This window comes from Neorhizobium petrolearium (genome assembly GCF_017873175.1).
Taxonomy (GTDB): domain Bacteria; phylum Pseudomonadota; class Alphaproteobacteria; order Rhizobiales; family Rhizobiaceae; genus Neorhizobium; species Neorhizobium petrolearium.
On the sequence record NZ_JAGGJW010000006.1, the window covers coordinates 115,344 to 172,103 of the forward strand.

The following is a 56,760-nucleotide window of genomic DNA, read 5'->3' on the forward strand; positions in this document are numbered from 1 at the left end:
GCTCACGCAGAACCTCCAATCGATAGCCTCTCCTGCGGATCATTTTCACGAGCGCAGGGTTTGTTTGTATAATGACGGTCTCGATCTTGGAAAAGACGAGGAACTCGAGAACGGCTGTCATCAATACGTCTGCAGTTGCAATGCCACGGACGTGCCTTACGTGTCTTGCGGTTGCACATCTTCCCCATTCGAAGACCTGACGCCCTCTTGGATAACTTTCTTCACCGATCAGCTCTGGGTAAAGATGGGACAGAAGGTGTGGTTTCATCGTCGGCAGCAGACGCGAATAGCCGACCACTTCGTTTTCCTCTGTCAGTACCAGGTGAATGGTGGACTGCGTATCGAACGCGTCCCGTTCCCGGCCGTCGCTTTGTCGAAGCGCCTCCCAGCCGAGCTCGTCGACAAAACACTGATGGCGGAAACGCCAAACCGCCTCCATGATGGACTGTTTTTGCGGGACTTGTCTGCCTCGTATAATCTCCAGCATCGATTGCCTCCGTTGTGCACGCGTAATGTGCAACCGGAGGTAAGGAAAAACTATTCGTAAATTGTCGTATTTTACCGTTGCAGTCCGCGTCGAAACGCCTCTGCAATCAGATGTGCTCGATTTCTTGCGTTCAACTTCTGCTGCAGATTGGTAAGGTGAGCTTGGACCGTCCGCGGCGAACGCCGGGTCATTTCACCGATTTCCCAATCCTTCTTGCCTTCAACACACCAGGTCAGGCATTCGCTTTCGCTGCGGGTGACCATGACGTCTTCGGTAATGTCGCTGCCCGCAGCGTTCAGGTCTCGCAGTCGGGTGTAAGCCCTGATTGCTATGATGTGAAGGAGGTCCCTATGGGGCACCGGCAACGAGACCTTCTTTCCCGCAACGGAGAAGATGCCCGCAAAGCCTGACCGTGTGAAGATCGGGATCGTGATGCCGTCCACCAGTCCGAAATCGGCAGCTTCGCGCATGACTTGGCGGGCTTTGGGCGGCAGAGCCTTATTGTCAATCGTTTCGGACCATACGATTGCCCGGTCCGCTCGACGAACGAGGTTCACAACGGGATCGTCTCGGAAGTAATTTTTCCTCAGATACCGCTCAAACCATGCTGGTGGCCAACCGTTGAGATGGAAGTAGCTCTCCAGGCTCTCATGGGGGAGGGGAAGTCCTGCCAAGGCAAATCGCTCAACACCCAAAGATACCACCATGCGCTCAACGAGTTCGCAAACCTCCGCGACAGTTCGTGTCGAAATGCAAGCCTCAGAAAACTGAAGCATCAAATAGGCTAACTTGTCCAACCTTTTGCTCCATTATCACGGTTATGCCGAGCCGCTGACGATGGCCTTTAGGTCACGCCCGCTGAGCCCAAATACTTGTGAGATGAAGATCAGCGGCCAATTCTGGCTTTTGGATAGGAACGAAATGCTCCTGTTATAAAAATGCAACGATCCGATCAGGTGTGTGACCTGATTACCGTAAACTTTCGCAAGCTATTCGAAAGCGGTGGCCGTTGAACAAAGTTTTCCAAATTGCCCCCGCGTCGAGCCTGTCCAGTCGCACGGAATGGAAGCATAAGAGAAGACGACTGGCGAGGCAATTAGGTTGAAATGCAGCAAAGGAAAACACAAGGATTACCGTTGATTAAGGCTGATGACAGATCTGTCGATAAGGAGCGGCGGAAGCGGGAGACCGCGACGGAAAAGAAGGCACGCGAGAAGGATAAGCGCCAGCAGGCGAGTCAGAAGGGACGAGCAGACGCGGGCAAGTGATGCGTATTGGGCGCGTGTTGATCGCCAGCGCCGGACGGCAAGGGAATCAATATCTCATGCATCTGCCAGACAGGCTTCGGTGTGCTTGCGGGAACAATGAGGGTAACAGCGTGCTTATCGGAAAGCTGCCCGGTAAGGTCTCGCCAGCTAAAAAGGAGCGCGCACTGAACCGCTACGTAGTCCCGTTTTCCGTTGCCTGTAGGTCTCTGAAATCTTTAAGAAAAATGGTGGGCGATGAGAGACTCGAACTCCCGACATCCTCGGTGTAAACGAGGCGCTCTACCAACTGAGCTAATCGCCCTTTCGCGGCTGCGGAACGTTCGCCCGCCGCGTCGGTGGCCGTGATCTATGCGGATCGCGGAAAAACCGCAAGAGCTTTCATGATGTTTTTTTGAATTTTTTGGGGAAGCTGCGCTTGCCGGGAGGGCGGAGGAGGGCAAAGAGAGTGGTCGTCATCCTTTTGTCTTGAAACCTGCTTGACACCCGAACGCGAACCTCCTAGTTAGCCGCTCAACCGAGCGGTCGAGGCCGCCGGCCGGGAGGTGTCACGCCTCACGAGTAATGCGCGGGTGTAGCTCAGTCGGTTAGAGTGCCGGCCTGTCACGCCGGAGGTCGCGGGTTCGAGCCCCGTCACTCGCGCCATCTCTTCCTCGAAAGATTTGCTGGCGCGTCGATATGCGAGGGCAGATTTTAAAGTGCCGCAAGCCGGCATCATGCGCGGGTGTAGCTCAGTCGGTTAGAGTGCCGGCCTGTCACGCCGGAGGTCGCGGGTTCGAGCCCCGTCACTCGCGCCATTCACGATTTTCTCTACTCTTCCGGTTGGCCTTTAAACCGATTTGATCGCAGCGTGTTCCTTGCGAAACGGGCTTCTGGCTTCCGCAGAGACAGAGGCGCCGGCGTTCACCGGAATTGCTTCATCTCGGTACAGGATGCCGCGCTCAAAAGGCTTGCGCCGCGGCTTCGGCTGCGCTAGTCACGGCTTGTTGCAATGCACGTTCGCTTGGCCCGTGTATTGACTTTAAAGCGTCGCTCGACGCTTCAGGCAAGCTGGGATCGAATACCATGAGTGAACTCCTCACTTCCTATGTCCCGATCGCGATTTTCATCGGTATTGCGCTGGTGATCGGTATCGCGCTTCTGGTCGCCCCCTTCGCCGTGGCCTATAAGGCGCCCGATTCGGAAAAGCTGTCGGCCTATGAATGCGGCTTCAACGCTTTCGACGATGCGCGCATGAAGTTCGACATCCGATTCTATCTGGTCTCGATTCTCTTCATTATCTTCGACCTCGAGGTGGCTTTCCTGTTCCCGTGGGCTGTCTCTTTCGGTGAGATGGGCTGGTTCGGTTTCTGGTCGATGATGGTTTTCCTTGCCGTCCTGACGGTCGGCTTCATCTATGAGTGGAAGAAAGGAGCGCTGGAATGGGAGTAGTCGACAACGGCAACACTCTCGTTGCGCCGAAACCGAAGGGTATTATCGATCCGAGTACTGGTAAGCCGGTCGGTAGTGACGATGCTTTTTTTGGAGGGGTTAACGACGAACTGGCCGACAAGGGCTTTTTGGTGACGTCGACCCACGATCTGATCACCTGGGCCCGCACGGGTTCGCTGATGTGGATGCAGTTCGGCCTGGCCTGTTGCGCCGTGGAGATGATGCAGGCCTCGATGCCGCGCTATGATATGGAGCGTTTTGGCTTTGCTCCCCGTGCATCGCCGCGCCAGTCGGACGTCATGATCGTTGCCGGAACGCTGACCAACAAGATGGCCCCGGCGCTCCGCAAGGTCTATGACCAGATGCCGGAGCCGCGTTACGTCATTTCGATGGGGTCGTGCGCCAATGGCGGCGGCTATTACCATTATTCCTATTCCGTGGTTCGCGGATGCGATCGCGTCGTGCCGGTGGATGTCTATGTTCCGGGCTGTCCCCCCACGGCTGAGGCGCTGCTTTACGGTGTGCTTCTGCTGCAAAAGAAGATCCGGCGCACCGGTACGATCGAGCGCTGAGGGCCTGAGGACAAGACGATGAGCGAAGCCCTGACCGAGCTTGCAACCTATATCCGCGAGGCGCGCTCCGCCCTCGTGGAAGATGCGACGATCGCCTTTGGCGAATTGACGCTTACGACGACCGCTGAAAACATCGTGCCGCTGCTGACCTTCCTTCGGGATGATGTGCAGTGTGGTTTCATATGTTTTGTCGACATCTGCGGCGTCGATTGGCCGCAGCGTGAAAAGCGTTTCGACGTGGTGTACCATCTTCTGTCGCCCAGGCAGAACCAGCGCATTCGCGTGAAGCTCGCCGTCGGCGAAGGCGAGGCCGTCCCCTCGGCGACCGCCGTCTACATGGGGGCCGACTGGTTCGAGCGTGAAGCGTGGGACATGTATGGCATTCCCTTCACTGGCCACCCGGACCTTCGTCGCATCCTGACGGACTACGGTTTCGAGGGGCATCCGATGCGCAAGGATTTCCCAACGACGGGATATGTAGAGGTCCGCTATGACGACAATGCCAAGCGGGTTGTCTACGAACCTGTCGAGTTACGCCAGGAATTCCGTAATTTTGACTTTCTGTCTCCATGGGAAGGCACGGATTACGTGCTGCCGGGAGACGAGAAGGCCAAGACTTAGGTGAAATAAACAGGGCGAATAGCGGATAGTTGTCGCCAAACGAAAGGAAGACGCAGACGAACAACTCCCATGAGGATCTCAACGTGTGGCCGCGGGCAATTGAGCGTGCAGTTCAATTCTATCGCGCGACGGATGGATTTCCGAGGGATGAGATACACGGTTAAGACGCTGGAATTCGCAGGAGCGCTGCTTCGGTGGCGGCAAGTATTGCGGAAAGTCGCAGGCGGGAAAACACCAGTAATTTCATCCAGTTTCTCGGGATTGCTCAAGGTTCTTTGAAGGAGTTGGGGCGCATATGGTCGTCGCCGGGAAGTGAAGAGCCTTCCGGTACGGCAGTTTCGGAGCCTGATGGAGCAGCGCGATGAGATTGTCGGATGGTCCATGCACTGATCAGACGTCTGCAGGAAAAGACATGATCAAGTTGAAACAGCTATTCGCTAAATCCTCCAAGCGCGGAGCGCGCATATGACTGAACATAACGTCCGCAATTTCACCATCAACTTTGGGCCTGAGCATCCATCTGCCCACGGCGTGTTGCGCCTTGTTCTGGAGCTCGATGGAGAAATCGTCGAGCGTGTAGACCCGCATATCGGCCTTCTTCATCGCGGAACCGAAAAGCTGATCGAGACGAAGACGTATCTGCAGGCAGTCCCCTATTTCGATCGCCTGGACTATGTCGCGCCGATGAACCAGGAACACGCGTTCGCCCTGGCGGTAGAACGCCTACTGGGCATCGATATTCCGATCCGCGGGCAGTTGATCCGCGTGCTCTACTGCGAGATCGGCCGTATTTTGAACCATCTCCTGAATGTGACGACGCAGGCCATGGACTGCGGTGCTTTGACGCCGCCGCTCTGGGGCTTCGAAGAGCGCGAAAAGTTGATGGTTTTTTATGAGCGGGCCTGCGGAGCCCGTATGCATGCTGCCTATTTCCGGCCGGGAGGCGTGCACCAGGATCTGCCGCCAGAACTGGTCGACGACATCGAAAAGTGGTGCGATCCCTTTATGGTCGCGCTCGACGACATCGACAAGCTCCTGACCGGCAACCGCATCTTCAAGCAGCGCAATGTCGATATCGGTGTCGTATCGATCGATGATGCATGGTCTTGGGGCTTTTCGGGTGTGATGGTGCGCGGTTCCGGGCTGGCGTGGGATTTGCGCAAGTCGCAGCCTTACGAATGTTATGCAGATCTCGATTTCGACATTCCGATCGGCAAGAACGGGGACTGTTATGACCGCTATCTTGTCCGTATGGAGGAGATGCGGCAGTCGGTTCGCATCATGCGTCAGGTTCTTGCGCGCCTCAAGGGTGATGCGCGGACCGGCCCGGTCTCTTCGCTGGACGGCAAGGTCGTGCCGCCGAAGCGCTCCGAGATGAAGCGGTCGATGGAAGCGTTGATTCATCACTTCAAGCTCTACACCGAAGGTTATCGCGTGCCGGCTGGTGAGGTTTATGCTGCCGTGGAGGCTCCGAAAGGGGAGTTCGGTGTCTATCTGGTCGCGGATGGAACCAACAAGCCGTATCGCTGCAAGATCCGCGCACCGGGTTATGCGCATTTGGCTGCGATGGATTTCCTTGGGCGCGGGCATATGCTGGCCGACATGGCTGCCGTGCTGGGCTCGCTTGATATCGTGTTCGGCGAGGTAGACCGCTGATGATCCGCGCCGTCGTATTCGCTGGCTTTTTGTTGGCTGGCCCGGCTGCCCTTGCGCAGCAGGACCAGTCGGCCGATCAGCTCGGCGGTTCGACGGCTTCCGGCGGATCGAAATCGATGGGTGATCTCCTGTCGGAAGGATATGAGATCAAAACCTCCGTTCCCAATGGGACAAAGTTCATAGTGTTCATGCAGAAAGACAAGTCTGCCTATGCCTGCGAGTTCGTGTCGCTCACGCGGTCGCGGTGTGGATCCATAAACTGATAAGGCGTGGAAAAGAATGTCCGTTCGTCGATTAGCCGAAGATAGCGTCCAGCCGGCAGTATTCGCCTTTAACGAGGAGAATGCCGCCTGGGCCGAGGCAACGATCAGGAAATATCCGGAAGGCCGGCAGCAATCCGCCGTCATTCCGCTTCTGATGCGTGCGCAGGAGCAGGATGGCTGGGTCACCCGCGCGGCGATTGAACATGTCGCCAACAAGCTGGATATGCCCTATATCCGCGTCCTCGAAGTCGCGACCTTCTACACCCAGTTCCAGTTGAAGCCTGTCGGCACCCGCGCCCATATCCAGGTCTGCGGCACCACGCCCTGCATGCTGCGCGGCGCCGAAGACCTGATGAAGGTCTGTCAGCACAAGATCCATCACGATCCCTTCGAACTCAATGCCGACGGCACGCTCTCCTGGGAAGAGGTCGAATGTCAGGGCGCTTGCGTCAACGCGCCGATGGTCATCATCTTCAAGGATGCCTATGAGGATCTGACGCCTGAGCGCCTGGAAGAGATCATCGACGCTTTCGAAGCCGGCAAGGGCGATCAGATCAAGCCGGGTCCTCAGATCGACCGCTATTTTTCCGCACCCGAAGGCGGCCCTCAGACGCTTCTCGAAGACGTGAAACCCGTTCGGACTAACCTCGATGCGCAGCCTGCGACCGATGCCGCGCCGGTTCCGCCGGCCGAGGCTGCCCGTCCCAAGGACACAGCGCCGGAAACCGATCCGAAGCTGAAGACGCCGGCCACCGCGCCAAAGGCGGCTGCGGCTAACGTAAAGGCAGCCGAAGCCCAGCCGCTGAAGAGCGAGGCCGCTCCCAAGGCCGCGGCTGCAAAGGCGGAAAAGCCCTCGCTTGAAGACAAGAATCGCCCGAAAGGGATCGATAGGCCGGCCGAACCGGACGATCTCAAAATGATCTCCGGCGTCGGCCCGAAGATAGAGGGCATTCTTCACGAACTCGGCATCTACACCTTCGCGCAAGTCGCGGCGTGGAAGAAGGCGGAGCGCGAATGGGTCGACGGATATCTGAATTTCAAGGGCCGCATCGAACGCGACGACTGGGTCAAGCAGGCCAAGGCGCTCGCCAAGGGCGGCGAAGCCGAATACATTAAGGTCTTCGGCAAGAAGCCGCGGTAAGGGGTGAGACATGCTTAAGGATCAGGATCGCATCTTTACCAATATCTACGGCCTCAAGGACAAGTCGCTCAAAGGCGCGATGAGCCGCGGTCATTGGGACGGCACCAAGGAGATACTCGAAAAGGGCAGGGACTGGATCATCAACGAGATGAAGGCGTCCGGCCTTCGTGGGCGTGGTGGTGCCGGCTTCCCGACCGGCCTCAAATGGTCCTTCATGCCGAAGGAGAGCGATGGCCGTCCGCATTATCTGGTGGTCAATGCCGACGAATCGGAGCCCGGTACCTGCAAGGACCGCGAAATCATGCGCCACGATCCGCATACGCTGATCGAAGGCTGCGTGATCGCCGGTTTCGCCATGGGTGCCCATACGGCCTATATCTATGTCCGCGGCGAATATATGCGCGAGCGTGAGGCGCTGCAGGCGGCGATCGACGAATGTTATGATTTCGGGCTGCTCGGCAGGAACACCAAGCTCGGCTGGGATTTCGACATCTATGTCCATCACGGCGCCGGCGCCTACATCTGCGGCGAAGAGACCGCGTTGCTCGAAAGTCTGGAAGGCAAGAAGGGCCAGCCGCGCCTGAAACCCCCGTTCCCGGCAAACATGGGCCTCTACGGCTGCCCGACGACGGTCAACAATGTCGAATCGATCGCGGTCGCGCCGACCATCCTGCGCCGTGGCGCCGGCTGGTTCTCCTCGATCGGCCGCCCGAACAATGTCGGCACCAAGCTCTTCATGATCTCGGGCCACGTGAACAAGCCCTGCACGGTCGAAGAGGCGATGAGCATTCCGTTCCGCGAACTGATCGAGAAGCATGCCGGCGGTATCCGAGGCGGCTGGGACAATCTGCTCGGTGTCATCCCCGGCGGTGCATCCTGCCCGGTCATCAGGGGCGAGGACATGGACGACGCGATCATGGACTTCGACGGCATGCGCGACAAGAAGTCGTCCTTCGGCACGGCCGCCGTCATTGTCATGGACAAGTCGACCGATATCATCAAGGCGATTGCCCGCCTTTCTGCCTTCTTCAAGCACGAAAGCTGCGGCCAGTGCACGCCCTGCCGTGAAGGCACCGGCTGGATGTGGCGTGTCATGGAACGCATGGTCAAGGGCAATGCACAGAAGCGTGAGATCGACATGCTCTTCCAGGTGTCCAAGCAGATCGAAGGCCACACCATCTGTGCGCTGGGCGATGCGGCCGCCTGGCCCGTCCAGGGCCTTATCCGCAACTTCCGCGCGGAGATAGAGGCTCGCATCGACCAGTATACCTATAACGCCATGGATCATGGCGCAGTCATGGAAGCTGCGGAGTAAGAACGTGACGAAGACGGACAAGGATCAGGATCGGAAGGCGGCGGATCATCCGGCGCATGATCCTGCGCGCCTGTCTGATTTTTCCGAGGCGCTGAAGCTCAATCCGCTGTTTGCACAATCGGCCGCAGCGATGGCGGCTGCGACTGCGATAGGTTTCGGCCTTGCCAGCCAGATGGCGAGCGCCTTCTTCGGTACGCTGCAGGGCGCGATGGAAGCGGCCAATCGTCAGGCGACCCCACAGGAGCCTCCGCCGGCCGAAGCGTCGGCCCCGCAAAAAGCCTCCGCCGTCGCCGAGCCGGCCGCTCCCGCCGTTGCCGAATCTGCGCCGGCCGCCACCAGGGCGAAGGCAAAGCCGGTCCGCAAGGTGTCGGCGCCCGCCGCCGCGAAGAAGCCCGCCGCGAAGCCGGTTGCAGTGGAGCCCCCGGCAAAGCCCAAGGCTGCGGCCAAGGCTGCGGCGAAACGCAAGCCGGCAGCGAAGGCGGTCGCCGTTTCCGGTGCCGACGATCTGAAGCGGATTTCCGGCATCGGGCCGAAGCTGGAAGGGGTTCTGAAGGGCATGGGTGTCACGAGCCTGGCGCAGATTGCTGCCTGGACGGATGCCGATATTGCCCGCTTCGACAAGGAATTGGGTTTCGAGGGACGCATCAGGCGGGACGATTGGGTCAGCCAGGCGAAAGCCCTGTTGAAATAAGAGATATGTCCCGGACCTTCGGGTCTCAGGGATGGAACTGAGGACGTAAGTGATACGATGGCAAAGCTGAAGGTAGACGGCAAAGAAATCGAGGTCCCGGATCATTTCACGCTGCTCCAGGCGTGCGAGGAAGCCGGCGCCGAGGTTCCGCGCTTTTGTTTCCACGAGCGTCTTTCGGTTGCGGGCAACTGCCGCATGTGCCTGATCGAGGTGAAGGGCGGCCCGCCGAAGCCGGCAGCCTCCTGCGCCATGGGTGTGCGCGACATCCGCGGCGGCCCGAACGGCGAATTGCCGGAAGTTTTCACCAATACGCCGATGGTCAAGAAGGCCCGCGAAGGCGTGATGGAATTCCTGCTGATCAACCATCCGCTCGATTGCCCGATCTGCGACCAGGGCGGTGAATGCGATCTGCAGGACCAGGCCATGGCCTTCGGTATTGACAGCTCGCGCTATACGGAAAACAAGCGCGCCGTCGAGGACAAGTATATCGGCCCGCTCGTGAAGACGGTGATGAACCGCTGCATCCATTGCACGCGCTGCGTCCGCTTCACGACCGAAGTCGGCGGCATTTCCGAACTCGGCCTCATCGGTCGCGGCGAGGATGCCGAGATCACCACCTATCTCGAACACGCCATGACCTCGGAACTGCAGGGCAATGTCATCGACCTTTGCCCGGTCGGTGCGCTGACCTCGCGGCCCTTCGCCTTCACGGCCCGCCCGTGGGAGTTGAACAAGACGGAATCGATCGACGTGATGGACGCGGTCGGCTCGGCGATCCGTGTCGATACCCGCGGTCGTGAAGTCATGCGCATCATGCCGCGTGTCAACGAGCAGGTGAACGAGGAGTGGATCTCCGACAAGACCCGCTTCATCTGGGATGGTTTGAAGACGCAGCGCCTCGACCGGCCTTATGTCCGCAAGGACGGCCGTCTGGCTGCGGCCTCCTGGAGCGAAGCCTTCGGCGCGATCAAGGCCGCGGTGTCGGCGACCTCCGCCGACAAGATCGGCGCGATCGCCGGCGACCTCGCATCTGTCGAGGAAATGTATGCGCTTAAGGAGCTGATCCGCTCGCTCGGATCGGAAAACCTCGACTGTCGGCAGGACGGGACGGCGCTTGATCCGTCGCTCGGCCGTGCAAGCTACCTCTTCAACCCCACGATCGAGGGTATCGAACAGGCCGGCGCGCTGCTCCTGATCGGTGCCAATCCGCGCCTCGAAGCGGCCGTGCTCAATGCCCGCATCCGCAAGCGCTTCCGCCGCGGCAACTTCCCGATCGGCGTGATCGGCGAGGTGAGCGAGCTGCGCTATGTCTACGATTATCTCGGCGCCGGTCCGGAAACGCTGCGTGATCTGGAAACGGGTGCCAACAGCTTCGTCGACAAGCTGCGCAATGCCAAGAACCCGATGATCATCGTAGGGCAGGGGGCTTTGGCCCGCCCGGATGGCGCGGCGGTCCTCGCGGCTGCCGCACAGCTCGCCGGCTCTGTGGGCGCGCTGACGGAAGACTGGAACGGTTTTGCCGTGCTGCACACCGCGGCCGCTCGTGTCGGCGGTCTCGACCTCGGCTTCGTGCCGGGCGCCAAGGGCGCGAATGCGGCAAAGATGCTGGCCGGCATGGATGTCCTCTTCCTGCTCGGCGCCGATGAGCTCGACTTCTCGAAGAAGGGCGCCAGCTTCACCGTTTATATCGGCAGCCATGGTGATGCAGGCGCCCATAATGCCGACGTTATCCTTCCGGGGGCGGCCTATACGGAAAAGTCAGGCACCTGGGTCAACACTGAAGGCCGTGTGCAGATGGGCACTCGTGCCGGTTTCGCGCCGGGTGAGGCCCGCGAGGACTGGGCGATCCTGCGTGCGCTGTCCGACGTGCTCGGAAAGAAGCTGCCCTTCGATTCGCTTTCCGCACTGCGCGCGAAGCTCTATGAGGCCTATCCGCATTTCGCCGCTATCGACGAGATCGCGCCGGGTTCCGTGAACGAAATTGCCGCACTCGGCCAAAAAGAAGGTGAGATGTCGAAGTCGGGGTTTGCGTCTCCGATCAAAGACTTCTATTTGACGAACCCGATCGCCCGCGCTTCGGCGGTCATGGCCGAATGTTCGGCATTGGCTCGCAACAATTTCCAGGCTGCGGCGGAGTAATTTGAACATGGATCCGTTCTTTTCGATCTACGTCTGGCCGGCGATCGTCATGATCGGGCAGTCGCTTCTGCTGCTGGTCTGCCTGCTCGTCTTCATCGCTTTTATCCTGCTTGCCGACCGCAAGATCTGGGCGGCCGTGCAGCTTCGCCGCGGGCCTAACGTCGTCGGTCCTTTCGGCCTCTTCCAGTCCTTTGCCGATCTTCTGAAATTCGTCTTCAAGGAGCCGATCATTCCGGCCGGCGCCAACAAGGGCGTCTTCCTGCTCGCTCCGCTTGTCGCCGTGACCTTGGCGCTCGCCACCTGGGCGGTCATCCCGCTTGCGGACGGCTGGGTCATAGCCAACATCAACGTCGGCATCCTTTACGTCTTCGCGATCTCCTCGCTCGAAGTCTACGGCATCATCATGGGTGGCTGGGCGTCGAACTCGAAATACCCGTTCCTCGGTGCGCTGCGTTCTGCCGCGCAGATGGTCTCCTACGAAGTCTCGATCGGCTTCGTCATCGTTACCGTGCTGCTCTGCGTCGGCTCGCTGAACCTCTCGGATATCGTCTATGCGCAGAAGGACGGCCTCGGCACGATGATCGGCCTGCCGGCCTCCTTCCTCGACTGGCACTGGCTGGCACTTTTCCCGATGTTCATCGTCTTCTTTATCTCGGCGCTTGCCGAGACGAACCGCCCGCCCTTCGACCTTCCGGAAGCAGAATCGGAACTCGTCGCCGGCTTCATGGTCGAATACGGCTCGACGCCTTACATGATGTTCATGCTCGGCGAATATGCGGCGATCGTGCTGATGTGCTCGCTGACGACCATCCTGTTTCTGGGTGGCTGGCTGCCGCCGGTCGATATCGCGATCTTCAACTGGGTGCCGGGCATCATCTGGTTCGTGCTGAAGGCAACGCTCGTCTTCTTCATGTTCGCCATGGTGAAGGCCTTTGTGCCGCGCTACCGTTACGACCAGCTCATGCGCCTCGGCTGGAAGGTTTTCCTGCCGCTGTCGCTCGCCATGGTCGTCATCACCGCATTCGTGCTGAAGCTGACGGGATGGGCATGAAGATGACCATCCAAGCTTTTGGCATCATTGGAGAATAAAGATGGCAGGTCTCGGACAAGCCGTGAATTCCCTGTTCCTGAAGGAATTCGTCGGCGCCTTCTTCTTGTCGATGCGTTACTTCTTCAAGCAGAAGGCGACGATCAACTATCCGTTTGAGAAAGGGCCTGTCTCCCCGCGCTTCCGCGGCGAGCATGCGCTGCGTCGTTACCCGAACGGCGAAGAGCGCTGTATCGCCTGCAAGCTCTGCGAGGCGATCTGTCCTGCCCAGGCGATCACCATCGAGGCGGGGCCGCGCCGCAACGACGGCACCCGCCGCACGGTGCGTTACGACATTGACATGGTGAAGTGCATCTATTGCGGCTTCTGCCAGGAGGCCTGCCCGGTCGACGCGATCGTCGAGGGGCCGAACTTCGAGTTCTCGACCGAAACGCGGGAAGAACTCTATTTCGACAAGGCGCGGCTTCTGGAAAATGGCGACCGCTGGGAGCGGGAGATCGCCCGCAATATCGCAATGGATGCGCCCTACCGCTAAGGCGGGCGCATTCGACCGGGACCGCCCCAACCAACGGGCAATGTGCCGGTGACATCTGGATGAAATGCCCGGCGCGTGTCATGCCGCCGGGTTTCGACGGGAAGGGGCCTCCGCCCTGCTTCCGGTGAGGGACGAAAAGGCACCACGATGGGTCTGCAGGCTATCTTCTTTTATCTCTTCGCGTTCGTCGCGGTGGCGTCGGCGTTCATGGTCATCTCTGCCAGGAACCCGGTTCACTCGGTGCTCTTCCTCATCCTGGTCTTCTTCAATGCGGCCGGCCTCTTTCTGCTGACTGGTGCCGAATTCCTGGCGATGATCCTGCTGGTTGTCTATATCGGCGCGGTTGCGGTTCTCTTCCTCTTCGTTGTCATGATGCTCGACATCGATTTCGCGGAACTGCGCTCCGGCGTGCTGCAATATGCACCGATCGGCATCCTGATCGGGCTCATCGTGGCGGCAGAGCTGATCGTGGTCATTGGCGGCAGCGTGCTGACCCCGGATGCGGCGAAGGCGATCACCATGCCGATCCCGAACCCGGCGGAACGCACCAATACGGCGGCCCTCGGCGACGTGCTCTATACGAACTATGTCTACTTCTTCCAGATCGCCGGGCTGGTGCTTCTGGTTGCGATGATCGGCGCGATCGTGCTGACCCTGCGTCACCGCACCCACATCAAGCGGCAGAATATTTCGAAGCAGGTGGGCCGCACGCCCGCGACTGGCGTCGAGGTGGTCAAGGTCAAGTCGGGTCAGGGCGTCTGAGGCGGAAAAGGAATAGAAAAATGGAAATCGGACTTTCCCATTATCTCACGGTCAGCGCCATCCTTTTCATGCTTGGTGTCTTCGGCATCTTCCTGAACCGCAAGAACGTCATCATCATCCTGATGTCGGTCGAACTCATCCTGCTTTCGGTCAACCTCAATATGGTGGCCTTTTCCTCCTTCCTGAACGACATCGTCGGCCAGGTCTTCGCATTGTTCATCCTGACCGTCGCGGCCGCGGAGGCTGCGATCGGTCTTGCAATTCTCGTCGTCTTCTATCGCAACCGCGGTTCGATCGCCGTTGAAGACGTCAATATGATGAAGGGCTGATCGGGTTATGATCTACAAGGCAATCGTCTTCCTTCCCCTGATCGGCTTCCTGATCGCCGGCCTGTTCGGCCGCCAGATCGGTGCCAAGGCCTCCGAATACGTCACCTCCGGCCTGATGCTCATCGCGGCCGTCCTGTCCTGGATCGTCTTCTTCAATGTGGCGCTCGCGCATGGCGAGGCGGGTGAGGTGATCAAGGTTCCGGTGATGCGCTGGATCCAGTCCGGCGGCATCGATGTCGAATGGGCCTTCCGTGTCGATACGCTGACGGCGGTCATGTTCGTGGTCGTCAACACGGTCTCGTCGCTCGTGCATGTCTATTCGATCGGCTACATGCACCACGATCCGCACCGCCCCCGCTTCTTTGCCTATCTCTCGCTCTTCACCTTCGCGATGCTGATGCTGATCACGTCGGATAACCTCGCGCAGATGTTCTTCGGCTGGGAAGGCGTAGGCCTCGCGTCCTACCTGCTCATTGGTTTCTGGTACAAGAAGCCGTCGGCTTCGGCTGCCGCGATGAAGGCATTCATCGTCAACCGGGTCGGCGATTTCGGCTTCGTGCTTGGCATTGCCGGCGTCTTCGTGCTCTTCGGCTCGATCAGCTTCGAAACGATCTTCGCTGCGGCTGCCACCTACCTGCCGCCGGAAGGCTCGCCGGAGGCGACTGAGGTCATCGTCAATTTCTTCGGCATGCCGCTCGACAAGGCTGGTGCGATCACCGTCATCTGCCTGCTGCTCTTCATGGGCGCCATGGGCAAGTCGGCGCAGTTCCTGCTGCACACCTGGCTGCCGGACGCCATGGAAGGCCCGACCCCGGTCTCGGCCCTCATCCATGCTGCCACGATGGTCACCGCCGGCGTCTTCCTGGTCGCCCGCATGTCGCCGCTCTTCGAACTGTCTCCCGATGCGCTCACTGTCGTGACGCTCATCGGCGCGATCACCGCCTTCTTTGCGGCGACTGTCGGCCTCGTCCAGAACGACATCAAGCGCGTCATTGCCTATTCCACCTGCTCGCAACTCGGCTACATGTTCGTGGCGCTCGGGGTAGGGGCCTATGGCGCGGCGATCTTCCACCTTTTCACGCACGCCTTCTTCAAGGCGCTGCTCTTCCTCGGCGCCGGTTCGGTCATCCATGCCGTCGACGGCGAGCAGGACATGCGCTACATGGGCGGCCTCAGAACGCATATCCCGATCACCTTCTGGATGATGACGATCGGCACACTGGCGCTGACGGGCGTCGGCATCCCCGGCACCATGCTCGGCTTTGCCGGTTTCTTCTCCAAGGACGTGATCATCGAATCCGCCTATGCTTCCCATTCGGTGGTTTCCGGCTTCGCCTTTGCCCTTCTGGTGATCGCGGCACTCTTCACGAGCTTCTATTCGTGGCGTCTGGCCTTCCTGACCTTCTTCGGCAAGCCGCGCGCATCCGCCGACGTCATGCACCATGTGCATGAATCACCGAGCGTGATGCTGGTGCCGCTCTACGCGCTCGCCATCGGCGCGGTTCTCGCCGGCGTGCTTTTCGAAGGCTACTTTTTCGGCCACGAATATGCCGAATTCTGGAAGGGCGCGATCTTCACGCTGCCGGAAAACGAGATACTGGAGGAGTTCCATCACGTGCCGACGCTGGTGAAGTGGAGCCCGTTCATCGCCATGGCAATCGGCTTCGTCACCGCCTGGTACTTCTACATCAAGTCGCCGTCGCTGCCGCGCCGTCTCGCCGAATCGCAGAAGGTCCTCTACGAGTTCCTGCTCAACAAGTGGTATTTCGACGAGATCTACGATTTCCTCTTCGTCCGTTCCGCGAAGGCGATTGGCCGGTTCCTGTGGCAGAAAGGTGATATCGGCGTCATCGATGCCTATGGCCCGAACGGGATTGCCGCCCGCGTGGTCGACGTCACCAACCGGGTGGTCAAGCTGCAATCCGGTTACCTCTATCATTATGCGTTCGCGATGCTGATCGGCATTGCCGCCCTCGTCACCTGGATGATGCTCGGGAGCTCAATCTAATGACCGACTGGCCAATTCTCTCGACGGTCACCTTCCTGCCGCTGGTCGGCGTCCTTCTCCTGCTGCTGACGCGGGAAGACGGTCCCTATGGCCGCCGCAACATCCTGAACGTCTCGCTGTTCACGACGATCTTCACGTTCGTCGTCTCGCTCTTCATCTGGTTCGGCTTCGACAACTCGAATCCCGGTTTCCAGATGGTGGAAAAGCATGCCTGGCTCGGCACCGGCATTTCCTATCATCTCGGCGTCGACGGCATTTCCATGCTCTTCGTCATCCTGACGACCTTCCTGATGCCGTTCTGCGTGCTTGCGAGCTGGGAGTCGGTCCAAAAGCGCCTCAAGGAATACATGATCGCCTTCCTGCTTCTGGAAGTGGTCATGGTCGGCGTCTTTGTCGCGCTCGATGTCGTGCTTTTCTATGTCTTCTTCGAAGCGACGCTCATCCCGATGTTCGTCATCATCGGTGTGTGGGGCGGCAAGGATCGCGTCTACGCATCCTACAAGTTCTTCCTTTATACGCTGCTGGGTTCGGTGCTGATGATGCTCGCCATCATTGCCATGTACTGGCAGGCCGGTACGACCGACATCACCGAGCTCCTGAAATACGGTTTTCCGGCCGGCATGCAGACCTGGCTCTGGCTCGCCTGTTTCGCAGCCTTCTCGGTTAAGATGCCGATGTGGCCGGTGCATACCTGGCTTCCGGACGCACACGTCCAGGCGCCGACCGCAGGCTCGGTCATCCTGGCCGGCGTCATGCTGAAGCTCGGCGGTTACGGCTTCGTGCGCTTCTCGCTCGCCATGTTCCCGCTGGCGTCCGAATACTTCGCGCCCTTCGTCTTCACACTGTCGGTGCTGGCGATCATCTATACCTCGCTGGTGGCGATGATGCAGGTCGATATCAAGAAGCTGATCGCCTATTCGTCTGTCGCCCACATGGGCTATGTCACCATGGGCATCTTCGCGGCAAATGTTCAGGGCCTGCAGGGCGCGCTCTTCCAGATGCTGTCGCACGGCATCGTCTCCGGCGCGCTCTTCCTGTGCGTCGGCGTTGTCTATGACCGGCTCCATACCCGCGAGATTGCGGCCTATGGCGGCCTCGTCAACAACATGCCGAAATATGCCGTGGCATTCATGATCTTTACGATGGCGAATGTCGGCTTGCCGGGCACGTCGGGCTTCATCGGCGAATTCCTGACGATCATCGGCGTCTTCCGGGTCAATACCTGGGTCGCGCTGTTTGCGGCGACCGGCGTCATCCTGTCGGCTTCCTATGCACTGTGGCTTTATCGCCGAGTGATCTTCGGTGCGCTTGAGAAGGAAAGCCTGAAGGCGCTCCTCGACCTTTCCGCCCGCGAAAAGCTCATCCTCTATCCGCTGATCGCGGTTACCATCTTCTACGGCTTCTATCCCGCGCCGATCTTCGATGCGACGAGAGCCTCCGTGGACCTGATGGTGAACAATTATTCCGCAGCCCTGCAGGCGGCGAAAGACCTTGCACTGAACGTGCACTGAGACGGGACACGACTGGACATGACCGCTGAAACACTCTCCCTAAGCCTGCAGCTCTCCATGCCGGAGATTATTCTGGCCGTGGGCGCGCTCGCTCTCCTGATGATCGGCGTTTTCTCCGGCGAGAAGTCCGCGCCGACGGTCACCGGACTTGCGGTGGCGCTGCTTGCCGTCGCCGGCCTATGGCTCATCTTCATGCCGGCCGACGGCGAAGCCTATGGCGGCGCGTTCAAGCTTGATCCGTTCGCGCGCTTCATGAAGGTTCTTGCCCTGATCGGTTCGCTCGTCGCGATGATCATGTCGGTGGGACACGCCCGCTCCGAACAACTCGACCGTTTCGAGTTTCCGGTTCTGCTCGTGCTCTCCACTCTCGGCATGCTTTTGCTGATCTCGGCGAACGACCTCATCGCGTTCTACCTTGCGCTGGAACTGATGTCGCTGGCGCTCTATGTCGTCGCCGCCATCAATCGCGATAGCCTGCGCTCGACGGAAGCCGGCCTGAAATACTTCGTTCTCGGTGCGCTTTCCTCCGGCATGATGCTCTATGGCATGTCGCTGGTCTACGGCTTTACCGGCAATACCGGCTTCGACCAGATCGCTCGTGTTCTCTCTTCCGAGACGCGGCACCTGGGCCTTGTCTTCGGCATGGTCTTCGTGCTCGCCGGTGCCTGCTTCAAGATCTCGGCCGTGCCGTTCCACATGTGGACGCCGGACGTTTATGAAGGTGCGCCGACTCCGGTCACGGCTTTCTTCGCTGCCGGTCCCAAGGTTGCGGCCATGGCAATCCTCGTCCGTATCGTCTCCGACGCCTTTCTGCCGATCGTCGCCGATTGGCGTCAGATCATCGTCTTCGTGTCGATCGCCTCTATGCTGCTCGGCTCGTTCGCGGCGATCGGCCAGCGCAACATCAAGCGACTGATGGCCTATTCATCGATCGGCCACATGGGCTATGCCCTGGTCGGCGTTGCTGCGGGCACCGAATCCGGCGTTTCAGGCGTGACGCTCTACATGGCGATCTACATGGTCATGACGCTCGGCTGCTTCGCCTGCATCATGGCAATGCGCCGCAAGGAAGGCGACAGCGTCGAGAACGTCGACGATCTCGCCGGCCTGGCATCGACCAAGCCCTTCATGGCGGTGGTGTTGACGGCGCTGATGTTCTCGATGGCGGGCATTCCGCCGCTCGCCGGCTTCTTCGCCAAGTATTTTGTCTTCGTGGCGGCGATCGAAGCCAAGCTCTATGCGCTGGCGGTTATCGGCGTTTTGACCTCGGTGGTGGGCGCTTATTATTACCTGCGCATCGTCAAGCTGATGTGGTTCGATGAAGCCAAGGGGGAATTTGCCCGCATCTCCGGTGAGCTGCGCCTGGTCTTCGGCCTCTCCGGCCTCTTCGTCACGGCCTATGTGCTGTTCGGTGGGCCGATCGGCACTGCGGCGAACGCTGCCGCCAAGTCCTTCTTCTGAGGATGGCTCGCAGGACTGGACGCTTCTCGCTCGACGCGTTTCGCCATGAGGCACTGAGCGAGGTAGGGTCCACCAATAGCGAATGTCTCGCCCGCGCCCGCGCGGGCGATTCCGGTTTGTTATGGATCACGGCAAGACGCCAGACGGCCGGCCGGGGCCGCCGCGGACGGGCATGGACTTCGGAGCCCGGCAATCTCTACGCTTCGCTGCTGCTGGTCGATCCAGCACCCTCCGAGCGGCTCGCATCTCTGCCGCTTGCGGTTGCCGTTGCCGTGCATGCGGCGGTGAAGGCCGTATTGCCGCCCGGCAGCGAAGCCCTCGAGGTCAAATGGCCGAACGACATCCTGATCGGCCGCAGAAAGACTTGCGGTATTCTCCTGGAAGGTGAAATCCTGCCGGATGGCAGCCGCGCGGTGGTCATAGGCATAGGCATCAACATCCGCCACATGCCCGATAGCGCGCCCTATGGCGTCACACGCCTTGTCGATCATGGCGCCGGCATTTCACCGGAGGAGATTTTTGCGCATCTTTACAGAGAGATCGCGGGTATTCTTGAGGTTTGGGATGAGGGGATCGGCATAACGATCATCTGCGAGCGCTGGCGGCAGATCGCTTGCGGCATTGGCGAAAAAATCACCGTCAACCTCTCCGACCGCTCGCTTGTTGGAACATTCGCAGGTATCGATGACAAGGGATTTTTGATGCTTGATACAGGCGCGGGCGGAGTTCTTCCGATCGCCGCCGGTGATGTATTTTTCGAAAGAACGGAATAAGAGAAGAAATGGCAAAACAGGAAGAGCTGGTGTTTCTGCCGCTTGGCGGCGTGGGTGAGATCGGCATGAACCTCGCCCTCTACGGCTATGGAACGCCGCAGAAGCGCCAGTGGATTATGGTCGATTGCGGCGTCACCTTTCCAGGGCCGGACCTGCCGGGCGTAGATCTCGTTCTGCCGGATATCCGCTATCTCGCCGGCGAGCGCCATAACCTCAAGGCGATCATCATCACCCACGCGCACGAGGATCACTACGGCGCGCTGAACGATCTCTGGCCGGGCCTCAACGTGCCGGTCTATGCCTCGCCCTTTACGGCCGGCATGCTGGAGGCGAAACGCAATTACGAGGGGTCGCGGGCCGATATTCCGATAACGATCTTCAAAGCCGGCGACCGCATCACGGTCGGCCCGTTCCAGATCGAAGGGGTCGGCGTCAACCACTCCATTCCCGAGCCCATGTCGCTTGTCATCCGCACGCCGCTCGGCAATGTGATCCACACCGGCGACTGGAAGATCGACTATGCCCCCTCGCTCGGCCCCCTTACCGATGAGGAGCGTTTCCGTGCGCTTGGCGACGAAGGCGTTCTGGCTGTGATGTGCGATTCGACCAACGCCATGCGCGATGGCGTGTCTCCGTCGGAAGAAGAGGTTTCAGAAGGCCTGCGCAAGATCATCGCGGGAGCCGAGGGCAGGGTGGCAATCACCACCTTCTCCTCGAATGTCGGCCGCATCCGCTCCGTCGCCCAGGCCGCCGAAGCTGCCGGTCGCGAGGTGTTGCTGCTCGGCAGTTCTCTGAAGCGTGTCGTCGACGTCGCCCGCGATGTCGGCCTGATGGAGGGGTTGAAACCCTTCATCGCCGAGGACGAGTACGGCTATATTCCGCGCGACAAGATCGTCGTCATCCTGACCGGCAGCCAGGGCGAACCGCGCGCCGCACTTGCCAAGATCGCCCGCGACGAGATGCGCAACGTGGCGCTGGCATCCGGCGACACGGTGGTTTTCTCCTCGCGCACCATTCCCGGCAATGAAAAGGCGATCATCGAGATCAAGAACGGCTTGATCGAGCAAGGCATCAACGTGGTGACGGACTCGGATGCGCTGGTGCATGTCTCCGGCCATCCGCGCCGCAACGAACTTCTGAAGATGTACGAATGGACCCGGCCGCAGATTCTCGTGCCGGTGCATGGCGAGGCGGCGCACCTGATGGCGCAGGCCGAGCTTGGCGCTTCCGCCGGCATTAAGACCATCCCGCGCGTGCGGAACGGTGATGTCCTGCGGCTTGCGCCGGGTTCCGCGGAGGTGATCGATGAGGCGCCGCATGGCCGCATCTTCAAGGACGGCAAACTGATCGGCGACTTCGACGAAATGGGAATTGGCGATCGCCGCAAACTCTCCTATGTCGGACACGTCTCGGTCAACGTGCTGCTCGACAACCGCTACGATTTCCTGACCGATCCGGATGTCGTCGCCTTCGGTCTGCCGGAGTTTGATGATGAGGGTGAGGCGATGGAGGATACGCTCTACGACGCGGTGCTCGGTGCCGTCGAAAGCATTCCGCGAGGCCGTCGCAAGGACCTCGATATGTTGCGGGAGGCGGTCCGCCGGGCCGTGCGCGCCGCTGCCAACGAGGCCTGGGGCAAGAAGCCGGTCGTGACGGTGTTCGTGACGAGGTTGTGAGGGGTGGGCGGATTGCCTCTCCTGAAAATCGGCGCGGCACGGTTATCTCTCTCCTTGCGGGAGGGAAATCGCAAGAAAGGGCTCGCACACCAAACTCGGAGGACACCACATGCTCGGACGCGTCAACCATATCGCCATCGCCGTGCCGGATCTGGCGGCGGCCACTGCCATTTACCGCGATACACTCGGTGCCCGCGTCTCTCAGGCCCAGGCGCTGCCGGAACATGGCGTGACGGTCGTCTTCGTCGAGCTTCCGAACACCAAGGTGGAACTGCTCGAACCATTGGGGGCGGACTCCCCGATTGCCGCCTTTCTCGAGAAGAACCCATCGGGCGGCATGCACCATATCTGCTACGAGGTGGAAGACATCATCGCCGCCCGCGACCAGTTGAAGGCCGGCGGCGCCCGCGTACTCGGTGACGGCAATCCCAAGACAGGCGCCCACGGCAAGCCGGTGTTGTTTCTACACCCCAAGGATTTCAACGGCACCTTGGTCGAGCTCGAACAGGTTTGATCTTGCGATGAACCGTAGCTGACTGTCTCCGGCTGGCTCTGCCTTCCTTTATCGTTAAGCCCGTTATAGTATTAGTAGATCGCCTGTCATGAGTAGGGACGTCTCATGGACCAATTATCCCGCAGAAAATATGATACTTTACTGGAGAGTGGAATTTTTACTTATGATGTGGCGCTGGATCTGTTGTGGGGTGATGTCAAGGCGGCAAATATCATGGGTTTTCCAAAGGAGGAAATGAATGACGGGATCAGGTTGTTGGAATATGTAAGTCTTGTTCATCCTGATGACCTCCCGGAATTTGCCGAGAAGAAGCACAAGTCGATACTCAATGCTTCGCCGTTCCAGAGTTCTCACAGACTTCTTCGCAAGAACTCCGCTCCTGTTTGGGTGACTGTGCACAGTCGGCCCTGCCGCATTCAAAACGGCCTGCCAACGCTGATTGGTGGCATTATCACATCGGGAAAGATTACAGTGGAATTGCCCCTTTAGGGAGCGAGGGCGGGTTACCTCCGGACTTATCCGGTGCGGCATCGCGTCCTCGGGCCCCCGTTTGAGTTTGCAGCCTTTCAGACTATAACGCCGCTCTCTGAACCGAAACCGGAAATCAACTCATGTCGCTCCTGACGGTCGCCGCCATCTATTTCATTCTCTGGTGGACCGTGCTCTTCATTGTTCTGCCGCTCGGCTATCGCAGCCAGCAGGAGGAGGGTGAGGTGACGACCGGAACGGTCGAAAGCGCGCCCGCGAAATTCCGCGGCGGCCGCGTCATCGTGCTGACGACGGTGATTTCCGCCGTGCTCTATGCGGCCTATCACCTCGTCTCGACATATTTCGGCTTCGGCATCGCCGATATTCCGGTCATCCTGCCAAGTTTCGAATAGGGCAGGATAACGCAGGAACCTGTCATCTTCCTGTCATGCTGGGAAGGCATAGGAGGCGCGGTCCGTCGAGGCCAAAACAGGCAGGGCTTCGAGAAAGCAAAAAAAAACAAGGCGGTTAAGCCTTGTTTTAGTTCCGCGTGATCCTTCACCGTTGCCGGGGCAGCGAACAAGCGCGCCTAAGATCTGATCCTCCCAAGACTTGACCGCGAAATGGCAAGAATTTGAACTCCTTGCCTCTTTTGTGAGCTGAACCTAGCTCAAAGGTTGGGCTTTGTCATCCGATTTTTTTGTATTTTTGACACAGTCGGGTAAAATTTTTCAGTTGACAAAAATGTCGCACGCTTGCCACGAAATCCCCACTTTTGAGCGATCTGCAGTGGCAGGCGCACAATCGCGAACATCCAGGCGATTCACGCGGGGGCGGGTTCCCTTGAGAACGCGGAACGGCTATGTACCCTCGCAATATTACTCCAGAAATGGCCGATTCCTGATCAGACAAGGGATAGGCTGGCAACCCTCGGAAATCTCGATGCGCCTCACCCGTTATTTCATGCCCATCCTGAAGGAAAATCCCAAAGAAGCGGAAATCGTCTCCCACCGGCTGATGCTGCGTGCGGGCATGATCCGCCAGCAGAGCCAGGGGATCTATTCCTGGTTGCCGCTGGGAAAACGTGTGCTCGACAAGGTCTGCGCGATTATCCGGGAGGAGCAGAACCGGGCAGGGGCGCTTGAAATCATGATGCCGACGATCCAGTCGTCTGACCTGTGGATCGAAAGCGGCCGTTACAATGACTACGGCGCCGAGATGCTGCGTATCAAGGACCGGCAGGACCGCGCCATGCTCTTCGGGCCGACCAACGAGGAGATGGTGACGGATATTTTCCGTTCCTACGTCAAATCCTACAAGAGCCTGCCGCTCAACCTCTATCACATCCAATGGAAGTTCCGCGACGAGATCCGTCCGCGTTTCGGCACCATGCGCTCGCGTGAGTTCCTGATGAAGGACGCCTATTCCTTCGACCTGACGAAGGAAGATGCGATCCACGCCTATAACCGCATGTTCGCAGCGTATCTGCGGACGTTCTCGCGCATGGGATTGCGGGCGATCCCGATGCGCGCCGATACCGGCCCCATTGGCGGCAACCACAGCCACGAATTCATCATCCTGGCCGAAACCGGCGAGTCGGAAGTGTTCTCCCACAAGGATTTCGTGAACTTCGAAATCCCCGGCATCGACACCGATTTCAATGACGTCTACGCACTCAAGGCGATCTTCGACAAATGGACCTCGGTCTATGCCGCGACGTCCGAAATGCACGATGAAGCTGCCTTCAACGCCATTCCCGAGGCCGACCGCATGTCCGCCCGCGGCATCGAGGTCGGTCATATCTTCTATTTCGGCACGAAATATTCCGAGCCCATGGGGGCAAAGGTGCAGGGTCCGGATGGCAAGGAACACCTTATTCACGGTGGTTCCTACGGTATCGGCCCGACCCGCCTTGTTCCCGCCATCATCGAAGCATCGCATGACGAGAACGGAATCATCTGGCCGGCGTCCGTCGCACCCTTCGACGTTGTGGTCATCAACATGAAGCCCGGCGACGAGGCCTGCGATCGCATCTGCGAGACGCTTTATGGCGGGCTCACGACCGTCGGCAAGGACGTGCTCTACGACGACACGGATGAGCGCGCCGGCACCAAGTTCGCAACCGCCGACCTGATCGGCGTGCCGGTTCAGGTGATTGTCGGACCCCGCTCCGCCGCAGGTGGCGAAGTCGAGGTCAAGGACCGCAAAACCGGTGAGCGCGAGACGCTGACCGTCGAGGCGGCGATGAACAGACTTGCCGGCCGATAAGCCGGCGGGTCCGGTAGACAAGGATAAGGCGGGCTTGACCGTCAGGCATCGAGGAAACGGCATGGCGAGCGTCGCGGCGAATGGTGAAGCGGAAAAGGCGGAGCGCTCGCCCTCGGCTGGTCCTTTCTCGGCCTTTGAGCGCATGGTTGCCTGGCGTTACCTGCGTTCGCGCCGCCGCGAGGCCTTCATCTCCGTCATTGCCGGCTTTTCCTTCATCGGCATCATGCTGGGTGTCGCCACTCTTATCATCGTCATGGCAGTGATGAACGGTTTCCGCACCGAGCTCATCTCGCGCATCCTTGGCATCAACGGTCACATGATTGTCCAGCCGATCGACGGGCCGTTCACCGATTACGCCGAGCTCACCAAGAAATTCGCGGCTGTTCCCGGCGTCAGGATGGCGCTTCCGCTGGTGGAAGGCCAGACGTTGGCTTCCGGCCGCGGTGGTGCAGGTTCAGGCGCGCTTGTGCGCGGCGTTCGTCCGGAAGATCTTGAAAAGCTCACCGAGGTCGCCGGCAACATCAAGTCCGGCGATCTGGTCGGTTTCGCTTCAGGGCAGGGCGTCCTGGTCGGCTCGCGGCTTGCGGCCCAGCTCGGCTTGAATGCCGGTGATCAGATCACGCTCATCTCGCCGGAGGGCGACGTGACACCCATGGGCGTCAATCCACGGGTGAAATCCTATCCGATCTCCGGCATCTTCGAGATCGGCATGTCGGAATACGACGCGACGATCATTTATATGCCGCTTGAAGAGTCGCAGCTCTATTTCAATGCCGATGGCCTCGTGCAGTCGATCGAGCTTTTCGTCGACAATCCCGATAATGTCGACAGCATCCGGCCATTGGTGGAGGCCGCAGCCGGCCGACAGATCTTCATCTCAGACTGGCGCCAGCGCAACCAGACCTTCTTTTCCGCGCTCCAGGTGGAACGCAACGTGATGTTCATGATCCTGACGCTGATCGTGCTGGTGGCCGCACTCAACATCATTTCCGGCCTCATCATGCTGGTGAAGGACAAGGGCAGCGATATCGCAATCCTGCGCACCATGGGAGCCGGCGCCGGCGCAATCATGCGCATCTTCTTCATGACCGGGGCCGCGATCGGCATCGTCGGCACGCTCGCCGGCGTCGTGCTCGGAGTTATTGTCTGTCTCAACATCGAATCGATTCGCCAGTTCTTCTCCTGGGTTTCCGGCACGGTCCTCTTCGATCCGGAACTCTATTTCCTCAGCCAGTTGCCGGCGGAGATGAGCCTGCGCGAGACGTTGTCGGTGGTCGTCATGGCGCTGGGGCTTTCCTTCCTCGCCACCATCTTCCCGGCATGGCGGGCCTCGAAGCTCGATCCTGTCCAGGCCCTCCGATACGAATAGGTCCCGATCCTTTATGGCACGCAAAACTGTCTTGCAGCTCTCGGGCGTCCAGCGTCACTACGGCCAGGGCGACACCACGCTTTCGATCCTGAAGGGCGCGGATTTTGAGCTGGTGCGCGGCGAAATGGTGGCGCTGGTCGCGCCGTCGGGTACGGGAAAGTCGACGCTGCTGCATCTTGCCGGCCTGCTTGAGCATCCGGATGGCGGCGAGGTCTTCATCGGCGGGCGTCCCTGTAACGATCTGTCTGACGACGACCGCACCGCGATCCGCCGCTCGGAGATCGGCTTCGTCTACCAGTTCCACCATCTCCTGCCGGAATTCACGGCGATCGAGAACATCATGATGCCGCAGCTGATCGCCGGCCTTTCGAAGGCAGAGGCGAAGGAACGTGCAGCTCAGCTCCTCGATTACATGCGCATCGGCCATCGGGCAGAGCATCGTCCGGCCGAATTGTCGGGCGGCGAACAGCAGCGCGTGGCAATCGCCCGCGCCGTCGCCAACGCGCCGCGTGTGCTTCTCGCCGACGAGCCGACCGGCAACCTCGACCCCAAGACGGCATCCTATGTCTTTGATGCGCTGGAGGCGCTGGTACGCCAGTCAGGCCTTGCAGCACTGATCGCCACCCACAACCACGAACTTGCCGGCCGCATGGACCGCCGCGTGACGATCGAGGGCGGCAAGGTCGTGGAGATGTGAAGCCGGTTAAGCGCAGGCGATTGGCGCCATATTCCGGTTATCCCTGTGCCGGTCACAGAGATCCAGCAGCGCTGCGTCGGTCGCGCGTGTTTCGCACACAATCCCGTATGGCTTTCCGCAAGGACGTAAGACCATATCGCCGCAGAGGAACCGGAGTTGCGCGGAAAAACTTGGCCGAACGGGATACGTCACGTGTCATTTGTAAATTTCAATACGGGGCGCTCGATGTGTCTCGGCCGCTCCTGAAAACAACCTTGATCGCCAATGGGGACTTCCCCCTCGTTTCCCCCATGAAAACATGCTGGCAGACGGTTTACCGCCCCTTGCAGATGTCTTGCCCGATCTCGTTCTCCCATTGAGCGACCGGAACCGCGCCTGGCGCGCCGATGATCGGTTTGCCGTTCACCTTGCCTTTGCCCGTCAGCAGGTTGAGGTCGCATTCGATCTGGTCCGGCACGTTCTCCGAAAAGCCGTAGCCCGCCACCAGGAAATCCGAATTGCGATAGGCAAGTGTAAGCCTGATCTCGTAATGCCGCTGGCCGGGCGTATCGTTCTTCGCCGTCACCAGAATTGATCCGTTCTGCAAGGCGGCGATTGCAACCGATTCTCCCGCATAGATAAACGAGCCGGGCACTTTGTTCGTGGCAGCTGCCTTGAGCGTCATCCGTCCTTCGTAGGGGTCGGCAAGGTAGATGTAGATGCCGTTGCGGTCCGCGCCGTGTTCCCGTGGCGGACGCACGATCATGGCGAGATCGGCGTCGCCATCCCGGTCAAAATCCCCGGTCGCAACAGCCGCGATCCGACCGGGATCGATCAGCTCTTCGGTCAGCGCCGGGCCGGCGAGGAGGAAGGCGACAAGCACTGCAAATGTTCTCATGGTGGAAGGTTCCCCGCTCTGATCTGTCAACTCTAGCCTACGCGAACCTCTTGGAAAACAGGGATTTCTCTCCAATTTTAACCATAGTTTCGAAATCGCGTTTCTCCTTTTGTTCTCTTGTTGACTTTTGTACAAAAAGAGAACAAATTAAAAACATAACGAACACGGGAGACGACGATGACTGACATTCTTCGTGACATTGCCGCATTCGCTTCCATCGCCACCTTCGTGGCAAGCCTGTCCATGCTCGTCATGGCCATGTGAGCGAACTCTCGCTTGAAGCTTCGTCATCCGAAAGACGTTGAGCGAGGAAATCTGAACTGGACTCTCGGCAGGCCGCACCGGAAAATAGCCCGATTCATGAAGTGGGTAAGGCGCGGACATGGCAGATATGGCGAACGCAAAATCGGGATCGGAATCGTTGGGCGATAGCCCGCAATTCGTTCACCTGCGCGTTCATTCCGCCTACTCGCTTCTTGAGGGCGCACTGCCGCTCAAGAAGATTCTTTCGAAAGCGGTCGCGGATCATCAGCCCGCGATCGCGATCACCGATACGAACAATCTCTTCGTTGCGCTGGAATTTGCCCAGAAGGCTATCGATGATGGGCTGCAACCGATCATTGGCTGTCAGCTTTCGATCGATATGGAAGACCAGTCGGAAGAGCGGCGCGCTGGCCATCAGCAGCTTGCCAGGCTGCCGGCGATTGTCGTGCTTGCAGCAACGGCTGCGGGCTACGAAAGGCTGGTCGACCTTATCAGCCGCGCCTATCTGAGCGGCGAAGGTCACGGCGCCGTGCATATTTGCAGCTCGTGGCTGGAGGAGGGGGGCACCGACGGGCTGATCGCGCTCACCGGAGCCTCCGGCGGGCCGGTCGACATGGCCATGAAGGACGGGAATGCGGCACTTGCCGAGTCACGGCTGCTTAAGCTGAAAGAGCTCTTCGGCGACCGGGTCTATGTCGAACTGCAGCGCCACGGTTCCTTTGACCGGCGACATGAGCAGAAGATGGTGGCGCTTGCCTACGACCGTGACCTGCCGCTGATTGCGACGAACGAGGCTTTTTTTCCGTCGAAGGCAGATTACGACGCCCATGACGCGCTGATGGCGGTCGCCCACAATGCGATCGTTTCGGACGACAACCGTTTCCGCCTGACGCCTGATCATTATCTGAAAAGTCGCGCTGAAATGGCAGCCCTGTTTGCCGACCTGCCGGAAGCGCTGGAAAACACGGTCGAGGTCGCCCGGCGCTGCTCCTTCATCCTGAAGACGCGAAAGCCTATCCTGCCGCGCTTTACCGGGGCAACGGCAGATCCGGAAGAGGCCGAACGGGCCGAGGCGGCGGAATTGCGCCGTCAGGCGATCGAAGGGTTGGAAAACCGCATCGCAACCCTTGGAATGACGAGCGGCTATACGGAACAGGATTACCGCGAGCGTCTGGATTTCGAGCTGGGCGTTATCGAACGCATGAAGTTCCCGGGGTACTTCCTGATCGTGTCGGACTTCATCAAGTGGGCAAAGCAGCACAATATTCCGGTCGGTCCGGGCCGCGGTTCGGGTGCCGGCTCGCTGGTGGCATACGCGCTGACGATCACCGACGTTGACCCGTTGCGCTTCTCGCTGCTTTTCGAGCGCTTCCTCAATCCGGAACGCGTGTCGATGCCGGACTTCGACATCGATTTCTGCCAGGACCGTCGTGAAGAGGTGATCCGCTACGTGCAGGCTAAATACGGCCGCGAGCAGGTGGCGCAGATCATCACCTTCGGTTCGCTGCAGGCGCGCGCGGCGCTGCGCGACGTCGGTCGTGTGCTGGAAATGCCCTACGGCCAGGTCGACAAGATCTGCAAGCTCGTGCCGAACAATCCGGCCAACCCGACGCCGCTGTCGAAGGCGATCGAGGAGGAGCCGAAGCTGCAGGAAGAGGCGGACAAGGAGCCGGTCGTCCAGCGCCTTCTCGACATCGCCCAGAAGATCGAGGGCCTTTATCGCCACGCTTCGACCCATGCCGCCGGCATAGTGATCGGCGACCGGCCACTCTCGAAACTCGTGCCGATGTATAGAGACCCGCGTTCCGACATGCCGGTCACCCAGTTCAACATGAAATGGGTGGAGCAGGCAGGCCTGGTGAAGTTCGACTTCCTTGGTTTGAAGACGCTGACAGTGTTGAAGACTGCCGTTGACTTCTGCAGGAAGCGCGGCATCGAAATCGATCTCGCCAAGATCCCGCTGAACGATCAGAAGACTTACGAGATGCTTTCCCGTGGCGAAACGGTCGGCGTGTTCCAGGTGGAAAGTGCCGGCATGCGCAAGGCGCTGATCGGCATGCGGCCGGACTGCATCGAGGACATTATCGCGCTGGTCGCGCTCTACCGCCCCGGTCCGATGGAGAACATCCCGACCTATAATGCCCGCAAGCATGGCGAGGAGGAGATCGAATCGATCCACCCGATGATCGATTATCTGCTCAAGGAGACCCAAGGGGTCATCGTCTACCAGGAACAGGTCATGCAGATCGCCCAGGTTCTCTCGGGCTATTCGCTCGGCGAGGCCGATCTTTTGCGCCGCGCCATGGGCAAGAAGATCAAGGCCGAGATGGACCAGCAGCGCGAACGCTTCGTCGACGGCGCGGTAAAGAACGGCGTCTCCAAGGCGCAGGCCGACAACATCTTCGAACTGCTCGCCAAGTTTGCCAACTACGGTTTCAACAAGTCGCACGCGGCGGCCTACGCGATCGTTTCCTACCAGACCGCCTATATGAAGGCGCATTACCCGGTCGAGTTCCTCGCCGCGTCGATGACCTACGATATGGCGAACACCGAGAAGCTCAACGACTTCCGACAGGATGCGGGGCGCCTCGGCATTGCTGTCATTCCACCGTCCGTTCAGACCTCTTACCGGCATTTCGAGACGGGCGAGAACAAGATCTACTATGCGCTGGCCGCCATCAAGGGCGTCGGCGACTCGGCCGTGGAACATATCACCGATGTGCGCGGCGACCGGTCATTCAAGAACATCGAGGATTTCTGCCTGAGGATCGATCCGAAGCAGATCAACCGGCGCGTCATGGAAAGCCTGATCTCGGCGGGCGCCTTCGATTGCTTCGGTATCGATCGTGCCGAATTGATCGGCGGGCTTGACCGCATCATCGGTTATGCGCAGCGTGCCCAGGAGGAGAAAGTCAGCGGCCAGTCGGATTTCTTCGGCTCGTCGGCGAGCTCTGGCCCCGAAAAGCTCGTTCTGCCGCCTTTCGATCCGTGGACGCCGTCGGAAAAATTGATGCGCGAGTACCAGGTTCTCGGCTTTTATCTCTCCGCCCACCCCCTCGATTCTTATGCAAATATTCTTGCCAAGATGCGGGTGCAGACCTTTGCGGAATTCTCTGTTTCGGTGAAGGGAGGGGCAAGTTTCGGAAAGCTCGCGGGCACGGTGACGAGCCGTCAGGAGCGCAAGACCCGCACCGGCAACAAGATGGGCATCGTGGCCTTCTCGGACTCGTCCGGCCAGTTCGAGGCCGTGCTTTTCTCGGAAGGACTTGCGCAATACCGCGATCTCCTCGAACCCGGCAAATCGCTGCTTATTACCGTGCAGGCGGAGGAACGGCCGGAAGGCATCGGGTTGCGCATTCAGACGGCCCAGTCGCTGGAGGAGAAATCCGTGCAGATGCAGAAGGCGTTGCGCGTCTATGTCCGAGATTCAGGGCCTATGAAGACCGTGGCGAGGCACCTGAACGCAAGGGGCGACGGGCTGGTCTCTTTCGTCGTCATCAAGGATGACGGCAAGCGCGAGATCGAGGTGGAGCTGACGGAGAAATATCGCATCTCGCCGGAAATCGCCGCAGCATTGCGCGCGGCGCCGGGCGTCCTCGACGTGGAACTGGTATAGGCCGGGCTCGGCTGTTTCGATCGCGCCGTACCTTTAATATAGACCGATCGAACGATATTGCGCTCTTGCTTGCGATTTCCGCACGGGCCGAGGCTTGGTCACTGAACTGCTGGCTTCGATAACCTTGGGCGGCTGGGAGTGCGTGATGGTCACGAAATCGGTGCCTTTGCCGGTTTCCGGGCCAAGGCCCTGGTCGTTGATCGTCACCGACGTGCCGTTGGTCATCAGCGTCTCGATCCGGTCGCGGATGTCGGCCGGGATTTCGATGCGCTCGAATGCGCGGGTGGCGGCATCGGGGGCATGAGGGTCATCGGCGACGATAATGCCGAGCCGCTTCATCGTCGCTTCGCTCAGCTGGTTCGGCAGTGTTATCCCAAGCCATTCGGCAGTCTCGGCACTGCGCTCGATCTTGTCGACATTGAAGAAATGCGTGCCGAGCGCGATGTGCGGGTCCTTGATGCCGACCGGCGCCTCGAACAGCGGCTCGAAATTCTGCCGCACCATGATCTGGCCAGCTGGCGGCTGCGGTCTGCCGGCGGTCTCATAGAGCGCATTCAGGAATTCCGGCGTTACAAGCGGCCCTTTGAGGGAAAGGCTCTTCCAGCGCTTGAAGCCGGCGATGGCACTGCGAGTCAGCGGGCCGGCGAAACCGTCTGCGCCGCCCGTTTCGAAGCCGAGATCCTGCAGGATGACCTGCGCATCCATCAGCGTTTCGCGCTCGCTGCGACGGGTGATGAGGATACGCAGCGGTGCTACATCGTCGTCTGCGGTCACCGCTGGTTGCGCATCCGTCACGACAGCCGGATGCGCGGCCGCGGGATTGTCCGGAACGACATTCATTGCCACCTCGACCGGTTTGGAATCTCCTCGGATCGAGGAGGTCCTGAGCTCGACATCCGGAAAGAGCGGCCCGGCTGGCAGGGGTTTGCGCGGCATGAAGAGGTTCGTGGTCTCGATCCGTTCCGGCGCGATCTGTGCATCGGTGATGATCACATGAGCGCCGCGCTCGGTCATCTGATAGAGCGACTTCGCGAATGCGCCTGGCATACGCACGCAGCCGTGCGAGGCTGGATAATTCGGCACGCTGCTGGATTCGTGAAGCGCAATTCCCGACCAGGTCAGCCGCTGCATCCAGGGCATGGGCGCGTTCGAATAGATGTTCGATTCGTGATATTTGCGCTTTTCGAGGATCGAGAAGATGCCGCTCGGCGTCGAGTGTCCTGCCTTGCCGGTGGAAACCTTCGAGGTCGCAACGACCGTGTCGCCGTCATAGACCGTGAGGGCCTGCTTATCCTTGGAAACGATGATCTGCAGCGTGCGAGCGCCTTCCGCGAAGGCTGCATGCGACAGCATGGTCGCAGACAAAAGCCCAATTCCGAACGCAATACGACGCAACATAACCGACCCCATACGCAATACATGACCCGTATATTAGCGCATGAGGTTAAAGAAGGTTTTCGGCGGTGGGGATAATCTTAAGATCATGGTTAAGAACGGATCACGTTTCATGGATCGCGCCGGCGGTCCCCGAACGTGTAGCCGGTTTCGACCGCCGCTTTGCCGAACTTGTCGCGCAGCTTGTCCATAGCCGCCTCGGCCGCGGCGCGGCGCCCGGCCTGCGTGTCGACGAGGTCCGGCGGATCGGCGAGCCCCGGATCGGTGAGGTCGGTGACGCCGATGCCGATCAAGCGGAATTTCGTTCCGTCGGTCTCGTGCTCCATCAGCGCAAGCCCGGTCCGGAAGATGCGGTCGGCAAGCTGGGTCGGGTCTTCGAGCCGCCTGTTGCGAGTACGGCTCTTAAAATCGGCGGTCTTCATCTTGAGCACGACGGTCCGGCCGGCAATGCCGTGCTTCTTTAGCCGCGCGGATACCTTTTCGGAGAGCCGGCGCAGAATCGGCACGAGGTCGTCATGGCGCGAGATATCGTCGAAGAACGTGGTTTCGGCCGAAACGCTCTTGGCTGCCTCGTTCGGATGCACCTCGCGATCGTCGATGCCGCGCGAAAGCCGATAGAGCCGCTGGCCCATCGTGCCGTAGCGGCGCATCAGATCGCCTTCCTCCATGGTCTGGAGCTGGCCGATGGTGCGGATGCCGTCAGCGTCCAGCGTCGCGTTGAAGGCCTTCCCGACGCCCCAGATCGTAGTGACGGGGCGGGCGGCCAGAAATTCCAGCGCCTCCTCCCGGCCGATCACCGAGAACCCCCGCGGTTTCTGGAGATCGGAGGCGACCTTTGCTAGGAATTTGCAATAGGAGAGGCCGATGGAGATGGTGATGCCGAGTTCATTCTGCACACGGGTGGCCAGTTTGGCGAGGATGCGCGCAGGCCGATCGTGATGCAGGCGTTCGGTGCCTGCGAGTTCGAGAAAGGCCTCGTCGATGGAAAGGGGCTGCACGAGCGGTGTCAGGTCCATCATCATCTGCCGCACCTGGCGACCGACAGCCACATATTTCTCCATGTTCGGCCGGATGACGACGGCATCCGGACAAAGCTCCAGCGCCTTGAACATTGGCATGGCCGATCGTACGCCGTTGATGCGGGCGATATAGCAGGCGGTCGAGACGACACCGCGTTTGCCCCCGCCGATGATTACCGGCTTGTCTGCAAGTTCCGGATCGTCGCGCTTCTCAATCGTCGCATAGAAGGCGTCGCAATCGATATGCGCCAGCGTGAGATCATAAAGTTCCCTGTGATAGACGAGGCGGGGACTGCCGCAGGCGCGACAGCGGCGCACCTCCGCCTTCTGCTCAGCAAGGCAGTCGCGACAGAAGCCGGGTGTCTTGTCAGGCGCGGGCGTCATGATGAGAACAAAGGTTGAACACCGTAACGATAGGCCCTAAACTTGCGAGTCTCAAGAGAGGAGCGAGCCGGCATGGAAGTCTTCGCAGCCTATCCACTGACACCTGAGCGATGGGACGATTTTGAAACGCTGTTTGGACCGAGCGGCGCCTGTTACGGCTGCTGGTGCACCTATTTCCGGATGCCCGCCGCGGAACGCAAGGTGTTGGACGGCACGGCCAAGAAGGAATTCATTCGCAATCGCATCGAGACAGGCCCGCCGCCCGGTGTGCTCGGATACGTGGAAGGCCAGCCGGTGGCCTGGGTGCAGGTGGGGCCACGCGCCGATGTTCCGCAATGGAACTCCCCCCGTACGGTGTCTCGACCGCTGGACCCGGCAGATGCCGGGGACCCGTCGGTCTGGGCGGTGAGCTGTTTCTTCATCAGCAGCCGCCATCGTAGAAAGGGCAACAGCCACCGGATCCTGGATGCGGCGGTCCGATTTGCGAGAGAAAGCGGCGCTAGCCGCATCGAAGCCTGTCCCATGGAGCAGGCGAAAACGTCGAAATCGCTTGGTCTCTATGTCGGTTCGATGAGAGTCTTCGAGGCGGCCGGGTTTAGGGAGGTCGCACGCCGCAAGGAGGGGCGACCGTTGATGCGGCTCGAATTCTAGCTCAGGCAGCGCCGGAACGGATATGAGCCCGGATGAGTTGTGCGGCATGTGGCCAGTCTATAGCCCGTACGATGTCCTCAGCAGGCTTCGGAGCAAGGACATGCAGCGGCGAGTCCGGCATCATATGAAGGAGGAGGCATTGTGCGAGATGATCCCGCACCGAATGAAGGTTATGCGCCATGTCGTCGATGAAGATCGAAGGCAAGGGGCGTGCGGCATGCAGCCTTTGCACGATCGGTCCCTTGGGCTCCTCGCTAGCAATCAGCGGAAAGGCGAGCCCGAGCCGGTCGAGAAGCCGGCGGCGATGTTCCTGGTAAAGCGGCGGCATCGCGGTGAGGAAGACGACATCGGCGTCGCGGCCGAGCGCTTCGAGCGTCTGGACGACGAGATCGAAGGGGAACTGCCAGCTTTCCTGTGCCTCGAAGAAGGCTTCGACCAGCCGGCGGACATCCCCCTGTTCGAGGGCAATCCGGGTTTGGGTGGAGATGATATTGCCGGTGAGCCGGAAGGAGCGCGGCAGCAGTTCATGGCCTTCGCCCCGCAGGAAATCCTGAAAGGGAGCCACGAAATGCAGCACGACATCGTCGACATCGCAGACGACGAGCGGGCGATCGCGAAGGCGTACATGGGAAAGATCGGTGCGGAGGTGGAAAATCTCGGTCATTTCAGTATTCGCCGGAATCAAGTCCTGGGCCGGAATAGTGGCGCCAGGCGGCAGCCACGGTTTCCGGTTTCGTGCCCGTTGCTTCGCAAAAGGCAAGCAGGGTCGGCTCATGGCCCATCAGGAAATCAATCATGCCGGCCAGAAAACCCGGGTCGTTTACAGCACCCCGCAATTGGTTCGGCTGCAGGCCGGAAAGCGCCAGGAACCGGGCAAGCATCTCCGGTTCGCTGGCAAGCCAGCCGAGAATGGCGGCTGCCGTCTCCTCGGCATCGGCCGAATTGCTTCGGCTATATTCGGATTCGCGCCGCATCATCTGCCAAGTTACCTTTTTCTCAACCAAATGGCCTTACCGTGCCTGAATGGGGCTCTGTGGAATCGACCGTTCCGGGAGCTTATATACAGAAGGCACGCTTGCAAGACAGGAACGGATCGCCATGCCCAAACGGGTCATGATTGTCGAGGACAATGAGCTTAACATGAAGCTCTTCCGCGACCTGATCGAAGCATCGGGATATGACACGATCCAGACCCGCAACGGAATGGAAGCGCTCGATCTTGCCCGCAAGCATCGTCCTGATCTTATTCTCATGGACATCCAGCTTCCGGAAGTATCCGGTCTCGAAGTCACGAAGTGGCTGAAGGAAGATGACGAGCTTCACATTATTCCCGTCATCGCCGTGACCGCCTTCGCCATGAAGGGCGACGAGGAACGCATCCGCCAGGGCGGCTGCGAAGCCTATGTCTCCAAGCCCATCTCGGTGCCAAAATTCATCGAAACCATCAAGACCTATCTGGGCGACGCATGAGATCGGGACGGGTGTCATGACCGCGCGTATTTTGGTAGTCGACGATATTCCGGCAAACGTGAAGCTGCTCGAAGCCCGGCTTCTCGCGGAGTATTTTGACGTGCTGACGGCAGATGATGGCTACAAGGCGCTGGCGATTTGCGACAGTACCCACGTTGACCTGATCCTGCTCGATATCATGATGCCAGGCCTGGATGGCTTCGAGGTCTGCGAACGGCTGAAAGCCAATCCACGCACCGCCCATATTCCGGTCGTCATGGTGACCGCGCTTGATCAGCCGTCTGACCGTGTGCGCGGCCTGAAGGCCGGTGCCGACGATTTCCTGACCAAGCCGGTCAACGACCTGCAGCTCATCTCGCGGGTGAAAAGCCTTGTGCGGTTGAAGACGCTGAGCGACGAATTACGCATTCGGGCCGATACCGCACATAATCTTGCGCTTGAGGACATTTTGAAGGGCACGGACGGTCGCGACGAACCGGCCCAGGTATTGCTTGTCGATGGCCGCGCGAGTTCCCAGGAGCGCATTATCAAGGCACTGAAGCCGGTGGCGGACGTGATCGCCATGTCGGACCCGCAGGCAGCACTTTTCGAGGCGGCGGAAAATCCGATCGATCTCGTGATCGTCAACGCGAATTTCGACGAATACGACCCGTTGCGTCTCTGCTCACAGCTTCGTTCTATTGAGCGCACCCGCTTCCTGCCGCTGCTTCTGGTGACGGACCTGGGCGCCGACGATGTCGTCGTCCGCGCGCTCGATCTCGGCGTCAATGACTACATCGTCCGGCCGATCGATCCCAACGAGCTTCTTGCCCGCGTACTCACGCAGATCAAGCGCAAGCGCTACAATGACCGTCTGCGCATGAGCGTCCGTCAGACGATCGAGCTTGCCGTGACCGACGGGCTGACTGGGCTCAACAACCGCCGTTATCTCGACAATCATCTGAAAGTGCTGTTCAACCGGGCAGCAGCGCGGTCCCGCCTGTTGTCCGTGTGCATCACTGACATCGACCGCTTCAAATCGGTCAACGATACCTATGGACACGATGCGGGCGACGAAGTGCTGAAGGAATTCGCCGCGCGCATCCGTTCGACGGTGAGGGGAGCCGATCTTGCCTGCCGCTACGGCGGCGAAGAATTCGTGGTCGTCATGCCCGATACGGACGCGGTTGCGGCAGCCGCAATTGCGGAGCGTCTTCGCGGCATCATCGAAAGCCAGCCCTTTGCCCTGAAGGCGGCCGGCGCCACGCTCAATATAACGGCCTCGCTCGGGATAGCCTGCAACACTTACGGCGCGGAGACCCCGGAGCAGCTTCTGAAGCAGGCCGACCGCGCACTCTACGAAGCCAAGACCGGCGGCCGTAACAGAGTGGTCGCGGCTGCTGCTTAAGATCTGGATGAGAGAGTTGTCTTGCAGACGGTAACGCAGCCGTTGCGAGCGAGTTGCGCGCTGTGGAAAAAGCCATTTGATCTATCAATTTTTATAGGCCGGACCAATTTTTTGCGGGTCGGAATTGGTATAAGAATTTTTATGAATAGTAGTCAGGAAATCCAGTTGCAGTGCAGCATCCGGGTGGCCTTGGATGTATCCAAGGTGTCTTCAGATCAGTTGCGCGAGAATAGATAAGCCAATTGGCTATCAGGTTTGGTCGATTTTGGCGGGATAGACAGCGTCTGTTCAAGATATTCTTAGTCACTGTCGGTCAATTTCTAAGATTCCGGAACCATCTGGAAACAAGATATCATTGGTATGGTTTTTGATGAATATTCGAAAGCCTTCAGCCGCGTGTTCTTTCGGCGCCGATTTTAACCAACAACCAAAACAGATCAAATCCCGAATTAAGAATCTGTTGATTTTCTTCCCGTTTTGCGCAATTTTGACCGCAATAAAGAAAGAACTCCCGAAGGGGAGATCAATACCCCATGATGCTCAGGTCCGCCGCATCTCCTGGGTCGTGGGGTCGGTCGACCGGCAGGCATGCCAAAGCGGTTCCTCGTGCCGTGATTGCAGGCTGGTCGACCCCCGTTTGAAGGCGCCGCTCCAAGGCCATGGAGCGGCGCCTTTCCGTTTCCGGACAGCCTGCCGCATCCCGAGCGCAGTTTTCTGAAAAAAACAAAAAGAAAAGGCGCCTGGGCCTGTCGGCCAGCGCCTTCCGACAACCATACGATCAAGCTTACTTGATCTTGGTTTCCTTGAATTCGACGTGCTTCTTAGCAACCGGATCGTACTTGGTCTTCGTCATCTTGTCCGTCATCGTACGGCTGTTCTTCGTCGTGACGTAGAAGAAACCGGTGTCAGCCGTCGACAGCAGCTTGATCTTGATGGTCGTAGCTTTCGCCATGGTGGTTTTGCCTCTGAGAAAAATGAAGCCGTGGACGCGGTTAAGCTCCACGGCAAAATCTGGCGCGAAATTACAAATCGCGCCCGAAAAGTCAACTCCGTTTTGACCGGAAAAGTATCCGGCAGGCGGAAACAGCGACATAGAAGCCGAAGAATCCCGCAAGCGCCCAGGCAAAACCGTCATTGCCGGCGAAATCGATGGCCGCCCCGATCCCCTGCGGACCTGCCACCGTACCGACGGCATAACAGAAGATGAAGGCGGCATTGGCGGCGGCGAGATCCGGCCCGCTGAGACGAGCTCCCAGATGGGCAAGTCCTACCGTATAGAGGCCGGACACGCAGCCGCCCCAGAAGAACAGGACGACCGCCATCATCAGCCAGTTCTGGATGAGGAAGGGCAGTGCGAGAGAACCTATGACGCCGAGGACCGCCATGGCGGTCAGCAGAGGGCGCCGGTCCTTGAGTTTGTCGGAGAAAAGGCCGAGCGGGATCTGGAAGGCCATGTTGCCGATACCCATTACGGTCAATAGCACGGCGGTCTGGGGCTCGGTGAGAGATTCGCGAAGCGCATAGATCGGAAAGAGTGACAGGCCACCTGCCGAGACGGCACCGAAGGCGAAGACCGCCGCAGTCGCCGTTGGCACCAGGAAGATATAGTGCAAGAAATGCCGATCCGGTTTCGAATCCAGCACGGGACTTTCATGCCGGGCGATGAAGATCGGGATGACGGCGAGCAGGATGACACCTGCGCCAACCAAGAAAGGCAGGACGCCGTCGCTGCCCAGCGCCGAAAAGAGCAGGGGGCCGATCGCGAAGCCGATCGCCAGCACGGTCGCATAGATGCCGAGCACAAGGCCGCGACGCCGCGGCGGAGCCACTTCGTTGATCCAGAATTCCGACAGGATGAAGAGCGTGGTCGTCGCGCCATGGAAGGTGAAGCGGAGCGGAAACCACATCCAGAAGGCATCTGCATAGTAGAAGCCGATCGCGCTCAAAGCCGCGATCAGCACGGCCAGCATCATGGTCTTTGCGACGCCGTGGTCATGCGCCAGCCTGGTGGTGACGGGAGCGGCGAACATGGAGGCGATGCCGGCCATGGCCGCATTCAGTCCGATCAGGGTCGACGGGATACCACGTTTTTCAAGGATGATGCTGAGGAGAGGCAAGCCGAGGCCGATGGCGATGCCGACCGCGCTGATGGCGGAAATGGCGGCGATCAGCGACGGCCAATGTATTTCTTCGACATGGCCGTTGGCGTCAGTCGTCGGCTGAGGCATTCACTATTCCTTACAGTCGGCTGCGGACGAATCGTCCGTGACGCATGAAGTAGAAGGAGACCGGACTGCCAAACGGTAAAGATGGATCGGTAGTCATAAGGTTTCGCACATCCTCCAATACCGCCTGCGTGATGCGCGGGAGTTTCAGGCCGGAAAGCTCGGCAATGTCAAGCCAGCGTACGTCCTGAAGTTCGCTGGAATCCTTGAGATGCGTCATGTCGAACAGGGTCTCGTCCGAAAAGGCGAGGAAGAAGCGGGTGTCGTAGCGCCGCACGTTGCCGGGCGGCGTGATCGCACGGGCGACATAGCGGAGCCGCGAAAGATCCGCAGCCGTACCCCCTGCGAGACCGGTTTCTTCATGGAGTTCTCGCAAGGCCGCCAGCGCCAGCGCCCGCGCCCGGCTTGACGTCATGCGGGCCGAGGTGCCGGCGAGCAGCTTTTCGGAGACGAGCGGGTCGAGATCGGCGCTGAACGGGAGCGTATGGTCTCCGGCATCGCGCCGCCCGCCGGGAAAGACATAGACATCCGGCATGAAGACATGTCCGCTGCCGCGCCGGCCCATCAGCACCCGCGGCCTTTCCGCAGAGCGATCGATCAGGATCAGCGACGCGGCATCCTTGGGCCTCACGCCCGCAATCCGGGCATGTTTCAGCGCGTCCATGGCGGACGGCGCGTGCTCCTCGGCGGAAGAAATCATGAGATCGGCCCGCCTCGACCGGGATCGGCGGCCTCGTCGTCCGTGCCTCCGAAGCCGTGCATCTTCAGCGCCCATTGCAGGCCGATGACACCGCCCTTGATGGGCTGGATTGTGAGAATCGCGGCAAGGATCGCGAGCGGCACCCAGATGGCAAGATGCACCCAGGGCGAGACGCGGAAGGCCATGTCAGTCAGCATGTAGCCGGTCAAAAGTACGTGGCCGACCACGAGGATGACGAGATAGGCCGGCAGGTCGTCGGCGCGGTGGTGAAAGATCTCCTCGCCGCAGACGGCGCACGCATCGACCGGCTTCAGGAAGGCACGGAACAGACGGCCGTCTCCACAATGAGGACAGCGGCAAAGCATGCCCCGCCTGATCGAGCGTCCCAGCGGCCGTTCGGGCTCCCGTGCTCCGCCGTACCGGATCGCCTGCTCGCCCTGTTGTACCATTCCTATCTCCTTCGGCCGCTGCGCGGCGGCCGGGTTCCGGGCTTTGCCCGGCCGGTGGATCGGCCGCGCCGCCCCGATTTGTGGAAGGAGCGGATCGCGGTTGGCAGTTTTTTGCCTTCGCTCAGCATTTCGAACCGTAGCGCACCGGCAAGCGGGATTGCCTCCGCAAGCCGCACATCGACCGCATCGCCGAGCTGATAGCCCAGACCTGTTTTCTCTCCGGACAGCGCCTGATGTGCCTCGTCGTAGATGAAGTAGTCGTTGCCGAGCGTGGATATAGGGATGAATCCATCCGCGCCATAGGTCGGAAGCGAGACAAATAGTCCCGATTTGGTCACTCCGGAAACGCGGCCTTCGAATTCCTCGCCGATGCGGGTCGAAAGATGGTGGGCGATCAGACGGTTGATCGTATCGCGTTCAGCCGCCATGGCGCGGCGTTCGAATGTCGAAATCTCGGCGGCAATGTCGTCGAGCTGGGCTTCCTCTTCCTTGCTGATGCCGCCTTCGCCGAGCCCCAGTGATCCGACGAGCGCACGGTGCACGATCAGGTCCGCATAACGGCGGATCGGCGAGGTGAAATGCGCGTATTTCATCAGGTTGAGGCCGAAATGGCCGATGTTCTCCGGGCTGTAGATCGCCTGGCTTTGGGAGCGCAGCACCATTTCGTTGACCATGGTCTGGTGCGGGGTATCGAGCGCCTTGGCGAGGATGCCGTTGAAGGAATTGGCGCGAAGCTGCCCGCCCTTGACCATCGAGATGCCGATCGTCGCCAGAAATTCCCGAAGCGCTTCCTGCTTGGAAAGCGCAGGCGTATCATGAATGCGGTAGACCAGCAGTTGGCGCTTCTTCTCCAGTGTTTCTGCGGCGGCGACGTTTGCCTGGATCATCATCTCTTCGATGAGCTTGTGGGCGTCAAGCCGATCGGGCACGAAGACGCGGTCGACGGTGCCGTCGGGTTTCAGGACGATCTTGCGCTCCGGCATGTCAAGTTCGAGCGGCTGACGGCGGTCGCGTCCGCGTTTGAGCACCGAATAGGCATGCCAGAGCGGTTTCAGGATGGGTTCGAGCAGCGGCCCGCTCTTGTCGTCCGGCCGACCGTCGATCGCGGCCTGTGCCTGTTGGTAGGAGAGCTTGGCCGCACTCTTCATCATGATGCGATGGAAGGTGTGACCGGCCTTGCGGCCTTCTTTTGAGAACACCATGCGCACGGCAATTGCCGGCCGGTCTTCGCCTTCGCGCAGCGAGCAGAGGTCGTTGGAAATGCGTTCAGGCAGCATCGGCACGACGCGGTCAGGGAAATAGACCGAGTTGCCGCGCTTCAATGCCTCGCGGTCGAGAGGGGAGCCGGTGCGCACGTACCACGAGACATCGGCGATCGCCACGGTGACGATCACGCCATCCGGATTGTCGGGCGAGGGGTCCGGTTCGGCATAGACGGCGTCGTCATGATCCTTGGCGTCGGCGGGGTCGATGGTGATCAGCGGCAGGTCGCGCCAATCTTCCCGTTTCGCCATCGTGGCAGGTCTTGCCGCGGCCGCTTCGTCGAGCACTGCCTTCGGGAAGACATGCGGAATGCCATGAGCATAGATGGCGATCATCGAGATCGCCTTTTCCGAGGCGACGGAGCCGATGACCGAGAGGACACGGGCGCGCGGCAGGCCGAAGCGGCCGGAGCGGGCGACTTCCGTCTCGACCAGATCGCCATCCTTCGCCTCGCCGAGATCCTCGCGCTCGATGACCATTTCCTCGCCGCGCCGGTCAGTCGGCAGCAGCCGGATTTCTCCGCTGGCAAGCTGCTTGACGACACCGAGCGAGGCATTGGCACGGCGGTCGATAAGTTTGATGATTCTGGCGGTATAGGCTGGCCCGGTCCGGTCCTTGTTCGGGAAGATTTTCGCCAGAACCCGATCGTTCAGGCCCGCGGCCGGGACCTTGGCTTTGCCGCGGCCTTCCGACGGCTGCCGGATGAGTACGGCCGGAGCCACGCCGAGTTCTTCGTCCCATTCCGCCGGCCGTCCGATCAGGTCGCCGTCCTTGTCGCGTGTGGTGATGTCGAGCACGGTGACCGGCGGCAGGGCGCCGGGACGCGAAAGCGACTTGCGGTTCTTGGCGAGGAGGCCTTCCTCCTCGAGCGTCCTGAGCAGGTCCTTGAGCTCAACCCGTGTCTCCCCTTTGAGCCCAAAGGCCTTGGCGATCTCGCGCTTGGAGGCGCGATCGGGGTTTTCGGCGATGAATTCAAGCAGGACTTCGCGCGGTGGCACCGCGCCTTGAACAATGACGGGCTTCTCGCTCTCCGAAGAGGTTTTCCCGCGCACGGTTCTGTCGGGGCGTCTGCCTGAAGGTCTCGATCTGTCGCGCGGTTCTCTCACGTTCCCGTCTTCTTCGCCTTGGGTGCCGCCTTCTTTGTTGTGGCCTTGGCCGCGGTCTTGGCCTTCGTCGCAGTCTTTTTTGTGTCGCCGCCGGCTTTGGTTGCGACTTTTTTCGGCTTCGTCTTGCCGGTCGAAGCCTTGCCGCCCTTTTCGACGATGAGGGCGATTGCCTGTTCCATCGTCACGCTCTGCGGGTCCATGCCCTTCGGTAGCGTGGCATTCACCTTGCCCCAATTGACATAGGGGCCGTAGCGTCCGTCGCGCACGGTGACAGCTCCGCCGTCCGGATGGTCGCCGAGTTCCTTCAGTGCCGTCGGCGTGCCGCGGGTCCGGCCGCTCGCGCCGTTCTTGCTTTGCTTTTCTGCGAGAACGGTGACGGCGCGGTTGAGGCCGACGGTGAACACGTCCTCGACCGCTTCCAGGTTGGCATAGGTGCCGTCATGCAGCACAAAGGGACCGTAGCGCCCGATACCGGTCGAGATCATCTTGCCGGTTTCCGGATGCTTGCCCACGTCGCGCGGCAGGTTGATCAGCGCGAGCGCCTTTTCGTAATCGATGTCTTCTGGCTTCCAGCCTTTTGGCAGTGAGGCGCGCTTGGCGTCCTTGCCGTCGCCGCGCTGGATATAGGGTCCGAAGCGGCCGGAACGCAACGTGAGCTGTTCGCCGGTATGCGGATCGGCGCCGATCGCCTTCGGTTCGTTGAGGCCGTTCGCTTCCGCTTCCGCGCCGATTTCGGGGGAGAGCTGGCGGGTATAGTTGCATTCCGGATAGTTGGAGCAACCGACGAAGGCGCCGTACTTGCCGAGCTTCAGCGAAAGCTGGCCGGTGCCGCAGACCTGGCAGATACGCGGATCGCTGCCGTCCTCGCGCTTCGGGAAGACGAGCGGCGCCAGCGCCTCGTTCAGCGCATCGAGCACGTTGGTGACGCGCAGCTCCTTGGTATCCTCGATCTGAGCGAAGAAATCCTGCCAGAATTCGCGCAGCACCTGCTTCCAGTCGAGCTCGCCGGCGGAAATCTTGTCGAGCTTTTCTTCGAGATCGGCGGTGAAATCGTATTCGACGTATTTCGTGAAGAAGCTTTCGAGGAAGGCCGTCACCAGACGCCCCTTGGCCTGCGGCACGAGCTTGCGTTTTTCTGTCGTGACGTACTCGCGGTCGCTCAGCGTCTTCAGCGTTGCGGCGTAGGTGGAGGGACGGCCGATGCCAAGCTCTTCCATCTTCTTGATCAGCGAGGCTTCCGAATAGCGCGGCGGCGGCTCGGTGAAATGCTGGCTCGCATCCACCTTGCGCTTGTCGAGCTTTTCGCGCGCGTTGATCTCGGGAAGGCGGCCATCTTCTTCATCATCCTCGGTTTTGTCGGCGTCCTCGCGGCTGTCGACATAGGCGCCGAGGAAGCCGTCGAAGCGGATGACCGAGCCGACAGCGCGCAGGCCGGCTTTCTGGCCGTTATTGTCCGCCAGAATCTCGACCGTGGTGCGCTCGATCTCTGCGGATGCCATCTGGCTTGCGATGCCGCGCTTCCAGACAAGCTCGTAGAGGCGGGCCTGGTCGGCATCGAGATAGCGGCGCACCTTGTCCGGCGAGCGGTTGAAATCGGTCGGCCGGATCGCCTCGTGGGCCTCCTGGGCATTCTTCGCCTTGGTAGAATAAAAGCGTGGCTTTTCCGGCAGGTAGCGGTCGCCGAATTGGTCGGCGATGGCGTGGCGGGCGCCGTCGATCGCCTCCGGCGCCATCTGTACGCCGTCGGTACGCATATAGGTGATGAGACCGACTGTCTCGCCACCGATATCCACCCCTTCATAAAGTTTCTGAGCCACCTGCATCGTGCGCGAAGCATTGAAGCCGAGGTTGGAGGAAGCGGCCTGCTGCAGCGTGGACGTGGTGAAGGGCGGGCCGGGATTGCGCTTGACCGGCTTCGCCTCGATGGTATCGACCGTATAGGCGGCGCCATCGAGCAGCGTCTTCAGCCGGTTGGCTTCCTCGCCGTTTTTGATCGCGCGGCCCTGCAGCCGCTTGCCGTCGGCGGAAACCAGTTTCGCTTCGAACTCGTCGCCACGCGGGGTCCGCAGCAATGCCGACAGGTTCCAGTACTCTTCCGAGATGAAACGCTCGATTTCCGTTTCGCGGTCGCAGACGAGGCGCAGCGCAACCGACTGCACGCGGCCGGCCGAGCGGGCGCCGGGCAGCTTGCGCCATAGGACCGGCGAGAGGTTGAAGCCGACGAGATAATCAAGCGCGCGGCGGGCGAGATACGCATCCACCAGCGGCACGTCGATATCGCGCGGATTTGCGATCGCATCGAGCACGGCTTTCTTGGTGATGGCGTTGAAGACGACGCGCTCGACCGGCTTGTCGCCCAGAACGCGCTTCTTCTTCAACACGTCGAGCACGTGCCAGGAAATCGCTTCCCCTTCGCGATCCGGGTCGGTCGCGAGGATGAGGCCGTCCGAGCTTTTTACGGCGTCCGCAATATCCTTCATGCGTTTCTGCGACGCGCTGTCGACCTCCCAGGACATTTCGAAATCCTGATCGGGTAGAACCGAACCGTCCTTGGCCGGCAAGTCGCGGACGTGACCAAAAGAGGCGAGAACCTTGTAACCCGGGCCGAGATACTTGTTGATGCTCTTAATTTTCCCGGGAGATTCTACGACGACAACTTTCATCTTGCTTCTCTGCAAAAGAGGATTGGCCCGGAGGCGGAGGCTTCCAGGCGGAAACTTAGCCTCCCGACATGGAGGGCGTTTGCGCTGCGGTCAAGAGGCTAGCGTCAAATTCTGGGCTACACGAATTGCAATCTAAAGGCGTTTTGCAATTTGTCGCAATTATAAATGAATGCGAGATGGCCCGTCGCATACGGGAGATATTCACCAAATGTGACTCGCGGTCGCGTTTTTCCATACTGGTAAAGCATCGTCCGACATTGTCGGAACGGATCAGCCTCAACCAGGCGATCCTTTGTCATTTCAGCGCAATTCCCATCCGTCTTGCGCTACCGTCCGGCATGTCGGTTGGTCCTCTACCCCTTTTGACCGATCTTGCTTTCCGTGCCTGCGATCAGCCGTTCGATGTTGGTCTTGTGTTTGTACCAGGAGATCAAGGTCATGATCGCCATCACGAGCGCGATCTTTGGTTCACCTATGAACCACAGCACAACCGGGATGACAAGAGTTGCAACCAGAGCGGAGAGGGATGAGTATTTGCTGAGCTTGGCGACGGACAGCCAGAGGACCGCGAAGATAAGGACCATCCATGGGGCGAGACCCAGAAGCGTGCCGATATAGGTTGCCACACCCTTGCCGCCCTTGAAGCCGAGCCAGACCGGAAAGAGATGGCCGAGAAATGCGGCGAAGCCGGCAATCAATCCCGCTTCCTTGCCGAGGAAGTACCAGGCAATCAGCGCCGCGGCGGTGGCCTTCAGCGCGTCGAGCAGCAGGGTCGCAGCGGCGAGCTTTTTGTTGCCGGTCCTCAGCACATTGGTTGCGCCGATATTGCCTGAACCGATCGAGCGGATGTCGCCGAGCCCTGCAGCACGGGTGAGGAGGAGCCCGAAGGGGATCGAGCCGAGCAGGTACCCGAAGACGAGCGCGGCAAGCGCGATGGGCAGGGTGATCTGCCAGTTGAAGAGCTCACTCACGCCTTTTCCCCATCAAAGCGAATGAACGCATTTGCCCGCCACGTAGGTCGCGACGGCACGGCCTGAGAAACGCGCATCCTCGAAGGGCGTGTTCTTCGAGCGGGACAAAAGCATATCCTTGGCGACGATCCAAGGTTCATCGAGATCGATCAGCGTGATATCGGCTTTTGCACCGGGTTTCAGCGTGCCGGCATCGAGGCCGAAGATCTGCGCAGGCCGGGTCGACATCGCGTCGATCAGCCGCATCAGCGGCACGCGGCCGTCGTGATGCAGGCGCAGCGCTGCGGCAAGCATGGTCTCGAGCCCGATCGCGCCGTCGGCGGCATCGGCGAAGGGCAGGCGCTTGGTATCGACATCCTGCGGGTCATGCGAGGAAACGATGATGTCGACCGTCCCGTCCGCCACGGCCTCGGCCATCGCCACGCGGTCGTCTTCGGCGCGCAGCGGCGGCGACAGCTTGAAGAAGGTGCGGTATTCGCCGATGTCGTTCTCGTTGAGCGAGAGGTGGTTGATCGACACGCCGCAGGTGACGTTGGCGCCGCGGGAACGCGCCACCCTCATGGCTTCGGCCGATTCCGCCACGGAGATCTTGGCCGCATGGTATTTCGCGCCCGTCAGGCCGGCGATCCTGAGATCCCGTTCGAGCGGAATGATCTCGGCTTCCTTGGGAACGCCGGACAGGCCCAGCCAGCTTGCGAAGAGGCCCTCGTTCATCACGCCGTTGCCGAGATATTTTTCGCGCAGTTCCAGCGAGATTACCGCGTCGAACTCACGCGCATAGGTCATGATCCGGCGCAGGAGCAGCGTGTCGGAGAGCGCGCGGCGGCCGTTGGTGAAGGCGACGGCGCCCGATTGCTGCAGCAGGCCGATCTCGGTCATTTCCTCGCCGGCAAGCCCCCTGGTGAGCGCCGCCGCCGGATGCACGTTGACGACCGCCTTGTCGCGGGCGGTCTTCTGCACGAACTCGATGAGCGCGATGTCGTCCAGCACCGGATCGGTATCGGGCATCATGATGAAGGAGGTAATGCCGCCGGTCGCCGCCGCACGGCTCGCCGATTCGATCGTCTCGCGGTGCTCGGCGCCCGGCTCACCGAGATAGACGCGGGCGTCGACAAGCCCAGGCGTCGCCACCAGCCCCTTGCAGTCCTTTACGGTCGCACCCTCGGGCACGCCCTGATTTTGGGCACCCTTGCCGGCGGCGAGGATGCGGCCATCATCACTGATAACGATCGTGCCGGTTTCGTCGAGATTGCGGGACGGGTCGATGATCCGGAGATTTTTGAGCACGGTGCCGGTCATGCGCGTTCTCCCTGATTATGAGAGACGAGCAGCGCCTCCATCACGGCCATGCGCACGGCGACCCCCATTTCCACCTGCTGTTCGATGACGCTTTGCGGCCCGTCGGCGACTTCTGAGGCGATCTCGACGCCGCGGTTCATCGGGCCGGGATGCATGACGAGCGCATCGTCCTTCGCTGCCTTCAGCTTTTCGGCGTCGAGCCCGTAGAAGCGGAAATATTCGCGCACCGAAGGCACGAAGGAGCCGGCCATGCGCTCTCGCTGCAGCCGCAGCATCATCACCACGTCGGCGTCCTTGAGTCCTTCCGCCATGGAGTGGAAGACCTCGACGCCCATCTCGCGGATGCCGGTGGGAAGCAGGGTCGATGGCGCGACGACACGCACCCTTGCCCCCATGGCGTTCAAGAGAAGGATGTTGGAACGGGCGACGCGCGAATGCAGCACATCGCCGCAGATCGCCACGATGATGCGTGAAAGCTTGCCTTTTGCACGGCGGATGGTCAGGGCGTCGAGCAAAGCCTGGGTCGGGTGTTCGTGCTGCCCGTCGCCGGCATTGACGACCGAGCAGGCGACCTTCTGGGCGAGCAGCGCCGCCGCACCGGCCGAGGAATGGCGCAGCACCAGCACGTCCGGCCGCATGGCATTCAGCGTCATTGCTGTGTCGATCAGCGTCTCGCCCTTCTTCACCGAGGAATTGCCGACCGACATGTTCATCACGTCGGCGCCAAGCCGTTTTCCGGCGAGTTCGAAGGAGGATTGCGTGCGCGTCGAGGCTTCGAAGAACAGGTTGATCTGGGTCAGGCCACGCAACGTGGACGTCTTCTTCTCCCGCTGGCGGGAGATCTTCACGGCCTCGTCGGCCTTGTCGAGAAGATAGGTGATGTCCTGTTCGGTAAGGCCCTTGATGCCGAGGAGATGGCGATGGGGAAAGAAGACCATGGAAACGTCTCCGCTTGCGTTCGGCGGTCTATAAGGTCTGGCGGAAGTCACCGCAAGCGGTCATGGCGCTATCTCACCGCTTGTTTTGCCAGTCCTTGGTTACGATGGTTTTCCAGAAGGGGTGCGGCCTTTTGTTGAGAACGGTCGAATTCCTCTTTTCCCGCCGTTCCCAGGCCAGGTAAACTCCGCTAGAACCGCGTCATGAACCAGATGTCGCGTGCCGAAGAAAAGTTTGCCGAGCTGAACCAGCCAAAACCCTGGTCCGGCATCAATGCCTACCGCTCCGACCCCTTGATCGTCGATTTGACGAGCGGGCTCAACCGCACGATCCGCGAGGAATACGATCAGCTCGGCCGTTACGTCACCTCTCCGGAGGCCCAGGAACTGGCGCGCATGGCGAACGAGAACCCGCCGAAGCTCAAGACCCATGGGCCGCGCGGCGAGCGTCTGGATGTCGTCGAATTCCATCCGGCGTGGCATGCGCTGATGCGCCGCTCGATGCAGACGGGCCTGCACTCCTCCGTCTGGGAAAGCATCCCGGAAGCCAAGGGGCATGAGCACAAGGCGCGCGCGACACGCTTTTATCTGACGGCCCAGCTCGAATGCGGGCATCTGTGCCCGCTCACCATGACCAGCGCCTCGATCGCCGCGCTGATGGCTTCGCCGCGGGTCCAGAAGGAATGGGCACCGAAGATACTCTCGCGCAAATACGATTCGACCAATCGCCCGGCGCTGCAGAAAACGGCCGTCACGCTTGGCATGGGCATGACCGAAAAGCAGGGCGGCACGGATGTGCGCGCCAATCGCTCGACGGCGGAGCGCGTGGGCGAGGGCATCTATCGTCTGTCTGGCCACAAATGGTTCATGTCGGCGCCGATGAGCGACGGTTTCGTCATGCTCGCCAAGACCAATGAGGGGATCGGCTGCTTCCTCGTGCCGCGCCTGCTGGAAGACGGCACAGCGAACGGCCTGCAGTTCCAGCGCCTCAAGGACAAGCTCGGCAACCGTTCGAATGCGTCCTCGGAAGTCGAATTCACCGATGCGTTCGGCTACCTGCTCGGCGATCCCGGCGCGGGCATCCGCACCATCCTCGACATGGTGACGCTGACACGGCTTGACTGCGCGCTGGCATCGGCCGGCATCATGCGTGCTTCGCTTGCGGAAGCTGTGCATCATTGCCGCGGCCGCAGCGTCTTCGGACAGAAACTGATTGACCAGCCTTTGATGACGCGTGTGCTTGCCGATATGGCGCTCGATGTCGCGGCTTCGACCGCTCTCGGCTTCCGGCTTGCCGATGCCTTCGATCGTGCTGCGGCAAGCCAGACCGATGCCGCCTTTGCGCGGGTCATGACCCCGGTCGTGAAATACTGGAACTGCAAGATCGCCCCTTCGCTGATCTACGAGGCGATGGAATGCCTCGGCGGCAACGGTTACGTCGAGGAGCGGCCGATCGCCCGGCACTATCGCGAGGCACCCGTCAATGCGATCTGGGAGGGCTCCGGCAACGTGATGGCGCTGGACGTGCTGCGGGTTCTGTCGCGTGGCAAGGACCTGTTCGATACGGTGCTTGCCGGCTTCGAACGTGATCTCGGCGCATCCGGCAGGAAGACGGTCGAGGTCCTGCGCGCCGCCATGGCGCTTTGCGAATCGGACGAGGGGGCCGCCCGGCTCCTGGTCGAACAGCTCGCGCTTGCCGCCGGGGCGTCGGAACTGATGCGGCTCGGTGCCGGCAAGATTGCCGACGCTTTCCTGGAAACGCGGCTGGCGGGCGGTTGGCGCTCGACCTACGGCATGCTCGATGCCCGGTTCGATGCCCGCTATATCGTTGACCTGCTTTATCCCGCTGCGGCGTAAGCGACGAGCGTCATGATCACCGGTATGCTGAAGAACGAGCCTGCGACCTGCAGGGTCGCTACAGCGGCGTAAAGGTCTGCGTCGCCGTTCAACTGCCTGGCCAGCAGGTAGCCGTTCATGGCGGTCGGCACGGAGGCGCTGAGCGCCAGCAGAACAAGGCCATTGCCTTCGATTCCGGTGAGCAATCCTACGCCAACTGCAACTAGCGGAAAAAAGATCAGCTTCAGGAACACGGCAAGCAGTGTGATCGGTCGCGGCTTTAGCGCATCCATGATCCTCAACCCCGCGCCAACGGTAATCAGCCCGAGGCTGAGCGACGCCTGCGACAGCAGTTCTACTGCCGTCATGACCGGCTCATAGATCGGAATGTCAACGATGTTGACGAGAATGCCCAGCGCCGTCGAAAGGATGAGCGGGTTGGTGACGACACGATAGACGAGAACTCTGTAATTGCGCTCGCGACCCGAGAACCAAAGAAGCACCGTTACATTGATGAGGTTGAGCGGGATGGTAATTGCCGCCATGACAAGGCCGACCGTTGTCAGTCCTTGCTGGCCAAAGGTCTTGGCCGCGATAGCCAGCGCCATGAAGGCGTTCCAACGCGTCGCTGTCTGAAACAGCGAGGTGAAGGCAGGAGATCCGACGCGCAATTTGTGAAAGAGGGGCCAGGCGAGGAGCAGTCCGCCCGACATGACGATGACAGAGATGAGCGCTGCCGAACTGACCGCCAAATCCTCGGTATTCGAGAAATCCGCCTTTACCATCGTCACAAAAAGCAGGGCAGGGAACAGCACCCAGTAGCTGCACTGCTCAAGCCCGATCCAAAAGTCGGAATTGATGATGGGTGCGCGTTTCAATGCCACGCCCAAAAGGACGAGCAGAAAAATGGGGAGGATACTTTGGAAAACGACGAGCATCAGAGAGGGATCTGGCTGGAGGGTGTGACCTCGTTATTCCTCCCATGCCGATACTGCAAGGGAGTGTCCGGGAATTCAATGGAGCCGCGCGCAATCCTGTGCATGATCCCTTAAGCCGCTTGCGGGGCCTCGTTGCTCGCATTATCGCGGAATCGGCAACTTGATCGATACAGGCGAAAAATGCTGCAAATCTCCGAAATCACGGCGCATGAAGGTCCGGTCGCAAAGGTGCGTAATCGTGCCGGCACCGAGCGGGCGATTTTCGTCGCGGCGCGTGACCTTCTGGCGGAGCAAGGTTTTCAGGGATTCGGCATCAATGCCGTGGCGCGCCGCGCCGGCTGCGATAAACAACTCATCTATCGCTATTACGGCGGGCTCGACGGCCTGATCGAGGCGATCGGCGCGGATCTCGGCACCTGGGTCAAGGATCGTATCCCGGAGGATACGGGCGGCATGTTTCTGCTGACCTACGGCGATCTGATGGAGAAGCTCTCGATCTATTTCATGGATGCGCTGCGCGACGATCCACTCGTCTGCAAGATCGTCGCCTGGGAGGTTTCCCAGGATACGCCGCAGGTCCGGCGTCTTTCCGAAGCTCGCACCAAGGCGCTCGGCAAATGGCTGGAAAAGATGCGCGGATCGCTGACGCCGCCGAAAGGTGTCGATGCGGCGACCACCAACGCGGTGCTCTTCGCCGCGATCCAGCATCTGGTAATCTCCGCCGCCGTCAGCGGTCAGTTCGCCGGCGTGGCATTGCGCACGAACAAGGACTGGGACAAGGTCGGCAGCGCCATCCGCCGCCTCGTGCGCGCGATTTACGGCTGATCTTTTCCACAGCCCGTCTCCCCCCATTAACCATGCCGACCGGTTTCCGTTGCGGCAATTCCCTGGCCGTCTAAATTCGACATTAACGCATTGTTAACCACGAATTGGCGGGAAACGCTCTAGATGGGAACCCCAATCAGGGATACGGCATTGCTGGTCGTCATGACGACGATCTTCGCAGTGCTGGCGCTCAACATTGCCGTTCCGGCCTTGGTCCTGAGCATCATGGCGCTATCGAGATGGCTCGTGTCGTCGGAGATCTATCCGACAGAACCGAGGGGGAAGACCGCATGAAGTGGTTTTTGATCTTATGGGCGGGGCCTGTCCTGCTGCTGACAAGCTGGTACGGACTATCGTACTACGACATGAGCTTCGGCTTCTTCATGCTGACCCGCCACACACATGACCTTGTCTTCCGGATCTATGGCCATATTCTCGGCATCCCGCCGGAAACAATCCCGCCGCTGGTCGCTCGTGCGATCGCCTTCGATAGCATGATCGTGTTCGCGATCATCGGCTTCCGCAAGCGAAAGGCAATTGCTGCCTGGTGGCGCCGGCGTCAGTCGTCGCGGTCCGTCGACGCCGCTTCGCTGTCGAGCGACGAGAGCCTGTCGAGCGCTCCCTGAAGAATGAAGCTCGCCGCGGCGGAATCGATCCGCTCGGCCCGCTTCGCCCGCGAGACGTCCATTTCCAGAAGCGCCCGCTCGGCAGCGACCGTCGAAAGCCGCTCGTCCCAGAAGACAAAGGGAAGGGCGGTCTTTTCACCCATGGAGCGCACGAAGGCGCGTGTCGCCTGGACGCGCGGGCCGGCCGAGCCGTCCATGTTCATCGGCAGGCCGATGACAAAGGCCGCGACGTTCTCCTTTTCGGCGAAGGTAAGCAGGACCTCCGCATCCCTGGTGAACTTGATTCGCTTGATGACCGGACGCGGAGACGCAAAGCGCCGGCCGAGATCCGACATCGCAAGCCCGATCGTCTTCGTGCCGAGGTCCAGGCCTGCAACGGCCTGCCCGGGTTGGAGGTGCGCGGCCAGTTCCTCGATCGTCATCACTGTCATGTGTTCTTCATTCCTTGGAGCGAGACAGGTTTTGTCCTACCTTCTGTCCCACTTTCCTTTAGCCTCATATCGGCTATCTGTCCTTATCATCCTCAAAACCTTCACACCGTATCGGAGGAACCTCCCATGAAGATCACCTGGCTCGCCCATTCCGCCTTCCGCATTGAAACCGCCAAGGCGAAGATCCTGATCGACCCGTTCCTGACCGGTAACCCGGCATTTGCCGGCCAGGATCCCAAGGCCGCGGCTGAAGGTCTGACGCACATCCTGCTCACCCATGGCCATGGCGATCATGTGGGAGACACGGTGCGTATCGCCAAGGAAACCGGCGCGACCGTCCTTGCCAATTACGACCTCGGCGTCTGGCTGGCGAAGAAGGGCGTCGAGAAGCTGGAAATGGGCAATACCGGCGGTACGATCGATCTCGGCGGCTTCACCGCCACTTTCACGCAGGCGCTGCATTCCTCGGCACAGATCACCGAGGACGGGGTTTCCCATGCTCTCGGCAATCCCAACGGCCTGATGCTGCATTTCGATGACGAGCCGTCCGTCTTCCATATGGGCGACACGGATATCTTCACCGACATGGGCCTGATCAACGAATTGCACCAGCCGGACATCGGCATCGTGCCGATCGGCGACCGCTTCACCATGGGCGGCGCGGTGGCGGCACTCGCCTGTCAGCGCTTCTTCGATTTCAAGCACGCCGTTCCCTGCCATTACGGCCTCCCGGGTGTCGATCAGACGCCTGAAAAATTCGTCAAGGGCATGGAAGGCGCCCGCACCCGCGTGGAGACGCCGGCTCCGGGCGGCAGCCTCAGCTATTGATATTCACCGCCAATCGGCGGACGCGTCTTGAAATAGAGACGCGCTACCTGTTGCGAAGGGCGGGCATGGCCATTATAGCGGAGGGAAAATTTCCCATCGGAGTTATGCCATGTCCGTCGATCTCGCTACCGTAAAACGCGTCGCGCGCCTTGCCCGCATTGCGGTCTCCGAGGAAGATGCCAATCGCATGGTTGGCGAACTGAACGGCATTCTCGGCTTCGTCGAGCAGCTTTCCGAGGTCGACGTGACGGGTGTCGCGCCGATGACCTCGGTGACCCCGATGGAGATGCGCAAGCGGACTGACAACGTGACGGACGGCGACAAGGCCGCCGATATCGTCGCCAACGCGCCGGCCACCGACCACAATTTCTTCCTGGTGCCGAAGGTCGTCGAGTGAGCGCTGAATAGCGCTGTCGAACCCTTTTCATGCATTCGAACCTTCTGAAGAGACCATGACCGAACTCACCAGCCTCACCATTGCCGAAGCCCGCGAAAAGCTGAAGGCCAAGGAATTCACCTCCGTCGAGCTGACGAAGGCCTATCTCGACGCGATCGACGCCGCCAATGGGGTTCTGAATGCTTATATCGCCCTGACGCCCGAAAAGGCGCTGGAGATGGCGAAGGCCTCCGACGCGCGCCGCGCCGCAGGCAAGATCGGCGCGCTGGAAGGCATTCCGCTTGGCATCAAGGATCTCTTCGCCACCCGCGACGTTCACACCCAGGCCTGCTCGCACATCCTCGACGGCTTCCAGCCGAAATATGAATCGACCGTTTCCCAGAACCTCTGGGATGACGGCGCCGTCATGCTCGGCAAGCTCAACATGGACGAGTTCGCCATGGGCTCCTCCAACGAGACCTCGCATTACGGTGCGGTGATCAACCCCTGGCGCGCCAAGGGCTCCAATCAGCAGCTCGTGCCGGGCGGTTCCTCGGGCGGCTCGGCTGCGGCCGTCGCCGCGCATCTGTGCGCCGGTGCGACCGCCACCGATACGGGCGGGTCGATCCGCCAGCCGGCCGCCTTTACCGGCACCGTCGGCATCAAGCCGACCTATGGCCGCTGCTCGCGCTGGGGCATCGTCGCCTTTGCCTCCTCGCTCGACCAGGCCGGCCCGATCGCCCGCGACGTCCGCGACGCTGCGATCATGCTGAAGTCTATGGCGAGCGTCGATCTGAAGGACACGACCTCCGTTGATCTGCCTGTGCCGGACTACGAGGCCTCCCTCGGCCAGTCGCTCAAGGGCATGAAGATCGGCATTCCGAAGGAATATCGTGTCGACGGCATGCCGGAGGAGATCGAGGCGCTTTGGAGCCAAGGGATTGCCTGGCTGAAGGATGCCGGCGCCGAGATTGTCGACATCACCCTGCCGCACACCAAATACGCCCTGCCGGCCTACTACATCGTGGCGCCGGCGGAAGCCTCCTCGAACCTCGCCCGCTACGACGGCGTGCGTTACGGCCTGCGTGTCGACGGCAAGGACATTATCGACATGTACGAGAAGACCCGCGCCGCCGGTTTCGGCCAGGAGGTCAAGCGCCGCATCATGATCGGCACCTATGTGCTTTCGGCCGGCTACTATGACGCCTATTATCTGAGGGCTCAGA

At 60.3% G+C, this 56,760-nt stretch carries 54 protein-coding genes and 3 tRNA genes (2 of these 57 running past the window's edge); 38 read left to right on the forward strand and 19 right to left on the reverse strand.

What is annotated here, in order from left to right:
- The 3 genes from J2046_RS12965 to J2046_RS12975 form a co-directional block, all read right to left on the reverse strand.
- Positions 1-487 carry the 5' portion of an acyl-homoserine-lactone synthase gene (locus J2046_RS12965; protein WP_210052378.1) on the reverse strand. The gene continues 197 nt to the left of window position 1, outside the view, so only the first 487 of its 684 coding nucleotides appear in the window; it begins with the start codon at positions 485-487; the stop codon falls past the left edge of the window.
- A gap of 71 nt (positions 488-558) precedes the next feature.
- Positions 559-1,284: a helix-turn-helix transcriptional regulator gene (locus tag J2046_RS12970; RefSeq protein WP_233469744.1), complete on the reverse strand. Its 726-nt coding sequence runs from the start codon at positions 1,282-1,284 to the stop codon at positions 559-561.
- A 696-nt stretch (positions 1,285-1,980) separates the two neighbouring features.
- A tRNA-Val gene (locus J2046_RS12975) sits at positions 1,981-2,056 on the reverse strand.
- A gap of 264 nt (positions 2,057-2,320) precedes the next feature.
- On the opposite strand from J2046_RS12975, the gene J2046_RS12980 reads away from it, so the two are divergent.
- The 27 genes from J2046_RS12980 to J2046_RS13110 all read left to right on the forward strand — a co-directional run bounded on the left by J2046_RS12980 (position 2,321) and on the right by J2046_RS13110 (position 27,000).
- Positions 2,321-2,397 (forward strand) — tRNA-Asp (locus tag J2046_RS12980).
- A 75-nt stretch (positions 2,398-2,472) separates the two neighbouring features.
- Positions 2,473-2,549 (forward strand) — tRNA-Asp (locus tag J2046_RS12985).
- Between the two features lie 268 nt (positions 2,550-2,817).
- Complete coding sequence (locus tag J2046_RS12990) at positions 2,818-3,183, forward strand: NADH-quinone oxidoreductase subunit A (protein WP_210052380.1); 366 nt, start codon at positions 2,818-2,820, stop codon at positions 3,181-3,183.
- Positions 3,174-3,755 carry a NuoB/complex I 20 kDa subunit family protein gene (locus J2046_RS12995; protein ID WP_210052382.1) on the forward strand — a complete coding sequence of 194 codons (582 nt, stop codon included), beginning with the start codon at positions 3,174-3,176 and terminating at the stop codon, positions 3,753-3,755. Before J2046_RS12990 ends, J2046_RS12995 begins: the two co-directional genes overlap by 10 nt.
- A gap of 18 nt (positions 3,756-3,773) precedes the next feature.
- The gene (locus J2046_RS13000; protein ID WP_210052384.1) at positions 3,774-4,376 is read left to right on the forward strand and encodes an NADH-quinone oxidoreductase subunit C; all 603 of its coding nucleotides are present in this window, start codon (positions 3,774-3,776) and stop codon (positions 4,374-4,376) included.
- 173 nt (positions 4,377-4,549) lie between these two features.
- Positions 4,550-4,741: a four helix bundle protein gene (locus tag J2046_RS34325; protein WP_411828500.1), complete on the forward strand. Its 192-nt coding sequence runs from the start codon at positions 4,550-4,552 to the stop codon at positions 4,739-4,741.
- A 100-nt stretch (positions 4,742-4,841) separates the two neighbouring features.
- Entirely contained in the window at positions 4,842-6,032 is a 1,191-nt protein-coding gene (locus J2046_RS13010) for an NADH-quinone oxidoreductase subunit D (RefSeq protein WP_210052388.1), read from the forward strand.
- On the forward strand, positions 6,032-6,295 hold the full coding sequence (locus tag J2046_RS13015; RefSeq protein WP_052182824.1) for a hypothetical protein: 264 nt from the start codon (positions 6,032-6,034) through the stop codon (positions 6,293-6,295). The genes J2046_RS13010 and J2046_RS13015 overlap by 1 nt, the downstream gene beginning before the upstream one ends.
- Positions 6,296-6,311: 16 nt before the next feature.
- Entirely contained in the window at positions 6,312-7,436 is a 1,125-nt protein-coding gene (locus J2046_RS13020) for an NADH-quinone oxidoreductase subunit E (RefSeq protein WP_210052390.1), read from the forward strand.
- A 10-nt stretch (positions 7,437-7,446) separates the two neighbouring features.
- Positions 7,447-8,751 carry an NADH-quinone oxidoreductase subunit NuoF gene (nuoF, locus tag J2046_RS13025; protein WP_210052392.1) on the forward strand — a complete coding sequence of 435 codons (1,305 nt, stop codon included), beginning with the start codon at positions 7,447-7,449 and terminating at the stop codon, positions 8,749-8,751.
- A gap of 4 nt (positions 8,752-8,755) precedes the next feature.
- Complete coding sequence (locus J2046_RS13030; RefSeq protein ID WP_233469745.1) at positions 8,756-9,442, forward strand: 5' DNA nuclease; 687 nt, start codon at positions 8,756-8,758, stop codon at positions 9,440-9,442.
- A gap of 57 nt (positions 9,443-9,499) precedes the next feature.
- A complete protein-coding gene (gene nuoG, locus J2046_RS13035) occupies positions 9,500-11,581 on the forward strand; it encodes an NADH-quinone oxidoreductase subunit NuoG (RefSeq protein ID WP_210052395.1) in 2,082 nt (693 codons plus the stop codon).
- Positions 11,582-11,588: 7 nt separating this feature from the next.
- On the forward strand, positions 11,589-12,632 hold the full coding sequence (gene nuoH, locus J2046_RS13040) for an NADH-quinone oxidoreductase subunit NuoH (protein ID WP_210052397.1): 1,044 nt from the start codon (positions 11,589-11,591) through the stop codon (positions 12,630-12,632).
- Positions 12,633-12,672: 40 nt separating this feature from the next.
- On the forward strand, positions 12,673-13,164 hold the full coding sequence (gene nuoI / locus J2046_RS13045) for an NADH-quinone oxidoreductase subunit NuoI (protein ID WP_037150180.1): 492 nt from the start codon (positions 12,673-12,675) through the stop codon (positions 13,162-13,164).
- Positions 13,165-13,311: 147 nt separating this feature from the next.
- Entirely contained in the window at positions 13,312-13,926 is a 615-nt protein-coding gene (locus J2046_RS13050) for an NADH-quinone oxidoreductase subunit J (RefSeq protein WP_210052398.1), read from the forward strand.
- Between the two features lie 20 nt (positions 13,927-13,946).
- The gene (gene nuoK / locus J2046_RS13055) at positions 13,947-14,255 is read left to right on the forward strand and encodes an NADH-quinone oxidoreductase subunit NuoK (protein ID WP_037150176.1); all 309 of its coding nucleotides are present in this window, start codon (positions 13,947-13,949) and stop codon (positions 14,253-14,255) included.
- Positions 14,256-14,262: 7 nt separating this feature from the next.
- The gene (nuoL, locus tag J2046_RS13060; RefSeq protein WP_210052400.1) at positions 14,263-16,263 is read left to right on the forward strand and encodes an NADH-quinone oxidoreductase subunit L; all 2,001 of its coding nucleotides are present in this window, start codon (positions 14,263-14,265) and stop codon (positions 16,261-16,263) included.
- The gene (locus J2046_RS13065) at positions 16,263-17,774 is read left to right on the forward strand and encodes an NADH-quinone oxidoreductase subunit M (protein ID WP_210052403.1); all 1,512 of its coding nucleotides are present in this window, start codon (positions 16,263-16,265) and stop codon (positions 17,772-17,774) included. The genes nuoL and J2046_RS13065 overlap by 1 nt, the downstream gene beginning before the upstream one ends.
- An 18-nt stretch (positions 17,775-17,792) precedes the next feature.
- Complete coding sequence (nuoN, locus tag J2046_RS13070) at positions 17,793-19,235, forward strand: NADH-quinone oxidoreductase subunit NuoN (RefSeq protein WP_210052404.1); 1,443 nt, start codon at positions 17,793-17,795, stop codon at positions 19,233-19,235.
- A 2-nt stretch (positions 19,236-19,237) separates the two neighbouring features.
- Entirely contained in the window at positions 19,238-20,008 is a 771-nt protein-coding gene (locus tag J2046_RS13075) for a biotin--[acetyl-CoA-carboxylase] ligase (RefSeq protein ID WP_210052407.1), read from the forward strand.
- Positions 20,009-20,016: 8 nt separating this feature from the next.
- Complete coding sequence (locus J2046_RS13080) at positions 20,017-21,684, forward strand: ribonuclease J (RefSeq protein WP_210052409.1); 1,668 nt, start codon at positions 20,017-20,019, stop codon at positions 21,682-21,684.
- A 109-nt stretch (positions 21,685-21,793) separates the two neighbouring features.
- Positions 21,794-22,198, forward strand: a complete 405-nt coding sequence (gene mce, locus J2046_RS13085; RefSeq protein ID WP_210052411.1) for a methylmalonyl-CoA epimerase — start codon at positions 21,794-21,796, stop codon at positions 22,196-22,198.
- A 105-nt stretch (positions 22,199-22,303) separates the two neighbouring features.
- Positions 22,304-22,687, forward strand: coding sequence for a PAS domain-containing protein (locus J2046_RS13090; RefSeq protein WP_037150159.1), 384 nt, complete (start codon positions 22,304-22,306; stop codon positions 22,685-22,687).
- A gap of 122 nt (positions 22,688-22,809) precedes the next feature.
- Positions 22,810-23,079 carry a DUF1467 family protein gene (locus J2046_RS13095; RefSeq protein WP_210052413.1) on the forward strand — a complete coding sequence of 90 codons (270 nt, stop codon included), beginning with the start codon at positions 22,810-22,812 and terminating at the stop codon, positions 23,077-23,079.
- Between the two features lie 529 nt (positions 23,080-23,608).
- Positions 23,609-24,934 carry a proline--tRNA ligase gene (gene proS, locus J2046_RS13100; protein ID WP_210052414.1) on the forward strand — a complete coding sequence of 442 codons (1,326 nt, stop codon included), beginning with the start codon at positions 23,609-23,611 and terminating at the stop codon, positions 24,932-24,934.
- A gap of 61 nt (positions 24,935-24,995) precedes the next feature.
- Positions 24,996-26,303 carry a lipoprotein-releasing ABC transporter permease subunit gene (locus J2046_RS13105; protein ID WP_210052416.1) on the forward strand — a complete coding sequence of 436 codons (1,308 nt, stop codon included), beginning with the start codon at positions 24,996-24,998 and terminating at the stop codon, positions 26,301-26,303.
- Between the two features lie 13 nt (positions 26,304-26,316).
- On the forward strand, positions 26,317-27,000 hold the full coding sequence (locus J2046_RS13110) for an ABC transporter ATP-binding protein (RefSeq protein WP_210052418.1): 684 nt from the start codon (positions 26,317-26,319) through the stop codon (positions 26,998-27,000).
- A gap of 313 nt (positions 27,001-27,313) precedes the next feature.
- On the opposite strand, the gene J2046_RS13115 is transcribed toward J2046_RS13110, so the two are convergent.
- A complete protein-coding gene (locus tag J2046_RS13115; RefSeq protein WP_210052420.1) occupies positions 27,314-27,877 on the reverse strand; it encodes an FG-GAP repeat protein in 564 nt (187 codons plus the stop codon).
- Positions 27,878-28,268: 391 nt separating this feature from the next.
- Between J2046_RS13115 and dnaE the strand changes: the two genes are divergently transcribed.
- Positions 28,269-31,757 (forward strand): DNA polymerase III subunit alpha, encoded by a 3,489-nt coding sequence (dnaE, locus tag J2046_RS13120; RefSeq protein WP_411828495.1) that lies wholly within the window; start codon positions 28,269-28,271, stop codon positions 31,755-31,757.
- 33 nt (positions 31,758-31,790) lie between these two features.
- On the opposite strand, the gene J2046_RS13125 is transcribed toward dnaE, so the two are convergent.
- Positions 31,791-33,122, reverse strand: coding sequence for a L,D-transpeptidase family protein (locus J2046_RS13125; RefSeq protein ID WP_411828496.1), 1,332 nt, complete (start codon positions 33,120-33,122; stop codon positions 31,791-31,793).
- Positions 33,123-33,262: 140 nt separating this feature from the next.
- Positions 33,263-34,555, reverse strand: coding sequence for a DNA polymerase IV (locus J2046_RS13130; RefSeq protein ID WP_210052426.1), 1,293 nt, complete (start codon positions 34,553-34,555; stop codon positions 33,263-33,265).
- 72 nt (positions 34,556-34,627) lie between these two features.
- Between J2046_RS13130 and J2046_RS13135 the strand changes: the two genes are divergently transcribed.
- On the forward strand, positions 34,628-35,206 hold the full coding sequence (locus J2046_RS13135) for a GNAT family N-acetyltransferase (protein ID WP_210052428.1): 579 nt from the start codon (positions 34,628-34,630) through the stop codon (positions 35,204-35,206).
- Position 35,207: 1 nt separating this feature from the next.
- Here J2046_RS13135 and J2046_RS13140 read toward each other — a convergent pair whose 3' ends face one another.
- Positions 35,208-35,870 (reverse strand): hypothetical protein, encoded by a 663-nt coding sequence (locus tag J2046_RS13140; RefSeq protein WP_210052430.1) that lies wholly within the window; start codon positions 35,868-35,870, stop codon positions 35,208-35,210.
- A gap of 1 nt (position 35,871) precedes the next feature.
- Positions 35,872-36,180 carry a DUF3572 domain-containing protein gene (locus J2046_RS13145; protein ID WP_210052812.1) on the reverse strand — a complete coding sequence of 103 codons (309 nt, stop codon included), beginning with the start codon at positions 36,178-36,180 and terminating at the stop codon, positions 35,872-35,874.
- 124 nt (positions 36,181-36,304) lie between these two features.
- Here J2046_RS13145 and J2046_RS13150 point away from each other — a divergent pair, with 124 nt between their 5' ends.
- The gene (locus J2046_RS13150; protein ID WP_085423079.1) at positions 36,305-36,676 is read left to right on the forward strand and encodes a response regulator; all 372 of its coding nucleotides are present in this window, start codon (positions 36,305-36,307) and stop codon (positions 36,674-36,676) included.
- Between the two features lie 16 nt (positions 36,677-36,692).
- Entirely contained in the window at positions 36,693-38,063 is a 1,371-nt protein-coding gene (locus J2046_RS13155) for a PleD family two-component system response regulator (protein ID WP_210052432.1), read from the forward strand.
- Positions 38,064-38,847: 784 nt separating this feature from the next.
- On the opposite strand, the gene rpmG is transcribed toward J2046_RS13155, so the two are convergent.
- The 9 genes from rpmG to J2046_RS13200 all read right to left on the reverse strand — a co-directional run bounded on the left by rpmG (position 38,848) and on the right by J2046_RS13200 (position 49,677).
- On the reverse strand, positions 38,848-39,015 hold the full coding sequence (gene rpmG / locus J2046_RS13160; protein WP_003547442.1) for a 50S ribosomal protein L33: 168 nt from the start codon (positions 39,013-39,015) through the stop codon (positions 38,848-38,850).
- 91 nt (positions 39,016-39,106) lie between these two features.
- Positions 39,107-40,291 (reverse strand): MFS transporter, encoded by a 1,185-nt coding sequence (locus J2046_RS13165; protein WP_210052434.1) that lies wholly within the window; start codon positions 40,289-40,291, stop codon positions 39,107-39,109.
- A gap of 10 nt (positions 40,292-40,301) precedes the next feature.
- Positions 40,302-40,952 carry an NUDIX hydrolase gene (locus J2046_RS13170; RefSeq protein ID WP_233469769.1) on the reverse strand — a complete coding sequence of 217 codons (651 nt, stop codon included), beginning with the start codon at positions 40,950-40,952 and terminating at the stop codon, positions 40,302-40,304.
- A gap of 32 nt (positions 40,953-40,984) precedes the next feature.
- The gene (locus J2046_RS13175) at positions 40,985-41,437 is read right to left on the reverse strand and encodes a DUF983 domain-containing protein (RefSeq protein WP_210052438.1); all 453 of its coding nucleotides are present in this window, start codon (positions 41,435-41,437) and stop codon (positions 40,985-40,987) included.
- Positions 41,438-41,439: 2 nt separating this feature from the next.
- Positions 41,440-43,752, reverse strand: a complete 2,313-nt coding sequence (gene rnr, locus J2046_RS13180) for a ribonuclease R (protein WP_325169756.1) — start codon at positions 43,750-43,752, stop codon at positions 41,440-41,442.
- 50 nt (positions 43,753-43,802) lie between these two features.
- The gene (gene topA, locus J2046_RS13185; RefSeq protein ID WP_210052442.1) at positions 43,803-46,469 is read right to left on the reverse strand and encodes a type I DNA topoisomerase; all 2,667 of its coding nucleotides are present in this window, start codon (positions 46,467-46,469) and stop codon (positions 43,803-43,805) included.
- Between the two features lie 353 nt (positions 46,470-46,822).
- Positions 46,823-47,440, reverse strand: coding sequence for a glycerol-3-phosphate 1-O-acyltransferase PlsY (gene plsY, locus J2046_RS13190; RefSeq protein ID WP_210052445.1), 618 nt, complete (start codon positions 47,438-47,440; stop codon positions 46,823-46,825).
- Between the two features lie 12 nt (positions 47,441-47,452).
- Positions 47,453-48,739, reverse strand: a complete 1,287-nt coding sequence (locus J2046_RS13195; RefSeq protein ID WP_210052447.1) for a dihydroorotase — start codon at positions 48,737-48,739, stop codon at positions 47,453-47,455.
- Positions 48,736-49,677 carry an aspartate carbamoyltransferase catalytic subunit gene (locus J2046_RS13200; RefSeq protein WP_210052449.1) on the reverse strand — a complete coding sequence of 314 codons (942 nt, stop codon included), beginning with the start codon at positions 49,675-49,677 and terminating at the stop codon, positions 48,736-48,738. The genes J2046_RS13195 and J2046_RS13200 overlap by 4 nt, the downstream gene beginning before the upstream one ends.
- A 201-nt stretch (positions 49,678-49,878) precedes the next feature.
- Here J2046_RS13200 and J2046_RS13205 point away from each other — a divergent pair, with 201 nt between their 5' ends.
- Positions 49,879-51,531, forward strand: coding sequence for an acyl-CoA dehydrogenase family protein (locus tag J2046_RS13205; RefSeq protein ID WP_210052451.1), 1,653 nt, complete (start codon positions 49,879-49,881; stop codon positions 51,529-51,531).
- Here the strand turns inward: J2046_RS13205 and J2046_RS13210 are convergent.
- Positions 51,513-52,448, reverse strand: a complete 936-nt coding sequence (locus tag J2046_RS13210; protein ID WP_210052453.1) for an AEC family transporter — start codon at positions 52,446-52,448, stop codon at positions 51,513-51,515. The genes J2046_RS13205 and J2046_RS13210 overlap by 19 nt on opposite strands.
- Positions 52,449-52,628: 180 nt before the next feature.
- On the opposite strand from J2046_RS13210, the gene J2046_RS13215 reads away from it, so the two are divergent.
- From J2046_RS13215 to J2046_RS13225, 3 genes are all read left to right on the forward strand, one after another.
- Positions 52,629-53,273 carry a TetR/AcrR family transcriptional regulator gene (locus J2046_RS13215; RefSeq protein WP_210052455.1) on the forward strand — a complete coding sequence of 215 codons (645 nt, stop codon included), beginning with the start codon at positions 52,629-52,631 and terminating at the stop codon, positions 53,271-53,273.
- 123 nt (positions 53,274-53,396) lie between these two features.
- Positions 53,397-53,567 carry a hypothetical protein gene (locus tag J2046_RS13220; protein WP_210052457.1) on the forward strand — a complete coding sequence of 57 codons (171 nt, stop codon included), beginning with the start codon at positions 53,397-53,399 and terminating at the stop codon, positions 53,565-53,567.
- The gene (locus tag J2046_RS13225; RefSeq protein WP_210052459.1) at positions 53,564-53,899 is read left to right on the forward strand and encodes a DUF6105 family protein; all 336 of its coding nucleotides are present in this window, start codon (positions 53,564-53,566) and stop codon (positions 53,897-53,899) included. The genes J2046_RS13220 and J2046_RS13225 overlap by 4 nt, the downstream gene beginning before the upstream one ends.
- Here the strand turns inward: J2046_RS13225 and ruvX are convergent.
- Complete coding sequence (gene ruvX / locus J2046_RS13230; RefSeq protein ID WP_210052461.1) at positions 53,833-54,330, reverse strand: Holliday junction resolvase RuvX; 498 nt, start codon at positions 54,328-54,330, stop codon at positions 53,833-53,835. The two genes, J2046_RS13225 and ruvX, sit on opposite strands and share 67 nt — an antisense overlap.
- 126 nt (positions 54,331-54,456) lie before the next feature.
- Here ruvX and J2046_RS13235 point away from each other — a divergent pair, with 126 nt between their 5' ends.
- The 3 genes from J2046_RS13235 to gatA all read left to right on the forward strand — a co-directional run.
- Positions 54,457-55,158 (forward strand): metal-dependent hydrolase, encoded by a 702-nt coding sequence (locus tag J2046_RS13235; RefSeq protein WP_210052463.1) that lies wholly within the window; start codon positions 54,457-54,459, stop codon positions 55,156-55,158.
- 109 nt (positions 55,159-55,267) lie between these two features.
- On the forward strand, positions 55,268-55,555 hold the full coding sequence (gatC, locus tag J2046_RS13240) for an Asp-tRNA(Asn)/Glu-tRNA(Gln) amidotransferase subunit GatC (RefSeq protein WP_210052465.1): 288 nt from the start codon (positions 55,268-55,270) through the stop codon (positions 55,553-55,555).
- Between the two features lie 55 nt (positions 55,556-55,610).
- A protein-coding gene (gene gatA, locus J2046_RS13245) for an Asp-tRNA(Asn)/Glu-tRNA(Gln) amidotransferase subunit GatA (protein WP_210052467.1) crosses the window boundary here: on the forward strand, positions 55,611-56,760 show its 5' portion. Its footprint extends 332 nt past the window's final position; 1,150 of the gene's 1,482 nt are visible here — the first part of the coding sequence; its start codon is at positions 55,611-55,613; the stop codon falls past the right edge of the window.

Bases quoted from the DNA above. Each gene is read 5' to 3' on its own strand.
- J2046_RS13010 (WP_210052388.1), top strand. From the start codon at position 4,842: ATGACTGAACATAACGTCCGCAATTTCACCATCAACTTTGGGCCTGAG.
- J2046_RS13195 (WP_210052447.1), bottom strand. From the start codon at position 48,739: ATGACCGGCACCGTGCTCAAAAATCTCCGGATCATCGACCCGTCCCGC.
- J2046_RS12990 (WP_210052380.1), top strand. From the start codon at position 2,818: ATGAGTGAACTCCTCACTTCCTATGTCCCGATCGCGATTTTCATCGGT.
- J2046_RS13020 (WP_210052390.1), top strand. From the start codon at position 6,312: ATGTCCGTTCGTCGATTAGCCGAAGATAGCGTCCAGCCGGCAGTATTC.
- J2046_RS13200 (WP_210052449.1), bottom strand. From the start codon at position 49,677: ATGGTCTTCTTTCCCCATCGCCATCTCCTCGGCATCAAGGGCCTTACC.
- J2046_RS13015 (WP_052182824.1), top strand. From the start codon at position 6,032: ATGATCCGCGCCGTCGTATTCGCTGGCTTTTTGTTGGCTGGCCCGGCT.
- J2046_RS13170 (WP_233469769.1), bottom strand. From the start codon at position 40,952: ATGGACGCGCTGAAACATGCCCGGATTGCGGGCGTGAGGCCCAAGGAT.
- J2046_RS13215 (WP_210052455.1), top strand. From the start codon at position 52,629: ATGCTGCAAATCTCCGAAATCACGGCGCATGAAGGTCCGGTCGCAAAG.
- J2046_RS13105 (WP_210052416.1), top strand. From the start codon at position 24,996: ATGGCGAGCGTCGCGGCGAATGGTGAAGCGGAAAAGGCGGAGCGCTCG.
- J2046_RS13075 (WP_210052407.1), top strand. From the start codon at position 19,238: ATGGCTCGCAGGACTGGACGCTTCTCGCTCGACGCGTTTCGCCATGAG.
- mce (WP_210052411.1), top strand. From the start codon at position 21,794: ATGCTCGGACGCGTCAACCATATCGCCATCGCCGTGCCGGATCTGGCG.
- nuoK (WP_037150176.1), top strand. From the start codon at position 13,947: ATGGAAATCGGACTTTCCCATTATCTCACGGTCAGCGCCATCCTTTTC.
- nuoH (WP_210052397.1), top strand. From the start codon at position 11,589: ATGGATCCGTTCTTTTCGATCTACGTCTGGCCGGCGATCGTCATGATC.
- nuoF (WP_210052392.1), top strand. From the start codon at position 7,447: ATGCTTAAGGATCAGGATCGCATCTTTACCAATATCTACGGCCTCAAG.
- J2046_RS13050 (WP_210052398.1), top strand. From the start codon at position 13,312: ATGGGTCTGCAGGCTATCTTCTTTTATCTCTTCGCGTTCGTCGCGGTG.
- J2046_RS13155 (WP_210052432.1), top strand. From the start codon at position 36,693: ATGACCGCGCGTATTTTGGTAGTCGACGATATTCCGGCAAACGTGAAG.
- J2046_RS13135 (WP_210052428.1), top strand. From the start codon at position 34,628: ATGGAAGTCTTCGCAGCCTATCCACTGACACCTGAGCGATGGGACGAT.
- proS (WP_210052414.1), top strand. From the start codon at position 23,609: ATGCGCCTCACCCGTTATTTCATGCCCATCCTGAAGGAAAATCCCAAA.
- J2046_RS13065 (WP_210052403.1), top strand. From the start codon at position 16,263: ATGACCGACTGGCCAATTCTCTCGACGGTCACCTTCCTGCCGCTGGTC.
- J2046_RS13110 (WP_210052418.1), top strand. From the start codon at position 26,317: ATGGCACGCAAAACTGTCTTGCAGCTCTCGGGCGTCCAGCGTCACTAC.
- J2046_RS13165 (WP_210052434.1), bottom strand. From the start codon at position 40,291: ATGCCTCAGCCGACGACTGACGCCAACGGCCATGTCGAAGAAATACAT.
- nuoL (WP_210052400.1), top strand. From the start codon at position 14,263: ATGATCTACAAGGCAATCGTCTTCCTTCCCCTGATCGGCTTCCTGATC.
- gatC (WP_210052465.1), top strand. From the start codon at position 55,268: ATGTCCGTCGATCTCGCTACCGTAAAACGCGTCGCGCGCCTTGCCCGC.
- J2046_RS13130 (WP_210052426.1), bottom strand. From the start codon at position 34,555: ATGACGCCCGCGCCTGACAAGACACCCGGCTTCTGTCGCGACTGCCTT.
- J2046_RS13210 (WP_210052453.1), bottom strand. From the start codon at position 52,448: ATGCTCGTCGTTTTCCAAAGTATCCTCCCCATTTTTCTGCTCGTCCTT.
- rpmG (WP_003547442.1), bottom strand. From the start codon at position 39,015: ATGGCGAAAGCTACGACCATCAAGATCAAGCTGCTGTCGACGGCTGAC.
- J2046_RS13000 (WP_210052384.1), top strand. From the start codon at position 3,774: ATGAGCGAAGCCCTGACCGAGCTTGCAACCTATATCCGCGAGGCGCGC.
- J2046_RS13145 (WP_210052812.1), bottom strand. From the start codon at position 36,180: ATGCGGCGCGAATCCGAATATAGCCGAAGCAATTCGGCCGATGCCGAG.
- J2046_RS13095 (WP_210052413.1), top strand. From the start codon at position 22,810: ATGTCGCTCCTGACGGTCGCCGCCATCTATTTCATTCTCTGGTGGACC.
- J2046_RS12995 (WP_210052382.1), top strand. From the start codon at position 3,174: ATGGGAGTAGTCGACAACGGCAACACTCTCGTTGCGCCGAAACCGAAG.
- J2046_RS13175 (WP_210052438.1), bottom strand. From the start codon at position 41,437: ATGGTACAACAGGGCGAGCAGGCGATCCGGTACGGCGGAGCACGGGAG.
- J2046_RS13115 (WP_210052420.1), bottom strand. From the start codon at position 27,877: ATGAGAACATTTGCAGTGCTTGTCGCCTTCCTCCTCGCCGGCCCGGCG.
- dnaE (WP_411828495.1), top strand. From the start codon at position 28,269: ATGGCGAACGCAAAATCGGGATCGGAATCGTTGGGCGATAGCCCGCAA.
- J2046_RS13080 (WP_210052409.1), top strand. From the start codon at position 20,017: ATGGCAAAACAGGAAGAGCTGGTGTTTCTGCCGCTTGGCGGCGTGGGT.
- J2046_RS13205 (WP_210052451.1), top strand. From the start codon at position 49,879: ATGAACCAGATGTCGCGTGCCGAAGAAAAGTTTGCCGAGCTGAACCAG.
- J2046_RS13150 (WP_085423079.1), top strand. From the start codon at position 36,305: ATGCCCAAACGGGTCATGATTGTCGAGGACAATGAGCTTAACATGAAG.
- nuoI (WP_037150180.1), top strand. From the start codon at position 12,673: ATGGCAGGTCTCGGACAAGCCGTGAATTCCCTGTTCCTGAAGGAATTC.
- J2046_RS13140 (WP_210052430.1), bottom strand. From the start codon at position 35,870: ATGACCGAGATTTTCCACCTCCGCACCGATCTTTCCCATGTACGCCTT.
- ruvX (WP_210052461.1), bottom strand. From the start codon at position 54,330: ATGACAGTGATGACGATCGAGGAACTGGCCGCGCACCTCCAACCCGGG.
- J2046_RS13235 (WP_210052463.1), top strand. From the start codon at position 54,457: ATGAAGATCACCTGGCTCGCCCATTCCGCCTTCCGCATTGAAACCGCC.
- J2046_RS13090 (WP_037150159.1), top strand. From the start codon at position 22,304: ATGGACCAATTATCCCGCAGAAAATATGATACTTTACTGGAGAGTGGA.
- topA (WP_210052442.1), bottom strand. From the start codon at position 46,469: ATGAAAGTTGTCGTCGTAGAATCTCCCGGGAAAATTAAGAGCATCAAC.
- J2046_RS13225 (WP_210052459.1), top strand. From the start codon at position 53,564: ATGAAGTGGTTTTTGATCTTATGGGCGGGGCCTGTCCTGCTGCTGACA.
- nuoN (WP_210052404.1), top strand. From the start codon at position 17,793: ATGACCGCTGAAACACTCTCCCTAAGCCTGCAGCTCTCCATGCCGGAG.
- J2046_RS13220 (WP_210052457.1), top strand. From the start codon at position 53,397: ATGGGAACCCCAATCAGGGATACGGCATTGCTGGTCGTCATGACGACG.
- nuoG (WP_210052395.1), top strand. From the start codon at position 9,500: ATGGCAAAGCTGAAGGTAGACGGCAAAGAAATCGAGGTCCCGGATCAT.